Origin of the sequence: Ruegeria sp. HKCCA5426 (assembly GCF_013034585.1) — a bacterium.
Lineage (GTDB): Bacteria > Pseudomonadota > Alphaproteobacteria > Rhodobacterales > Rhodobacteraceae > Ruegeria.
Genome location: NZ_WQGH01000004.1, coordinates 397,319 through 438,469, shown reverse-complemented (window position 1 = coordinate 438,469; position 41,151 = coordinate 397,319). Strand labels below are relative to the sequence as shown.

Sequence of the window (41,151 nt, the reverse complement as noted above, 5' to 3'; positions counted from 1 at the left end):
CGCCTGCTCGTAACACACCAATAAACCAAGGCCCGGAAACAAAGGGCCTTGGTTATGGTTTTCGAATTTTGGGTGCTTTAGAAGGCCTCCAATAAGCACCGGTGTTTTCGCGTGCTTGTTGATATTGTCTTGCACGGTGGTTTGCATCTTCGCCTCCCGCGTCGAAAAGATGCCCCAGGATACAGTCCAAAACAGCCATCGCGCCGGTAAAATTCGAGAAATCATGTAGGGAGCGGACGCTGACGGGAAACGTCACGTCAGGCTCAACTTTTGGCGCAATGACATCGCTGTCGGACACAAGGATGATTTTCATCCCTTTCTGCCTTGCGAACCGCATCGATTGAATTGTTTCGGCTGAATATGGGTGGACTGTAATTGCAATAAGGCAGTCACTGTGGTCTGCGTTCAGCAAATCATCAACAGCCGACCCGACATGCCGGGGTGCAAGTTGAATGCCGGGATGTGCCATTCGTCCGACATAGGAAAAATAGTATGACAGCGCATAGCTGGCACGCGTGGCCGTCACAAAACATCTTTTAGATTTGGTGATAAAATCAACGGCCCTGCGTATCTTTTCCGGGTGCATGAGCCTGAGCGATCGGGTTACGACGTTCTGAGCATTCTGCGCGTATTTTGCTTGTGATTGGCTTAGCTGGTCCCCTGATTGCAGATTTGCCAGCCAATCTTGACCCAATTCTCCCTCTCGGTCCGTAACCAGAGCTTGCCGAAAAGGTTCACGAAAAGCATCAAAGCCATCAAACCCCATGCGGTGGGCGAGGCGAACCAAAACGTTTGAACTGACGCCAATGTGTGCAGCCGTTAGGCGAATAGGGTTCAGGCCAAAATCGCCCGGATAATCTATAATGTACTTTGCTGCGGCTTGAAGGCTGGGGGGGATCTGTTCGATGTCCCGGCGTAGCTTGTTGGTGAGGTTGTTGAGCGTGTCTTTCATAGCATGAAAAAAACATATGTTTTGCAAATTGCAAATTGAAAACACGGTGTGTGGGGGTAGATAACATTGAACCGTGGAAGGCCGCTTTGATGACACCCGAGCAATTACAGCATGCACCGTATATTCTTGTGGCACCGAACGGCGCGCGCCGCGGGATAAGTGACCATCATAATCTGCCCGTTACGACCGAGCAGATTGTAGCGGCGGCGCAGGCCTGTTTCGATGCTGGTGCGCAAGGTATTCATCTGCACGTGCGCGATGAAAATGGGCAGCACAGTTTGGATGCTGGCCGATACATAGAAACGATTGCCGAGTTGCACAGGGTCGTCCCTGAAATGGACGTTCAGATTACGACCGAAGCTGCTGACATGTACGATGTTTCCGCTCAGTTAGAGTGTCTAGAGCGGGTCTGCCCCAAATGGGTTTCGATCGCGGTCAGAGAAATTGCCAGATCACCGGAGCTGGTCGACAAGGTTTATGGCGTTTGCGCCGAGCAAGGAACGCAGGTGCAACATATCTTGTACGATGCCGATGATGCCGCAGTGTTGGGTCGCTGGCAGGAACAGGGGCTGATCAGGTCGGGTCAGACAGACAGGTTGTTGGTTCTTGGTCGGTATGTGGAAGGACAGCAATCAAATCCGAAGGAACTGGACCTGTTTCCAACCGCTCAATCGCGATGGATGGCTTGTGCGTTTGGCCGGCAAGAGCATGAATGCCTGTTGGCAGCCGCCAGACGTGGCGGTGATGTGCGCGTCGGTTTTGAAAACAGCATGACTGATCGGGATGACATGCCCTGGAAGGACAATGGGTCCTCGGTGAAGGCACTTGTCGTAGCATTGAAGGAGAATGTTTCATGAGCCACGTCTTTCCACGCCATACAAAATCCAACTTGCCGATCGCTGTTGCAGGGGACGGGTGTTACGTCATTGACGCTGTAGGAAAGCGTTATCTGGATTGCGGGGATGCTGCGGTGTCTTGTTTGGGTCATTCGGATCAATCGGTTATTGAGGCCGTGCAGGATCAAGTGGGCAAGATCGCCTTTGCGCATACCGGTTTCATGACATCCGAACCAGCCGAAGCCTTGGCAGACCTGTTGATTGAACATGCGCCGGGTAATCTGGACCGCGTCTATTTTGTGTCCGGTGGGTCCGAGGCGACCGAAGCGGCGATCAAGCTGGCGCGACAGTATTTCCTTGAGATTGGTCAACCGGAACGCCGTCATGTGATTGCGCGTCGTCAAAGCTATCATGGAAATACGTTGGGGGCGTTGTCTGCGGGTGGCAATGCGTGGCGACGTGCGCAGTTCGCGCCGATGCTGATCGAGATGACACATATCGCCCCGTGTTATGAATACGCTGAGAAGCCGGATGACGAGAGCAGTTACGACTACGGTCAGCGTGTTGCAAACGAACTTGAGTCAGAGATTTTGCGATTGGGGCCTGAAACGGTGATGGCGTTCATGGCCGAGCCGGTTGTCGGCGCGACGTTGGGCGCGGTCCCGGCGGTCGAGGGGTATTTTCGCCGCATCCGAGAGATTTGCGATCAGTATGGCGTTCTGTTGATTCTGGACGAAGTGATGTGCGGTATGGGGCGAACCGGGCATTTGTTTGCTTGTGACCACGACGGAATTTCTCCGGATATCCTGTGTATCGCAAAAGGTTTGGGGGCTGGGTATCAGCCTATCGGAGCGATGCTGTGCACCAGTAAGTTGTATGGCGCGATTGAGGAAGGTTCCGGTTTCTTTCAGCACGGGCACACGTATGTTGGCCATCCTGTAGCAACGGCTGCGTCCTTGGCAGTTGTACAGCAACTGATACAACGCAACCTTCCAACGCGGGCCACCGAGATGGGGGACGTTTTGCAAAATGCGCTGCTGGAGGAGTTTGGCCAGCATCCGAATGTCGGCGATATCCGGGGTCGTGGGTTGTTCCGAGGGTTGGAGCTGGTTGGAGATCGTGCGACAAAAACACCGATTGATCCATCGAACGGCACAGCAGCCAAGATAAAAAAAGCCGCGTTTTCTGAAGGACTAATCTGTTATCCCATGTCCGGTACGCGGGATGGCAGGCATGGCGATCATATCCTATTGGCGCCGCCCTTCATTATCGGAAACTCGGAAATCGGCGAATTAGTCACAAAGTTGAGTAAAGCGCTATCTGCAGCCGTTTAACGTGTTTGTGAACTGACTAATCCTGTGTATCAATTAAAGTAATTGATTAGTTAATAGTGCACAGGTGACGAATGGTTCGCGATATTTGGCTGAGCTTTAGGGAATTACCCCTTTGGGTTCAGTTTTGGATGGCTTTCATACTTATCCCCGTCAACTTGGCTCCGCTAGCATTCGTTGATCAACCACAAGGTGCATTGATCGCTGCGCTGTCGGTGACTGGAATGGCCCTGAACATTCCTATCATGCGCGCGGCCAGAGGTATGACAAAGGCGATGGCGCTGCCGCATTTGGTCTGTTGGGTTCCAATGCTGGCAATCGTCATAATGCTGTTGATGGATGCTTCCGCATTGTCACCGGGTTATGTGCAGTTTTTGGTGCTGCTGTTGGTGGTCGATCTCATTTCTCTTGGTTTCGATGTGAACGACTCGATCGTTTGGCTGCGTGAACGACAGGCGGAACAATAAAGCCCCCTGAAAAGGGGGCTTTGAAAAATTAAACAGAGTCAGATTTATTTCTGCGGCAACGGCCCGATCATCATGATCATTTGGCGGCCTTCCATCTTGGGCATGTTCTCGACCTTGCCCAGTTCCTTGATGTCCTCGGCCACACGTTCCAACAACTCACGCCCCAGATTTTGGTGTGCCATTTCACGACCACGGAAGCGCAGGGTGACTTTGACCTTGTCGCCCTTTTCCAGAAACTTGAAGACGTTCTTCATCTTGACGTCATAGTCATGCGTATCGGTGTTGGGCCGGAATTTGACCTCTTTCACTTCGATGACTTTTTGTTTCTTGCGGGCTTCGCTTTCGCGTTTCTGCTGTTCGTACTTGAACTTGCCAAAATCCATGATCTTGCAGACCGGGGGGTTCGCGTTGGGCGAAATCTCAACCAGGTCGAGGCCGGCATCGGCGGCAAGTTGCATGGCTTTAGCGGGATGAACCACCCCGACGTTGTCACCATCAGCACCAATCAGGCGAATTTCGGGGGCACGGATCTTTTCATTGACGCGCGGGCCGGTTTCTCGTTGCGGCGGCGCGTTGTGAGGTCTGCGGGCTATGGGTTCATTCCTTTGATGATTGCAGAATTTCGAGCCCGAAATTTAGACTGCCACGCGCCCTGATTCAAGCGCCAACCGCGCTGAAACGATTGAAATTCACATGATTCACGGCAGGTTTATGCGCCGGTCACAGTCTGTGCGGTGACCGGCACGGGCTGATCAGCCGACAAAGGCTTTTTCGATCACAAATTCCTTGGGCTCGGAATTTGCGCCCTCGCGCAGGCCGAACCCTTCAAGGATTTCCTTGATATCGAGGTTAAAGGCTAGCGAGCCACACACCATCGCGCGGTCGGTCTCGGGTTTGATGCCGCCTTCGATGCCAAGGTCCGCAAAAACGGTGCCGTCGTTCAGCAAATTGGTTATGCGGCCCATCTTTGGGCTCTCTTCCCGAGTCGTGGTCGGGTAGTAGCGGATCTTGTCTGCAAAACCTTCGCCCATCAGTTCGGCAAGCATCTCATCCTGACGTATGTCTTCGATCAGTTGACGGCCATATTCCAGCTCGGCCACTTCGCGGCAGGTGTGGGTGATAATGACCTCGTCGTAATCTTCGTAGGTCTGCGGCTCGCGCAGCAGCGAAGCGAAAGGCGCGAAACCGGTGCCGGTGGCAAAGAACCACAATCGCTTGCCCGGCAGCAGGGCGTCGTGGACCAGCGTGCCCACGGGCTTGGGCCGCAGGATGATCTGATCGCCGGGCTTGATATGCTGTAGCTTCGAGGTCAGCGGGCCATCCTGAACCTTGATCGAGTAGAACTCCAGCTCTTCATCCCACGATGGCGAAGCGATCGAATAGGCGCGCAGCAAAGGCTTTCCATTGTCGCCCAACAGGCCGATCATCACGAACTCACCCGAGCGGAAGCGTAGCGAGGCAGGGCGCGATACCTTGAAGGAAAACAGGCTGTCGGTCCAATGCTTGACGTCAGTTACGGTCTGCGCGTCCGGCAGAACGGGGGCCTTCACGGTGGTTGCTTCGGTCACGGGCTTCATCTCTGTCATCGTTTCACTGTCGGTTTGCTAAACCGACATCTCCGTTTAATCTTTGATCCAAGTCAGGAAAAGGGGGCAGTTGCCGCAACGTCCTGTCGACAAGCTGTCGATTAGTTGCGGTTAACCGCGCAGGCGGGCTTGGTAGTTGTTCTCTTCCCAGTTCGCACGCGCTAGCCACTGATCTTCGGGCTGCCGATTTGCAAGGTTGTGATCTATTTCAACTTCGTCGAATCCGCTGCGGCGGGCCATGGCGTATTGATCGGCCAGGACATGCCCCTTTGCGCGCAAGCGGCCTGAATAGCCTTTCAAGCGCAGAATGCGTGCGATTGTAAAACCACGTCCGTCTGCCGAGGACGGAAAATCCACGCGTACCATCTTGGCGTTGCCCAGGCGTTCAAAAAGTTCATCGGGGTCAGTGTCCGAGGCAACGTCCAGCGCAACAACGTCGTTGGCGGTGTCTTCCAGTGTGACAAACCCATCGGTCCAGTCGTCGGGGGCAAAGCCCTCATCGGTAACGATTACGTTCATGATGTCTCTCCGGCGCGCATCATCTTGCCATCGACAAAATGGATGCCGCATTCTTCCTTGTTCTGGTCGCGCCAGCGTCCGGCGCGCGGGTCTTCGCCCTCCTTGACCGGCGAGGTGCAGGGCGCACAGCCGATCGAAGGGTATCCTTTGGCCACCAGCGGATGCCGGGGCAGGTTGTTTTCGTCCATGTAGGCGCGCACATCCTCGGGTGCCCAATGCGCCAGCGGGTTGACCTTGATCCGGCCCGTTCCGTCCTCGACCTCAAAGAAGTCAAGCGCAGCGCGGGTGCCGGACTGAAACCGTTTGCGCCCGGTTATCCAACCGCTATAGCCCATAAGGGCCTTTTGCAGCGGAAAGGTCTTGCGCAAGTTGCAGCACGCGTCCGTATCCCGCAAGCGCAAGGCTCCATAGGGGTCGTCACGTTGCACATCTTCGTCCTCGGCGCGGATGATCTGCACGTTTTTCAGGCCCAGACGTTCGCTCACCCCCTGCTGGTATTCCAGCGTTTCGGTGAACAGCATCTGCGTGTCCACGAACAGCACCGGGGTCATCTTGTCGACGACCGCCGCCATGTGCAGCAACACCACCGACTCGGCCCCGAAACTAGACACCAGGGCAAGGTCTTCAATCTGGTCGATGGCACCGTGCATCACGTCATGCGCACTGTGGTGCCGGAACCGGGCGTTCAGCGCATCGACCTTTTCGGTCAGCTCGCTGCGGTCCTTGCCCAGTTCCGTCTGGATCAGATCAAGCGGCATTCGCCTGAGCCTCGGGGTACAGAGCAGCCTTGAACGGAGCCATGCCAACACGGCGGTAGGTTTGCAGGAACTCCTCTTCGGCGCTGTCGCGCTGTTCCAGATAGGTGTTCACGATCCGCTCGACTGCCGGGACGATCTCATCATAGGCAAAGCCGGGACCGGTGCGATCGCCAATGGCTGCTGTCTCGGTGCCGTCACCGCCCAGAGTGATCTGGTAGTTCTCGACGCCTGCACGATCCAGGCCCAGGATACCGATGTGACCCACGTGGTGATGCCCGCACGCGTTGATGCAGCCCGAGATCTTGATCTTCAGGTGGCCGATATCATGCTCCAGCTTCAGGTCATCGAAGCGGGTTGCGATTTCCTGCGCAACCGGGATCGAGCGTGCTGTGGCCAGCGCGCAATAGTCCATGCCGGGGCAGGCGATAATGTCGCTGATCAGGCCGATATTGGCGGTGGCCAGTTCGTATTCCTTCAGCTTCGCGTGGATCGCGGGCAGGTCCGACTTGTGGACATGCGGCAGGATCACGTTCTGCTCATGGCTGATGCGCAGTTCGTCATAGGCGAATTCTTCGGCTAGGTCGGCCATCACACGCATCTGTTCGGCGGTCGCATCGCCCGGCGTTGCGCCGTGCTTTTTGATCGAGATCGTGACAATCGCGTGGTCCGCGTTCTTATGCGGCGCGATGTTGGTGTCGACCCACGACCGGAACACCGGATCGTTGCTGTAGGCACTCTCGAACGAGGCAACCGAAGCTTCGCGGAAATCGGGCGCGGAAAAGTGGGTTTTGATCTCATCCAGCAAGGCCATGTCGGCGCCCTTGAACTGCGGGCGAACCTGCAGGAAACGCTCGTTGACCTTGGCGCGGATCGTGTCGATGCCGTTTTCGTGCACAGTGATCTTGATGCGTGCCTTGTACTTGTTGTCGCGGCGACCGATCTGGTTCCACACGGACACTGTGGCCTCAAGGTACGCCAGCAGGTCATCAAAGGCGACGAAGTCCGACAGTTCTTTTCCGATCATCGGCGTGCGGCCTAGACCGCCGCCTACGATGACGCGGGCGCCCAGAACGTCGTCACGCTCGACCAGTTGCAAACCGATGTCATGTGCCTTGATCACGGCGCGGTCGTTTTCGCTGCCGGTGATGGCGATCTTGAACTTGCGCGGCATGAACTGGAATTCCGGGTGGTCGGTGGACCACTGGCGCAGCAGTTCGGCATAGGGGCGCGGGTCGGCGACCTCATCCGCGGCGGCTCCGGCGAAATGGTCGGCAGTTACGTTGCGGATGGTGTTGCCCGAGGTCTGAATGGCGTGCATTCCCACTTCGGCCAGCGCGTCCAGCATATCCGGCACGTCTTTTAGCTTGGGCCAGTTGTACTGGATGTTCTGCCGCGTGGTGAAGTGGCCGTAACCTTTGTCCCACTTTTCGGCCAGCAGGGCCAGTTGGCGCATCTGCGCGCTGGAGAGTGTGCCGTAAGGGATAGCGACCCGCAGCATATAGGCGTGCAATTGCAGATACAGGCCGTTCATCAGGCGCAGGGGTTTGAACTCGTCCTCGGTCAATGAGCCGTCAATGCGGCGCTCGACCTGAGCGCGGAACTGTTTGTTGCGTTCTGCCAAAAATGCTGTGTCGAACTCGGAGTAGCGATACATGATTAGCTGTCCTTGGTTGCAGCCCCGATACCTGGGGGCTTAATGGGGAGAGAGAGGGCCTGATCTCAGGTCCGGGGCTGCGGGGAAGTTTCCTGTTTGCCATGGGCATAATTGGACGGGCCAGTCCGACGGAAGTCTTCCCGAAAATGGGTCGGTTCGGGGCCGTTTTCACCGGCCACAGCGTCCGCAAGATACGCGCCGACAATGACATTTGCCTGACGTTCAGCATCCAGCAGGCGGACTTGCGCATGTGCTTCGTCGGTAATCAACTCGGCCTCGGACAGGTCACGGGACCAGCGGTCGTCCTCGGTCAGATAGATCACGTCGCCTTCCAGCAAATGATTTGCGGTGATTACTTTTGGAGTAAAAGCGCGGGGCATCAGGCGTGCTCCTTCTTGTATTGGGTCAGGGCGGTAACCGCGTTACGCGGTTCGAGGCCATAAAACATAAGGGTTGGGCCATCCATTTCGGCGGCAATTAGATCGTCAGGCAGTTGATCAAGTGTGGTCGCCAATACGTGCTGATCGGGTCGGGATGCGTTTTCGATCAGCGTTACCGGAGTCGCGCGATCTGCGCCGTGCATGATCAGACGACCTTGAATGAACCGAGCGGACTTTTTGCCCATATAGATCGCAGCGACGGATCCGGATTGGGCAAGCGCGGTCCAATCGTGGTCCGCGAATCCTTTCATGTCGTGGCCCGTCAGGAACCGGACCGAGGAATTGCGCCCCCGTTGGGTCAGGCTTTGACCGATCCCGGCAACAGCGGCAGAGGCCGCAGTAACGCCCGGAACGATGGTCCACGAGATCCCTGCGGCCTGAACCGCTTGGATTTCTTCATCAAGACGTCCAAACACCGTGGGATCGCCGGACTTAAGGCGAACTACGTGCTGACCGTTGGCCGCGTGACTGACGAGAAGGGCGTCGATGTCTTCTTGTTTCCAAGACGGACCAAACCCGGCCTTGCCTACGTCGACCAAAACAGCGTTTCGGCCAGCCAGCGCCAGTACCTCGGCGCTGATCAGTCGGTCATGCAGGACGACATCCGCACGCTCAAAGGCTTTTAGCGCCTTGAGGGTCAGCAACTCGGGATCGCCCGGACCTGCGCCGACAAAGTCGACGTGCCCAATGCCATCATTTGTTTGCGAATGCCGCATGTCCCGTTCCACGGTTGGTTTGACTTGGCTTGCAATATAGGAAATATTCCCAGTAATGCGCCATATGGGCGGGTAAATAAGAACAATGGTTCCGGTGGAGGGCCCATTTGGAACGAAAGTTTTAAAACGAAGGAAAAATTGGAATGTCGGTGCGGATTGACGATACGGATCGGAAAATTCTGGTAGAGCTTCAGCGTGATGCCAGTCAATCACTGGACGAAATTGCGGCTCGGGTCGGCAGTTCGAAGACCCCGGTCTGGAATCGTATTCGCAAGCTCAAGGGCGCAGGCGTTATTGGTCAACAAACCGTTTTGTTGGACGCCGAGGCGCTTGGATTCGAAGCGACTTTCTTTGTTCTAATTCGCACGTCCGAGCATGAGGCAGACTGGCAGAGAAAGTTCTTGAAAGCCCTTCGTGATCGTCCCGAAGTTCAGGAGGCTCACAGGCTGGCTGGTGACATTGACTATATCCTGAAAGTCCGGGTCAAAAACGCGCGTGCCTATGACGAATTCTATCAGACACTGATTTCTGAGGTGCGCGTTCATAATGTTACGGCGTTGCTGTCTATGGAGGAAATCAAATCCACGACAATGCTGCCCCTGAATGCCTTGATCGAAAGCTGAAGCTTTAAACCTCGACTATAAGTTGGCGCAACCCGTGAAAGTGATAACTGTTTGAATAGTCGGGGCCTTTGCTAAGGCGCAAATTCGGGCACCGTTCGAACAGAACTGAAAGCGCGATACGCATCTCGAGCCGTGCAAGCGGCGCGCCAACGCAGAAATGCAAGCCCCCTCCGAAGCTGCTGTTCGTTACTATCGTGCGGGTCGGATCGAAGGTATTGGGGTTTGCCCATACAACCGGATCACGGTTTGCCGCGCCTAGCAACAGTGCTACCTGATCCCCTCGCTTGAAGCTGTGATTGAATATCTCAATGTCTTCATAGGCATAGCGTGTGAACATATGCAGCGGAGGGTCAAAGCGCAGAACCTCTTCGACCGTCTTGTCGATCGCATCTGGTGAAAACGCGTCCTTGTGAATTCCAAGTTCTAATACCGTTTTGATCCCATTTCCCAGGGAATGAACCGTTGCTTCGTGCCCAGCGTTCAGCAGCAGGATGCAGGTGGCCACCAACTCTTCTTTGCTGAGTTTCTCGTCATGTTCCTCGGCCTCGATCAGGCGGGTGATCAGGTCGTCGCGAGGATCGTCGCGGCGCATTTCGATGTATGACGACAGAAACGCAGTGAAGTCCCGGGACGCGGTCGCTGCGTTGTCTTCGGTCTCACGGGTTTTGCTGGCCTGATACATGGCGACCATATCATGCGACCACCTAAGAAGGTCGGGCGACTTTTCCTCGGGAACGCCCAGAAGCCTGCAAACTGTAACGACAGGTATCTGAGTGCAGAAACCGCCCAGTATGTCAAACGGCGTTGCTGGAAACTGTTCAATCAGGGAATGGCTCAGATCGTAGATGGAATCTTCAAGGCCCTTAATGGCGCGGGACGTAAAGGCGCGCATCACAAGGGCGCGCAGGCGTGTGTGACGCGGCGGCTCTGCCTCTAGCAAAGAGTGCGCTTCGACGGCGAGCCACGGCGCAAGGTGGCTGGGGCCGGGGCTTTGCATTTCAACCGGGACTTCGCGGCCAAAACGGCGGTCTTTCAGCAGTGTCTGCACGGCCTTGTGCGAAACGGCTGCGGGCATTTTGTACTCAGACCAATAGAACAGGTCGCCGTGCTCTCGGGCCCGGTCATAAAAAGGATAGGGGTTTTGGACGAAATCCGGGTCGACCGGCGACTGTGATAGGGTCTTCATGACGGGCACACTTGCCATGCGGCCCGGTGAATGCAAGACCCTATGACATGCAAAGGGTTTGGGTCGTACTGGGATTCTTGTTTGCTGTCGCGCTGTTGGCGGCCGGGGTGTGGTCCTATGGTTTCCGGCAGGCGTTGTCACAACTCAGCGAAAAAGCCCAGGCGGATTTGGAACTGGCAGCCGACCGCTTAAGCACCCAACTGCAAGTATATCAGGAATTGGCCGTTCTTATGGCCGGTCACCCGGACCTGAGAAACCTCCAGGGGGCGGATACCCCGGCGCAGGCGCGCGCTCTGTTGCTGGAGGTTGCCGACAAAACAGCGGCTGTCGACGTGATCTATGCCGATCCAACGGGCCGGGTACTGGCCGCTGCCCATGACGTGGTTGGCGGCAGCGTTTCCGGGCATCCGGCCTTCGAACGTGCGATGCAAGGCGCCCTCGGAAGCGAGCACGGTGTTTTGACTAGTCAGGGCGACCGCTTCTTTTCCTATGCGGCCCCGGATTTTTCCCCAAGCGGTCAGGTATCCGGCGCGCTGGTGGTGATTGCCGATGTTGAGGACATCGAACAGGAATGGCGCGGCAGCACCGAAGCTGTGTTTTTCGTAGATCGCAACGGGGTCGTCTTCATCAGCAACAGGACTGAACTGTTATTCTGGAAGCGCGAGAAAGGTCAACCCGGCCTTACGCCGCCGGACGGTCAGACCTTATCGTTTGCCGCAGATCAGGTTGGACCTTTTGAGGTTTGGGATTTGGGATGGGGGCCATACCTTCCCGCGCGGGCGTTGCATCTGAGCCGTGATTTGCCGGTGATCGGCATGACGGGCGAAGTTGTCATGGACATTGCGCCAGCCCAACGTCTTGCCAGTCTTCAGGCGGCAACTGTTGCCGCGATCTGCCTTGCGTTCGGTGCCTTGCTGTTCCTCGCGACCGAGCGCAGGCGTACCCTTGCGCAAGCCAATGCAGTTTTGGAAAGCCGGGTCGCGCAGAGAACCCACGCTCTCACGGCTGCGAATACGGCACTACGCCGTGAAGTGCGCGAGAGGCAGGAGGCTGAGACAGCCTTGAAGCACGCCCAAGAGGACCTTATTCAAGCGGGTAAGTTGAATGCGTTGGGTCAGATGTCAGCCGGTATCAGTCACGAGTTGAACCAACCATTGATGGCCATCCAACAATTTGCGGACAATGGCACCGCGTTCCTGACACGAGGGCGCGAAGAAAGGGCAGCGGAAAACCTGAGTCGTATTTCCGAGATGGCGGCGCGTATGGCGCGGATCATCAAGAACTTGCGTGCCTTTTCCCGAAATGAAAGTGAACCGATGGGCAAGGTCAATTTGGTACAGGTCATTGATACTGCGGTGGAGTTGACCCAAGCCCGGCTAAGGTCGGAACAGGTGCAAATGGATTGGGCCTCACCTGCGGAACCAGTTTATGCGTGGGGCGGTGAGGTGCGGCTGGTTCAGGTCTTTGTAAACCTCATCAATAACGCCGCTGATGCCATGAGCCATCAGGATGAAAGACTGGTCCGAATTCGTATTCACACCGGATCGGGGTCCAAATTGTCTGTTACTGTTCGGGATATTGGTCCGGGCATAGAAAACTCGGAAAAACTGTTCGAGCCGTTTTACACGACAAAGACGGTTGGGTCTTCGGAAGGCATGGGGCTGGGGCTTTCGATTTCTTATGGTCTGATCCAGAGTTTTGGCGGAAATATTCGTGGCTCCAACACTGAAAGGGGTGCAGAGTTCACTGTTGAACTTGAACATTTCAGGGAAAAAGAAGCGATATGACCCGAAAGGTATTACTGGTCGATGACGATGCCGCCGTTCGCGAGGCACTGGCGCAAACGCTTGAACTGGCTGATTATGCGCCTGTGACAGCCGGGTCATTCGTTGCGGCCAAGGATCACATTCGGACCGATTTTCAGGGGGTAATTGTTTCGGATATCCGTATGCCCGGTCGGGATGGATTTCATCTGCTCACCTACGCTCACGGGGTCGATCCCGAGTTGCCGGTCATTCTGTTGACCGGAGAAGGCGACATCCCGATGGCTGTTCAGGCGATGGGGAAGGGGGCTTTTGATTTTCTGGAAAAGCCCTGTGCCGCCGCCGAGTTGCTCGAAGTTATTGGGCGGGCGACGGACGCGCGATCGCAGATCCTGGAACAACGGGCGCTTAAGCGAGAGCTTGAGCGCGGCGATCCGGCGGCCCGATTGCTGTTTGGGCATTCTCCCCAAGCGGAAGAACTACGAAACCGCACCCGGACCGTTGCCCCGACCAAAGCCGAGGTCCTTGTAACGGGGCCGGCGGGCAGTGGTATCGCCAAGGTCGCCGAGGTCATTCATATGCTGTCACCGCAGGCACAGGGTGCTTTTGTCAAACGACAGGTTTCCGGGCTTTCGCGTGAGGATTTGGTGCGGGCATGTGAAGATGCTGCGGGCGGCTCCTTGTTTCTGGATGAGATCGGGACGATGCCCGAGGCAACGCAATATGCAGCCCTTGAGATGCTGGAGCAGGGCGTCGAGGCAAGGATTCTGGCAGGAACGACGACCGACTTGGCCAGTTTGTCAGCCAAGGGACAGTTTAACGCCGATCTTTTCTATCGGTTGGACGTAATGCGGGTGCGCATTCCCTCTCTGGCTGAACGTCGTGAGGATATACCGGTAATTTTCAGGCACTATGTAGGGCAGGCGGCCGAGCAGACGGGGATTGCGGCCCCAGAAGTGACATCAGAGCATTTGGCATCGCTTATGGCCAGTGATTGGCCGGGTAACTCTCGGTCTTTGATGTCGGCTGCGATGCGCTTTGTCCTTGGTATGCCCGAAGAGGTGTCCCGGGCAGCGGATTTGGGTCTGAATGAGCAGATGGCGCAGGTGGAAAGGTCATTGCTGATCGCGGCATTGGGTCGCCACAACGGCAAGGCGGCAGACGCAGCAAAGGCACTGAAACTTCCTAGGAAGACTTTCTATGACAAGCTTGCGCGGTATCAGATTCGCCCAGAAGACTATCGCAGGTAACATGCCCTCCCGCCCCCTTTTTCTGCATTGTCATGCAGTTAAAGGCGTTGGGGGTGGCAGTTCGCCCAAGCGAACTGCGGTCGAATCCGGATGATTCTCGGTAAACGAATCGTCAACCGTGCGGAATTTCGCACAAAGTGGTTCAAACCTGTGCGGAATTTCGCACTGGCCTAATTCCCTTGACGCAGAGTTGGTTGGGAATGTCCAATAGGTATCTGAAAATAAACAAAAATAAGTTTTGGAACCTGGAATCGAACAAAAAGTTGAGGCGTAAGGGACGATTCGGTTCACTCCCCGGCATGCGACGCAGCCTATGCGTCCTTTGAATGCATCTATGAAGTCTGGGAGGAAGAGACTGATGAAATTCCTGACAACGGCTGCAACCGCTGTTGCGCTGACCGTAACTGCAACTGCTGGTATGGCGGCCTGCGATGACGGCGAAATCGTAGTGAAATTCGCCCATGTGACAAACACGGACAAACACCCCAAGGGTATTGCGGCCTCGCTGCTGGAACAGCGCGTCAATGATGAGATGAACGGCGTGATGTGCATGGAGGTGTTCCCAAACTCGACCCTCTATAATGACGACAAAGTGCTGGAAGCGATGCTGCAGGGTGACGTGCAACTGGCCGCACCGTCGCTGTCGAAATTTGAGAAATTCACCAAGCAGTTCCGCCTGTTTGACCTGCCGTTCATGTTTAAGAACATCGACGCGGTCGATGCGTTCCAGGCATCGGCAGACGGTCAGGCCATGAAAGACAGCATGCAGCGCCGCGGCCTGCAAGGGTTGGCGTTCTGGCACAATGGCATGAAGCAGATGTCGGCCAACAAACCTCTGGTCGATCCGACGGATGCGGATGGTCTGAAGTTCCGCGTTCAGTCCTCGGATGTTCTGGTGGCGCAGATGGAAGCCATCGGTGGCAGCCCGCAGAAAATGGCGTTCTCGGAAGTCTACGGCGCGTTGCAACAGGGTGTTGTGGACGGGCAGGAAAACACCTGGTCCAACATCTATGGCAAGAAGTTCTTCGAGGTGCAGGACGGCATCACCGAGACCAACCACGGCATCATCGACTATCTGGTCGTGACCTCGGTTGATTGGCTGGACAGCCTCGAGCCGGAAGTGCGTGAACAGTTCCTGACCATTCTGGACGAAGTGACAGAAACCCGGAACAAGGAGGCCTTTGCCGTGAACGAAGCGGCCAAAGCCTTTATCACCGACGCGGGTGGTATCATCCGTGACCTGAACCCTGAACAGCGTCAGGCCTGGGTCGATGCGATGAAGCCCGTCTGGGACAAATTCGCTGATGACGTGGGTCAGGACAAGATCGACGCCGCTCAGGCGATCAACGCCGGGTTCTAATCCCGGTTCAGGCAACGCGTCGGGGGACTGGGGAGTTATCGACGCGTCGCCCGGGCGGGCCATAATGTGCCCGCCCCAATATTTCTCATCACAAAAAAATGTGGGGACAGAAAGATGTCTGGTGCGAATCCCGGCCAAGGCGGGCTGATCGACCATATCGAGGAAACCCTGATCGCGGTATTGCTTGGCCTGATGACGGCTGTGACCTTTGCCAACGTGATCGCGCGGTTTGCCTTTAATTCCAACATCCTGTGGGCGCTTGAACTGACAGTGTTCATGTTTGGCTGGCTGGTTCTGCTGGGCGCATCCTATGCGGTCAAAAAGCACGCACATCTGGGCGTGGACGCGATCCTGAACATGCTGGCCCCTGCGCCGCGCCGCATTCTGGCGCTGATTTCGGTGGCGTGTTGCCTGGTTTTCTCGCTGTTGCTGCTGAAGGGGTCATACGACTATTGGGCGGTATTTGCAGACCTGCCGCCCACCTCGGGGCGTTGGATCCCGACCGGGTTCGACACCGGCGCGCGCAGCCAGAGCTTCTATGAAGTTGACGATATTCCAATGGTCGCACCGCTGCGCTTTCTGGAAGATCTGATCAACTATGGCGAGGGCTACGAGAAGATCCCGAAAGTCATCCCGTATCTGGTTTTGCCGGTTTCCATGCTGCTGCTGGTAATCCGGTTTTCGCAGGTCGCTGTACAAATCTGGCGCGGCGAAACCGACCGCCTTGTCGCCAGCCACGAAGTCGAGGACGAGATTGAAGAAGTCCGCGCTCAGCAAGGAGAGCATAACTAATGGACGTCGTTCTTCTATTCTCAATGGTCATCGGCCTGCTGCTGATCGGTGTTCCGATTGCGGTGGCGCTTGGCCTCAGCTCGACACTGTTCCTGCTGATCTATTCCGATAGCTCTCTGGCCTCGGTCGCGGGCACGCTGTTTGAGGCATTCGAGGGGCATTTTACCCTGCTGGCGATCCCGTTCTTTATCCTCGCGTCGTCCTTCATGACGACGGGCGGGGTGGCGCGTCGGATCATCCGGTTCTCGATTGCCTGTGTGGGGCATCTGCCGGGCGGGTTGGCGATTGCGGGTGTGTTTGCCTGTATGTTGTTTGCCGCTTTGTCGGGGTCGTCCCCGGCGACTGTGGTAGCCATCGGTTCGATCGTGATCGCAGGTATGCGTCAGGTGGGCTATTCTAAAGAATTCGCCGCCGGTGTGATCTGTAACGCCGGTACGCTGGGCATCCTGATCCCGCCGTCGATTGTGATGGTTGTCTATGCCGCCGCCGTCGAGGTCTCGGTCGGGCGCATGTTCCTTGCCGGGGTCATTCCGGGCCTGATGGCCGGTCTGATGCTGATGATTACCATCTACGTGATGGCCAAGGTCAAGAACCTTCCCAAAGGTGACTGGAAAGGGTGGGGCGAGATCTTCGCCTCGGCCCGTGAGGCCGGGTGGGGCCTGTTCCTGATCGTTATTATTCTGGGTGGTATCTACGGCGGTATCTTCACCCCGACCGAGGCCGCAGCCGTGGCCGCCGTCTATGCGTTCCTGATCGCCAGCTTTGTCTACAAGGACATGGGCCCCCTGAGTACGGAAGAAGGGCAACCCAACCTGCCGCTGATCAAAAAGCCCTATGCATTGATCACGGCGTTCATCCACCCCGACACCAAGCACACGCTGTTTGAGGCTGGGAAGTTGACCGTCACGCTGCTGTTCGTGATCGCCAACGCGCTGATCCTGAAACATGTGCTGACGGACGAGCAGGTACCGCAACATATCGCCAGCGCGATGCTTTCGGCTGGTCTGGGTCCGGTGACCTTCCTGATCGTGGTAAACGTGATCCTGCTGATCGGCGGTCAGTTCATGGAGCCCTCGGGCTTGCTGGTCATCGTTGCACCCTTGGTGTTTCCGATTGCCATCGAGCTGGGCATCGACCCGATCCATCTGGGCATCATCATGGTGGTCAACATGGAGATCGGGATGATCACACCTCCGGTCGGGCTGAACCTGTTCGTGACCTCGGGCGTTGCCGGAATGCCTATGATGAGCGTCGTGAAGGCGGCGCTGCCCTTCCTGGCGGTTCTGTTCGTCTTCCTAATCATGGTCACATATATCCCATGGATATCGACCTTCTTGCCCAACACCTTCATGGGGCCAGAGATCATAACGAACTAGCCGAAGCGGCACAAAAGCCGGGCCTCATCGGTCCGGCTTTTTCTTTTCTACCCCTTTTGATGACACTTCCGCCATCCCCATCTTGAGGGCAGAGGACGACCTCACCATAATGGTCAATCATTCGGGACGACCCGAACGGACATGAGGTGCCTCAATGCCTTGGGTTTTTCTGTTATTTGCCGGTCTGCTGGAAATCGTCTGGGCGGTTGCGATGAAGCAATCGGCAGGATTTACGCGGCTTTGGCCTACGGCCCTGATGGGTGTTTCAATGATCGGATCGTTTGGCCTGTTGGCGCTGGCGATGCGCGACCTGCCACTGGGAACGGCCTACACAATCTGGACCGGGATCGGTGCGGTTGGCGCTTTTATGTTCGGGTTAATGTTTCTGGGCGAGGCTCTTACAGCCCCGCGCCTTGTTGCAGCGGCCTTGATCGTGGCTGGTCTGGTGATGATGAAGCTGGCCTGACGCTCAGGCGTTTTGCAGCGCGTCGATGATACCGGCGAAATCTTGTGCCTTGAGGCTGGCTCCGCCGACCAAAGCCCCGTCCACATTGGACACGGCAAAAATTTCAGCGGCATTACCCGGCTTGACCGACCCGCCATACAGCAGCCGGACCGAGCGGCCTACGCCCTCGCCAAATCGCCGTTCCAGACGGGCGCGGATAAAGTCGTGAACCTCACCAATTTCGTCCAAGGTCGGCACCTTGCCGGTGCCGATGGCCCAGATGGGTTCATATGCGACGATCAGGTTCTCGCCGGTGGATAGATCAGGAATCGAGCCCGACATCTGTCCACCGATGATATCCAGCGTATTGGCCGCCTCGCGCTGTTCAAGGCTTTCGCCAACGCAGATAATTGCCTTTAGACCTGCGTCCATGGCAGCGCGAGCCTTGGCGCGGACGTCTTCGTTTTGCTCATCATGATCTTCGCGCCGTTCGGAATGACCCAGGATAACGGCCGTGGACCCCGCATCCACCAACATCTCGGCGCTGATATCACCTGTATGCGCGCCAGACCCGTTGGCGTGGCAATCCTGCCCTCCAACTTCGATATCGGTGGAATGCACTGTTTCGGCAGCCCTATGGAGCAATGTGGCAGGCGGACAAATCAGAACTTCAATCGACGGGGCAGGGTACGCATTCGCAAGTGAGGTCAGTTCCGCCAAAGCAGATGACGTTCCGTTCATTTTCCAATTACCTGCCGCCAGCTTGCGCCGCATCTTACGTACTCCCACATGACCTGTTGTTTGACCCTCGGATAACACCCGGGGCAGGGCGTGACAATTCTGGTTGCAGACCAGCGGCGAAATCGACAGAAATTCCGCAAAAGAATGAGGCAGATATGATCGACACTCTGGATCTGGAAAAACTGGATACCCGCAACAAGGTCGAGTTGGCCCGGCTGCAGCGCGCTGTCAGGGATGTCGGCTTTCTGTGTGTGTCCAACACGGGCTTGGACAATGCCCGCGTCGAGAGGGTGCTGTCGGAATACCGCGCGTTCTTTCATCTGCCGGAAGCTGAGAAAAGGCGCGTTGACATGGCTACGACCGGCGCAAACCGGGGCTGGGGTGCATCCAGATCCGAGCAGGTTGACCCCAGCGCAAACCCTGATTTCAAAGAGGTGTTTGATTGCGGCTATGAACTGGCGGCTGGCGATCCCTATGCAAACCGGGGGTTGAGCGTCTATGCCCCGAACCTGTGGCCCCAATCGCCGTCAGGGTTTCGGGACACGATCCAAGATTACTATGACGATGCCTGTGCTGTTGCGCTGCGTATCTTGCGCGCTATTGCTGCCGCTTTGGGCCGGGACGCGCACAGCTTTGATACGGCTTTTGAGACACCCATGGCTTTGCTGAGGGGCAATTTCTACCCACAACGCCCCGCGTGGGCTGGCGCGCAGGATTTCGGTATCGGCGCACATACGGACTATGGCTGTCTGACCCTATTGGCCACAGATGGTACGCCGGGTCTTGAGGCGCAATTACCAGATGGTAATTGGGCCGAGGTGCGTGCTGATCCAGGCACCTTTATTATCAATTTCGGGGAAATGTTGGAGTTCTGGACCGAAGGGCAGGTTAAAGCGACGATGCACAGGGTTGTCGGAGGCGCGGAAGAGCGGCTTTCAATTCCGCTGTTTTTCAACCCGTCCTACGACACCAATGTCGCGCCACCGGACTCAGATCAAATTATATCCGCCGGAGAACACCTCACCCGTCGGTTCAATGAAACATACATCCACCTAAAGACGGCGTCTTAACGCTGTGTTGACAGGGTTTCGTCGAACTTAATGGATTCACCACAACCGCAGGCATCGACAACGTTGGGGTTGCGGAACTTGAAACCGGATTCCAACAGCGACACTTCATAGTCAATCTCGGTTCCGAATAGGAACATCTGGGCCATCGGCGCGATCATGACCCGCGCACCGTCCTGTTCAACGACCTCATCATTGACATCGGCTTCGTCGACATAGTCCATCGTGTATTCCATGCCCGCACAACCGCCTTTCTTTACGCCAATACGCAAACCGGCATGTCCGCCAGTATCCATCAGGCGGGCAATCTGCGCAGCAGCTTTAGGCGTCATCGTCACGGCGTTTTTGCCGGGAATGCCGAACATGTTGATCTCCGTTTTCACAGGTTGGTTTCAATTTAATGCTGACTCGACGCAGTCTCAAGTCATAGCAGCCCTGCTTACCTAACTTTTCGAGTCAAGTTTGCGAAATGGGCCTGTATTCATTTGCTTTTGGCAACATGATGGTTTTAGCCTGAACCGTGTTTGAGCAGAGAATTCAGAGGGCACAATCTTATGAACAGTCGATTTAAGAAGACGCAGCGCGGATTGTTTGTTTTATCCGCAACCGCAGCAATTCTAGCCGTTTCGGGCATGTCGATGGCGGATGAGGCAGCTCGTCACCCTGTAAACTGCGCAACCGCCGAAGGTGATCTTCGCGCAATTGCCGCAGAAAAGAAACATGCGCAGGATCAGCAAGTTGAGAGCGCGATTGCGATCACCCCCGCAGGCGCGTTGCTGGGGCTGGTCACCGGAACCGAAAAGAAAAGACTTACAATGTTGTCAGGCGATTACGTCAAACAGTTGGACCAGCGCGCCGACGAGATAAAGACCACTTGCAACATTCAGTGATCGGCGGGATATCGGCCTGGTTGCCCTATTCAACTTAGGCCATTGTAATCACTGGGTTTACATGAAGCCCAGTTCGAGCCGCGCCTCGTCGGACATCATTTCCATGCCCCAGGGCGGCTCCCACGTCAGTTCGACGTCGACCTCTTTGACGCCAGCGACGGGCTCAATAGCCTCAACGATCCAGCCGGGCATTTCACCGGCAACAGGGCAACCCGGAGCCGTCAGTGTCATGATGACCTTGACTGCGTTATCGCTGGTAATGTCGATCGTATAGATCAGGCCCAGATCGTAAATATTTACAGGGATCTCAGGGTCATAGACCGTCCGGCAAGCTTCGACCACTGCGTCATACAGGGGGTGCTCAATGGTTGAAGGCGCGATCAGCGGGGTTCCTTCAAACTGTTCACTCGGATGAGTCATTTTTGCCTCGGGTCTGTTTCCTGAGAATTTATATAGGGAAAGCCACTGGCAGCGTCCAGTGGGGGTGTGGCGCCAAAAAGGGCGCCAGCGCTATTTTTCGTTGATGTCGTGGTTGAAGGTTTTCACCTGTCCTTGGGGCAACGAATACATGCGCCGCAACACAAGCCAGGAAACCAAGGACAACACCGCAAAGATCAGCAGCAAAATAGACAGCGACGGGGCGAAGCCGGGAATTACCAGCAAGATCCCTGTAATTGCAGCACCGATCGCAAAGCCAAGAAAGATGAACCCGGGCAAGACGATCTCTAGGATGCCGAGGGCTAAAGCCCCGGCAAGCCAGATCCACCATGTCAGCCAGAACGGGTCGGCCATCACTTTGCTCCTTTCAGCATTTTGAACGCATCGCCGAATGCTTCAAGTGCGTTGGCGGGCACAACAATCGTTTGCGAACCGGTTCCGTTCCCCAGCGCATTCAGGGCTTCAACTTGTTTCAACGCGACCTGGTACTGGGCGGCTTCGATGCCATTGTCCTGAATGGCCTTGGCAACAACGCCGGTGGCATAAGCTTCGGCCTCGGCCTGAATACGGCGCGCCTTAGCAGTCTGTTCGGCCGCGTAAAGTTCTGCGTCCGCCTGAAGCTCGACCGAGCGTTTCTGACCTTCGGCCTCGGTAACCTGCGCACGGCGCGCACGTTCTGCGTTCAATTGCTGCAACATAGCGTCGCGAGTTGCCTGATCCAGGTTCACATCCAGAATCTCGGCCCGGGTCACTTCGATTCCCCAATCATCCACAGCGGTTTCAACGCTTTCCTGAATGCGAGTGATCAGTTGGGCACGGTTTGATTGCACCTCGTCCAGATCCATTTTACCGATCTCGGCTCGCACGATCCCCGCCACGGTGGTGGCAATCGCACCGTCTACGTCGCGGATACGGTAAACCGTCTTTTCCGGTTCCAGAATGCGATAGAACACCGAGGTGTCGATTTGCACCAGCACGTTGTCCTTGGTGATCGCGTCTTGCGTTGCATTGGGAAGTTGGCGTTCCAGAATGGATATCTTGTGGCGCGCAACATCCAGAAACGGAACGATAAAATTGATACCGGGGCCAAGGACCGAATGCAGTCGGCCAAACCGTTCAACCACGTATTTTTCGGATTGAGGTACGATTTTAATGCCTTTGAAAATAACGACGACAACCAGAACCGCCGCAAGTAAGTAGATTATATTTGATGAAAGCAGTCCAAAAATTTGGTCTTCGGTCATATCTGTCCTCTATTATTGTGTACGATGGTATACATTTGGGGATTGAATCGCACAATTTCAACTCAGGTATGAAGGGAATGCGCATAATTGCATATCTTTGACCTTAACGCTGTGTACCGGATTTTTGGGAATGTGGCTGCTTTGCATCCTGAAAAGGTTGGGTACGGTTGAGGTAAATGTACGAAGGCGACCCCACGGTTGGCGTTTATTCGCCGGGTTTTGTGCGATCCATAAAAACCGGGCTTTGCGCATCGACTTGCCGACGGGTTGCAATACAGCCTCAGATCAGGCAAATGCTGCCCGGTTCAGCGACCCAAAGAGCGATCCAATGACCGAGCGGTTTTCATTCGAGCTAAAGGCCACCGATGGCAAGGCCAGAACGGGCGTCATAAACACGCCGCGTGGCGACGTACGTACACCCGCTTTTATGCCTGTTGGTACTGCGGCCACCGTTAAGGCGATGATGCCGGAAAGCGTGCGTGCGACCGGTGCGGATATATTGCTGGGCAACACCTATCACCTGATGCTTCGCCCAACTGCCGAGCGTATTGATCGGCTGGGTGGCCTGCACAAGTTCATGAACTGGGAACGTCCCATTCTGACGGATTCGGGTGGGTTTCAGGTCATGTCGTTGGCGGGCCTCCGTAAGCTGACCGAAAAGGGCGTGACCTTCAAATCTCATATCGACGGGTCAAAACATGAACTGACGCCAGAAAGGTCGATGGAAATCCAGCGTCTGCTGGGGTCTGACATCGTCATGTGTTTCGATGAATGTCCGGCGCTGCCTGCTGACCGTGATCGGATAGCCGAGTCCATGCGCCTGTCTATGCGTTGGGCCGAGCGGTCGCGCGAGGCTTTTGGTGACCGTCCCGGTCATGCATTGTTCGGTATCCAGCAAGGGGGGCTGGAACAGGACTTTCGCGAGGAATCGGCCGACGCGTTGAAAGAAATCGGGTTCGAAGGTTACGCGGTCGGCGGATTGGCCGTTGGGGAAGGCCAAGAGGCCATGTTCGACGTGCTGGATTTCGCCCCCGATATGCTGCCGGCAGATAAGCCTCGGTATCTTATGGGTGTCGGAAAGCCCGACGATATCGTTGGGGCCGTTGCACGCGGAATTGATATGATGGACTGCGTCCTTCCATCTCGGTCCGGGCGCACGGGGCAGGTGTTCACGCGCTATGGCGTTGTAAACATTAAGAATGCGCGCCACGCCGATGATCCACGCCCATTGGACGAGAATTGCGCGTGCCCGGCCTGTTCCAACTATTCCCGCGCATATCTGCACCACGTGTTCCGGTCGAATGAGATGATTTCGGGAATGCTTTTGACCTGGCATAACCTGCATTATTTTCAGGAAATCATGCGGGGAATGCGTGACGCTATCGCGGCGGGAACCTTTCAGGCGTGGCATTCCGAATTCCACGCGCAGCGCGCGCAAGGCGATATTGAGCCGATTTAATAACGCGGAACCGCCTTCATGAGGTAAAATCCGTGGATATATTGGCGCGACGCCTTGCAGTCCGAAAAACCACGCGTCATTCTGATTGAGACAAATGACGGTGAGGTTGAAAACGGGCGCTGAAGCCCCACCTTAATCGTCCAAACAGGAGACGGTCGGGCGTTGCCTCGATGAGGGACCGGTGCCGTCTTGCCAATGATAAGGATTGAGCATGCAAGAGCCTCTGAATTCCTCGTACCCAGTACTTCCGCTGCGCGACATTGTGGTATTCCCACACATGATCGTGCCGCTGTTCGTGGGTCGGGAAAAATCCGTCCGCGCGCTGGAAGAAGTGATGCAGGACGACAAGCAGATTCTGCTGTCCAGCCAGATTGACCCAAGCGATGATGATCCTTCGGAAGACGGCATCTATCGCTCAGGTGTTTTGGCGAATGTTCTGCAGCTGCTGAAACTGCCTGACGGTACTGTAAAAGTGCTGGTTGAAGGGCAGGCGCGTGTTCAGATCAACGAATTCCTGACGAATGACGAATTCTTTGAAGCCCGCGCGGAATATCTGACCGAAATTCCCGGTGACGTGACCACAACCGAAGCGTTGTTGCGCACCGTTGCCGATGAATTCGAGCGTTACGCGAAGGTACGCAAGAACATCCCAGAAGAAGCCCTTACTGCGGTAGGTGAAACTGCCGAACCGGCGAAGCTGGCTGATCTTGTGTCGGGTCATTTGGGCATCGAGGTTGAACAGAAGCAGGAGTTGCTGGAAACCCTCAGTGTCAGTGAACGGCTTGAGAAGGTCTATGGTCTGATGCAGGGCGAGATGTCGGTTCTGCAGGTCGAGAAAAAGATCAAGACCCGCGTGAAATCTCAGATGGAGAAGACCCAGCGCGAGTACTACCTGAATGAGCAGATGAAGGCCATTCAGAAGGAGCTGGGCGATGGTGAGGACGGCAGCAACGAAGTTGCTGAACTGGAAGCCAAAATCGCCGAGACCAAGCTGTCGAAAGAGGCGCGCGAAAAGGCCGAAGGCGAGCTGAAGAAGCTCAAGAACATGTCGCCCATGTCGGCTGAGGCCACAGTAGTGCGGAATTATCTGGACTGGATCTTGTCTCTGCCGTGGGGCACCAAATCCCGCGTCAAAAAGGACTTGGGCCGTGCGCAGGATATTCTGGATGCCGATCACTATGGCCTTGAGAAGGTCAAGGAACGGATCGTCGAATACCTAGCGGTTCAGCAGCGGTCGAAAAAGCTGAAAGGCCCGATCCTGTGTCTTGTTGGCCCTCCGGGTGTGGGTAAAACCTCGCTTGGTAAGTCGGTTGCCAAAGCCACGGGGCGCGAGTTCATTCGCATCTCGCTGGGTGGTGTGCGCGACGAATCCGAGATTCGAGGTCACCGCCGGACCTATATCGGCTCGATGCCCGGTAAGATCATTCAGGCGCTGAAGAAGGCGAAAACCACGAACCCGCTGATCTTGCTCGATGAAATCGACAAGATGGGGCAGGATTTCCGTGGCGACCCGGCCTCGGCCATGCTTGAAGTGTTGGACCCGGAACAGAACAGCACGTTCATGGACCACTACCTTGAGGTCGAATATGACCTGTCCAACGTGATGTTCCTGACCACCTCGAACAGCTACAATATGCCTGGGCCTCTGTTGGACCGGATGGAGATCATTCCGCTGGCTGGCTATACGGAGGAAGAGAAGTCCGAGATCGCCAAGCAGCACCTGATCAGCAAGCAGGTCAAGAACCACGGTCTAAAGGCCAAGGAATTTGAACTGACTGATGAGGCGTTGCAGTCGATCATCCGCACCTATACTCGCGAGGCGGGCGTGCGGAACCTTGAACGTGAAATTGCCAAGGTTGCTCGGAAATCGCTGACCAAGATCATCAAGAAAGAGGCGGACTCGGTTACCGTGACGCCCGAAAATCTGGATGATTTTCTTGGCGTGCCCAAGTTCCGTTATGGTCTGGCCGAACAGGACGATCAGGTTGGTGTTGTAACCGGTCTGGCCTGGACGTCGGTTGGTGGCGATCTGCTGCACATCGAGGCGCTGAAACTGCCGGGCAAAGGTCGCATGAAGACCACGGGTAAGTTGGGCGATGTGATGAAAGAGTCGATCGACGCCGCTTCGTCTTATGTTCGTTCAATTTCGCCTCAGATCGGGGTCAAGCCGCCGAAATTTGACACGCTTGATATCCACGTTCACGTGCCAGATGGCGCGACGCCCAAGGATGGGCCCTCTGCCGGACTGGCAATGGTGACGTCGATCGTGTCGGTTCTGACCGGTATTCCGGTGCGCAAAGACATCGCCATGACGGGCGAAGTGTCGCTGCGCGGTAACGCAATGCCGATTGGGGGGCTGAAAGAAAAGCTGCTGGCGGCCCTGCGCGGTGGTATCAAGACGGTCCTGATCCCGGAAGAGAATGAGAAAGATCTGGCGGATATTCCGGACAATGTGAAGGAGGGGCTGGAAATCATTCCCGTAACCCACGTGTCCGAAGTTCTGAAACAAGCGCTGGTGCGCGAACCTGAGCCGATCGAATGGGACGAAGCCGCAGAAGAAGCAGCAGCGGCGGCGGCAAAGTCGAAGGATAGTTCAGGGGCGTCTGCAACGACGCACTAAGCTTTGAACTTAATGGATTGGGCGGGGTTTCGACCTCGCCCTTCTTCTTATGCCCGGACGACAAGTCCAAAGGTCTGTTCGCGATCCTAAAAAGGGTAGGTGGTGGGTGATAAGAGATTTGAACTCCTGACATCTTCGATGTGAACGAAGCGCTCTACCACTGAGCTAATCACCCGTAAGGCGGCGTCTTACAGCGAGTCATTAACGTCTGCAAGAGGGGCCAAATGAGATTTGGTGTGTCGTTTGATATCCCCTGGAAGGAAAAGCCCCGAAAGTAATCTCCGGGGCTTTGGTCTTTACAGGCCAGGCAGACCGGGAAGCTTGTCGAAAACTCCACGGCGCCCGAATGTGGTTCCGCGTTCGTTGCCGAAATTCATCCGTACCCCGACACCGATATATGCTTCGTTCGTGTTACCCGAAACGATAGGTGAGGAGATATGAGCAACTCCGAGAATCCCGTAGACCTCGGCGTTGTCACTGGCTGCGTAATTCGCGCCAAGTGCAAACAGATCAAAATCCAAAACGCCGAGAACGTCATTCACCAGATCATAGCTGGCTGTGAATTCCCATTTGTCGTTCAGGTCAGCGGTAACCGATACACCGAACATATTGCCGTCAACGTCCGAAAAATCGCTCAACTGTTGACGTGCGATATAGCCTTCAACCTCGGCTGGTCCTGCGTCGAAGCCAGTTTCCAGACCGTAGAATTCCACATCAAGAGAATCGATGCTTTCCTGCCCATAAAACGCACCGAATGAAGCGTTTTTGCTGGTGTGCCAGTTTGCGTGCAGCGTCCAGTTTGTCGCGTTTTCACCCAAATCCTGAAAGCGGTAGCCGCCCAAGTCCAACTGCACGCTGAATGCACGATTGAATGCCAGCTCGCCAGATCCGTTCAGGTTAAATACATCACCCAGATCGCTGTCTGTGAAAGTTCTGTAACCTAAATCCAGATAGCCACCGGTCACTTCGACTGCGTTGGCATGGTTTGCGGCAATAGTTACAGATAGTGCGCTGAAATGAATAATTTTTTCATTCTTCTGCTCCGTCTTTTTCTTGTTTTCGGTAGCGTCTGATTGAGACTCTTCCGGTGGGCGCTGCTCTAGTCACCTCGGTCTGGAAAGTGTACTGAGTCGATTTGAAATCGTGACGATGTTGCGGGTCGGACACACCTATAGGATGAATGTCGATTTAGGACTTCGCGCTGCCGAGAAATATCAATGTTTACTGTGAAACTTGGTAGGCGCGCTGACCTGAGGGCCAAGAATTTTTTGGAATTCGGAAAAATCTTCAAAACGCCGCTTGACGATGTCCGAGCCTAGCCATAATACACCCCAACGTTCAGCAACGAACGGGCAGTGGGCGGTTGTAGCTCAGTTGGTTAGAGTACCGGCCTGTCACGCCGGGGGTCGCGGGTTCGAGCCCCGTCAACCGCGCCATCGCTGCCAACCTTGGTCCAGGGTATAGGCCATGAAAATAAGTGCGCGGTTGTAGCTCAGTTGGTTAGAGTACCGGCCTGTCACGCCGGGGGTCGCGGGTTCGAGCCCCGTCAACCGCGCCACTTTTCCTCAAAACCTGCCTTTTTTCCGAGCGAAATTCGCCGAGTATCGGCAGTACGTCAGTATGTGTCAGCAGGGATGGGCGATATTCCGTCAGTTCACACTTTGTTCTAATTTTTCTGTTGGAGACTCAGTGCGGCTCGCCTATTTCTAGGACACTTGTGTGTTGGGGGCCGAATATGGCTGAGCTGAAGAATATCGAGGTGCGCGGCGCGCGTGAACATAACCTCAAAAGTATTGATGTGGATATCCCTCGGGATCAGCTTGTGGTGATCACCGGGCTATCCGGTTCGGGCAAGTCATCCTTGGCGTTCGACACCATCTACGCCGAAGGCCAACGGCGCTATGTGGAAAGCCTTTCTGCCTATGCCCGTCAGTTTTTAGACATGATGGAAAAGCCGGATGTGGATCACATCAGCGGTCTTTCCCCGGCGATTTCCATCGAGCAGAAGACGACCTCCAAGAATCCGCGTTCGACCGTGGGAACGGTGACCGAAATTTACGACTACATGCGCCTTCTGTTCGCGCGTGCTGGAACGCCGTACAGCCCCGCAACGGGTTTACCAATCGAAGCGCAGCAGGTTCAGGATATGGTCGACCGTATCATGTCCATGGATGAGGGCACGCGCGGATACCTTCTTGCTCCGATCGTACGAGACCGAAAAGGCGAATATAAGAAAGAGTTCCTTGAACTTCGTAAACAGGGCTTTCAGCGCGTCAAAGTAGACGGAGAGTTCTACGAACTGGATGAGCCACCGACTTTGGATAAGAAGTTTCGGCATGACATTGACGTGGTTGTTGACCGCCTTGTCGTGCGGGAAGGAATGGAAACGCGGCTTGCAGATAGCTTGCGCACCGCGCTGGATTTGGCAGACGGGATTGCGATCTTGGAAACTGCTCCACGTGAGGGCGACCCCGAGCGCATCACCTTTAGCGAAAACTTTGCCTGCCCGGTCAGTGGGTTCACCATCCCCGAGATCGAACCCCGTCTGTTTTCCTTCAACGCGCCTTTCGGTGCATGTCCGGATTGCGACGGGCTGGGTGTTGAACTGTTCTTTGACGAACGCCTTGTGGTGCCCGATCAAACGCTCAAGCTGTATGACGGGGCGCTTGCCCCATGGCGCAAAGGGAAATCCCCGTACTTTCTGCAGACGATTGAAGCCATCGCGCGGCATTATGAGTTCGACAAGAATACCCAGTGGAAAGACTTGCCCAAGAACGTCCAGCAGGTGTTCTTGCGGGGCTCGGGCGATGAGGAAATCCAGTTCCGCTATGATGAGGGTGGGCGCGTCTATCAGGTGACACGCAGCTTTGAAGGTGTGATCCCGAACATGGAGCGCCGTTATCGTGAAACCGACAGCGCATGGATCCGTGAAGAATTCGAGAGGTATCAGAACAACCGGCCGTGCGGGACCTGCGAAGGCTACCGTCTGCGGCCCGAAGCTCTGGCGGTTAAGATCGCGGGTCTGCATGTAGGGCAGGTGGTTCAGATGTCGATCCGTGAGGCCCTGGAATGGGTCGAGGATGCTCCAAACCACCTGAGCGTTCAGAAGAATGAGATCGCGCGGGCCATTCTAAAGGAAATTCGCGAACGCCTTGGGTTTCTGAATAACGTGGGATTGGAATACCTTACGCTGTCGCGCTCAAGTGGAACGCTTTCGGGTGGGGAAAGTCAGCGCATCCGGTTGGCCAGCCAGATCGGGTCGGGTCTGACTGGGGTGCTTTATGTCTTGGATGAACCCTCAATCGGCTTGCACCAGCGCGACAATGATCGGCTGCTCGGAACTTTGAAAAACCTTCGGGATCAAGGCAACACCGTCATTGTTGTCGAGCATGATGAAGAAGCCATACGCGAAGCTGATTATGTATTCGACATCGGCCCCGGCGCCGGTGTGCATGGTGGACAGGTCGTGAGCCAGGGTACGCCGTCTGAAATTGCGGCAGATGCGGCCTCGATGACGGGGCAGTATCTGGCCGGAACGCGGGAAATCTCGGTTCCCGCAAAGCGCCGCAAGGGCAACAAGAAGAAAGTCACCGTTGTCAAAGCGACGGGAAACAATCTCAAGAATGTCACGGCGGAATTCCCGTTAGGCAAGTTCGTTTGTGTGACCGGAGTTTCGGGCGGCGGCAAGTCCACCCTGACAATTGAGACATTGTTCAAAACGGCGTCGATGCGCCTGAACGGGGCGCGGCAAACACCAGCGCCCTGTGAGACGATCAAAGGGTTGGAGCATCTGGACAAGGTCATCGACATCGACCAACGGCCCATTGGGCGGACTCCGCGTTCGAATCCAGCGACTTACACCGGGGCCTTCACCCCAATCCGCGACTGGTTTGCCGGTTTGCCCGAGGCCAAGGCACGCGGTTATAAGCCCGGTCGCTTCAGCTTTAACGTCAAGGGCGGCCGGTGCGAAGCGTGTCAGGGCGACGGCGTCATCAAGATTGAGATGCACTTTCTGCCCGATGTCTATGTCACCTGCGAAACCTGCAAAGGCGCGCGCTACAACCGCGAGACACTTGAGATCAAATTCAAGGGTAAGTCCATCGCGGATGTCCTTGATATGACAGTGGAAGATGCGCAGGGGTTCTTTAAAGCCGTGCCCTCGATCCGCGACAAGATGGATGCGCTGGCCCGCGTCGGACTGGGTTATATCAAGGTCGGCCAACAGGCAACGACACTATCTGGCGGCGAAGCGCAGCGGGTAAAACTGTCGAAAGAGTTGTCGAAACGCTCAACCGGTCGGACGCTTTATATTCTGGACGAACCGACGACGGGCCTGCATTTCGAAGACGTGCGCAAGCTGCTCGAAGTGCTTCATGAGCTGGTCGAGCAGGGTAACACCGTGGTCGTCATCGAACATAATCTGGATGTCGTGAAAACGGCGGATCACATCATTGATATTGGCCCCGAAGGCGGTGACGGGGGAGGTGAAATCGTTGCCACAGGAACGCCAGAAGACGTCGCCGATGTGGCGCGCAGCCACACAGGGAGGTATTTGAAACAGATGCTGGATGGGGCACGCGTCGCGGCAGAGTGATGGTGGTGATAACCGACGGTCAGTACAGAATGTCCGCCACCGCCCCGATCAGGTTCAGAACCTTTCGCGTTTCCGGATCAACGCGGTAAACGTAGTCTCCGGCGCGGATATACGATCCGCCACGATTCAGGCCATAGCGGTACGGATCATTAATCCAACGGTAGTCGCGATCAATGTAGTCACCTGTTCGGTAGTATTTTTTCGCTTGCCCGGGCGGCACACACGGCACGGCTTTCTTCGCAAGCCCCGGAGGGCAATGGCCTGCTTTGCCCTTTGCAAGCACCACCGGGGAATTCGGGACGCGAAATACTTTGTCGTTTGCCCGATTGTTGTCATTGGCCGCGAATACAGCCGTTGAGCTGCACGCGATAGCCGATGTCAGGAAAAGAACCTTAAAATGCCGCAGCATCTGTGTCACCTATGCTCGATTTCTCTGTCACATAGTTGGCCCTTGGCAATTTTCAGGTCAACCCGATGGGCAATAAGCTGCCAAGGGTGATCCGTTATTCCCGCCCCCGCTTTTCGAAGCGTGGTAGCATGGCCGAGAAATCCTTGCCTAAACCATCTTCGACCTCAACAAAACGTTCGTACAGTGAAGTTGCGGCTTGTCCCATCGGCGTGTCAGCATCCGAACTTTCGGCGGCCTGTTGGCTAAGGCGCAAATCTTTCAACATAAGCTCTGCCGCGAAGCCGGGTTGATAGTCATTGTCTGCAGGGCTGGCTGGGCCTACACCCGGAGCTGGACAATAGGCGTTCATTGTCCAGCTATAACCGGACGAGGTGCTGACCACATCGAACATCTTTTGTCGGTCCAGCCCCAGCTTGTCAGCCAGGGCGAATGCTTCGCATGTTGCGATCATGGTGACGCCAAGGATCATGTTGTTGCAGATCTTCGCTGCTTGCCCGGCCCCGGATTCGCCGCAATGGACTGCTTTTTGGCCCATGATGTCAAACAATGGCGCGGCTTTTGCAAAGGCTGCATCACTGCCGCCCGCCATGAACGTCAAGGTTCCTGCAGCGGCCCCGCCAATACCGCCCGAGACCGGGGCGTCAACGGCCAAGATTCCGGCCTTGGCAGCCTGTGATGCGACGGCGCGGGCGCTGTCTACGTCGACGGTTGAACAATCAATCCAAACCGATCCTTCGGACATGGATGGAATGATGTCTTCGGCGACGGCACGCAGGATTTGACCGTTGGGCAGCATCGTAATCACGATTTCAGCGCCCGAAGCCGCGTCCGCGCTGGAACTGGCCATCTCGACACCCGGAACGCTTACATTCGCGGTATCGAACCCGGTTACGGCATGACCAGCTTTCGCCAAATTGGCCGCCATCGGATTTCCCATATTCCCAAGACCAATAAATCCGATTTTCATCCGTTACTCCTCTTCGAATGTCAGGGTGTCCGCACCGAGCGGCCGAAGCATGTTCGATACCTCCACAGCCGGAACAATTTGATCCTTATGGCGCCAGCGCGGCTTGCGGTCTTTATCGATGATCTGGGCGCGAATACCTTCCAGAAAATCACCGCTCTCCATTGCGCGGAAGGTAAAGCGATATTCATGCTCCAATGCTTTGCGGATCGACAGGTTTGAACTGCGCAAACGGTGAAGCATTTCAATGGTACAGGCCATCGACAAGGGTGAACTACGTTGCATCATCTTCATGGCGCTTGCTGAAAACTCATCCTCTGAATGATGCAGAGTGTTCAGAATATCCGCCAGGCCTTCCCCCCCGAATCCAGTGTCGATCTCAGACTGAGCGATGGTTAAGCTACCGTCCGGCGGTATCTGCGCATGGTTCGCCAGATGCGCGACATCGCCGGATGCTTCCAAAAGCTGGATGATGTCGGGCCATTGGGACGAGGGTATGAAAGTATTTGCGAACCCTGCATAAATTGCGTCGCCGGGCCCCATGCGGTAGCCGGTCGTTCCCAGATATTCGCCTAGACGACCCGGCGCCAACGCCAACATAAGCGAGCTTCCAACGTCAGGGATCAGACCGATGCCGCATTCAGGCAACGCGATCTGGCTGGATTCGCAAACAATTCTGTGGCTGCCGTGGCATCCAATTCCGACCCCGCCACCCATCGTGAAACCTTGTAGAAAGCTGACAACTGGCTTCGGGTATTCAAAGATCAGCGCGTTAAGCCGGTATTCATCCCGCCAGAACGTTCGTCCATAGTCGAAATCGCCCTTTGTGCCTGTTTCATACAGTTCGGCAATATCGCCACCTGCACAGAATGCCTTTTCCCCCACCGCATCCAAAATGACTAAATCGACGGCGTCATCCTCGCGCCAATTTCGCATCGCTGCGTCAATAGCCATGCACATGTCGTAGCTGAGCGCATTAAGCGCCTGCGGCCGGGTCAATGTAATGCGTCCAGCGCGGCCTTCGGTACGGATTTCGATGTCTGACATTCGGACCTCAGCGTTGGGCCAGCATTTGGCGCGAAACGATGACGCGCATGATCTCGTTTGTGCCTTCCAGAATCTGATGAACACGCAGGTCGCGGACAAGCTTTTCGATCCCGTAGTCAGCAAGATAGCCATAACCGCCATGAAGCTGCAGACATTGGTCCACGACTTTTGACCCGGTTTCTGTCACGAATTTCTTCGCCATGGCGCAAAATTTTGTCGCGTCGGGCGCGCCTTGGTCCAGCTTCCACGCGGCCTGACGCAGGAAGGTGCGGGCGGCTTGCAGTTCAATCTCCATATCGGCAAGACGAAACTGTAGGGCCTGAAACTGATCAATAGATTGCCCAAAGGCTTTGCGCTCGGACATATATTGCAAGGTCATGTTCAACCCGGTTTGCGCTGCGCCCAGAGAACACGAGGCAATGTTAAGGCGCCCACCATCCAGCCCCATCATGGCATATTTGAACCCGTCACCTTCGGCACCGACAAGGTTCCCAGCCGGAATCTTGCAATCGTCAAACTGAACCTGCGCGGTGGGTTGGCTTTTCCATCCCATTTTTTGTTCCAGCGCACCAAAGCTAAGGCCGGGCGTTCCGTCTTCGACATAGACAGTCGAGATGCCCTTTGGTCCGTCTTCGCCCGTGCGAACCATGCAAACATAAGCATCGGAATAGCCACCGCCCGAGATGAAAGCTTTGGTTCCGTTCAGAGTGTAGCCTTCGTTCGTACGCGCCGCCCGGGTCTTAAGCGCCGCGGCGTCCGAGCCCGAACCCGGTTCTGTCAGGCAATAGCTGAGTACGGTGTTCAGGCTTAGAACCTCTGGCATGATGCGCGACTTCAACTCATCGCTCGCAAAGCTGTCCAGCATCTTGGCGCACATGTTGTGGATCGACAAAAAGGCCGCGACTGAGGGGCAGGCCATGGACAGCGCCTCGAAAACCAAGGTGGCGTCCAATCGGCTGAGGCCCGATCCACCACCGTCTTCTGAAACATATAGCGCTCCGAACCCCAGTTCGCCGATCCGGGGCCACAGGTCCTTGGGGATCGTTCCGTCGGCCTCCCATTGGCGCGCGTAAGGGGCGATGTTTTCCTGGCCAAAATCATAGGCCATATCGAAGATCGCTGTTTGCTCTTCGGTCATTGCGAAATCCATGGCTTGCCTCCCACGCCGTCGGATGAATTGAACAAGTGTTTATTTCCGAATTCTTACAGAAATTTTTCATGGTCAGCAATTCCCCAGCAGGGTACCGGCGGTTCGGGATTAAGCCGCCGAATTCCTAGTCAGAGATCCGCGTGGTATTCCTCTATCAGGTGTTTGACGACGGCCTTTCCGGGATCTTCGTCCCGGGCTGTGGCTTCTGCATAAACGCGACGTTGGCGGGTGGCCGATGTGCCGTTCTGAGCGATTTGCTGTAGGCGGGCCAGTTCGGTCATGGTCCCCAAGGCCTCGGCGTCTTCGGCAAGTAATCCCATCAACTCCCCCATGAGTTCGGGCATCGGTTTGATGGAACGATCGCCAAAATCTATCATCCCCTCACCAACGCCGTAACGCTGCGCGCGCCACCGGTTTTCTCCGATGAGAAAACGGTCGTATTGACGCCACCGCAGGTTGCGATCCTTTAATCGGCACAGCATACGCGTCAGGGCTTGCACCATCGCAGCCAGGGACAAGGCGTGTTCCAAGCGTGGCTGAACGTCCATTATCCGGGTCTCGAGCGTTGGAAAACGATGGGACGGTCGCAAGTCCCACCAGATTTTCGAGGTGTCTTCGATGACACCCAGCTCGACCAGTATCCCGGTCGTCCGTTCATAATCCGCCCAGCTTGCCAGCACTGGTGGAAGACCCGTGCGGGGTAGGTTATCGAAAACGGTCAGGCGATAGGACGACAGGCCGGTATCCTCGCCGTTCCAATAGGGCGAGGACGTGGACAGGGCCAAAAGGTGCGGCAGAAAGTATGACAACTGAGGCATCAGGTCGGCCCGCAAAGCCGGGTCCTCGACGCCGACATGGACATGCATCCCACAGATGAGCATACGGCGCGCGACACCGCCCAGCGCGTGATGCAGGGCATCATACCTGTCTTTTCGTGTGTGATGCTGTTTCTTCCAATCCGCAAATGGATGACAAGATACCGCAATGGGCGCCAGATTGTAGTCTGCGGCACGGCTTGCGACGCAGCTACGCAGCCGCTTTAGGTCTTCTCGGGCTGAACCGATCGTTGTGTGGGGGCGGGTGCCGACCTCAATTTGACATTGCAGGAATTCCGGGCTGACTTGCCCTTCAAAATCCGCCTGACACGCTTCCATAAGGGCTTCGGGTGCTTCGGCAAGTTCAAGACTGTCACGGTCAACCAGCAGATATTCTTCCTCGATGCCCAGTGTGAATTCCTGCTGCATGGCGGCCCTCATGGTTGATTATCGGACCAGTGAATACGGAATTTGGATTTTTGCCAAGTGTTTACCCGCGCGGTGCTTGCGGACTGCCTGTCTCCAAATGTAAGGACAGGATCAAATGAAATCCAAACCCGGAGTCTTCGATTGAAACCCAGGAAATTCCCTCGGCTGAATACGGTGCTTGACCGGTTTGGAGTAAAACTGATCGACAAGTTGACAGAGCGCGAGGAGCGCGCCCGTCTTGAGGCGTTTGAACGGGCAGGGGGGCTGGCCCGCCCGGCCTATGCGCTTTCTCCTGGGATGGATAGGTTCGACATCACGCAGTTGGCCGACGAATATCGCCAGCACGCAGCCGCACTGGACGCCTTGAAAGACCCCGCGCGCAATCAAACCGGGTATCTCGTTGGAAACGGGTATTACGACAGCCCAGACGCAGACGCGCTGTATCTCATGATCCGCAGGTTTCAGCCCAAACGGGTGATCGAGGTCGGGTGCGGAAATTCGACACGCGTTACACGTCAGGCGATCATTGACGCAGGGCTGGACACGCAGATAACCGCGATCGACCCGTTTCCGCGTGCAGACATCGCGCACGTGGTGGATCAGTTCGAGCAAAAACGGCTGGAAGATGTCGATCCATCGGTATTCGATCAGCTTGAATCCGGTGACGTATTGTTCATCGACTCCAGCCATGTTGTCCGTATGAGCAACGACGTCGCGCATTTGTTCTGTCGGATCATTCCGAACCTGAAACCCGGCGTCGTCATCCACGTGCACGATGTTTTTCTGCCTTACGAATATCCCAAGCGTTTCTTCTATGATTGTCCGGGTTGGGGCGAGCAGTATATGCTGCACACCCTGTTGCAATCTGACGCCTTTTCAATGCTTTGGCCGGGATATTACCTGCAACAGAATCGTCTGGATGCGGTGGAAGCCCTGCCTTTTCTAAAGGACGGTCGGGCGCAAAGTATTTGGGTGCAGATAAAAGAAAATTGACCTCATTGTGATCCGGCTTCCGCAAAGGCGCGTACCCCTTTCCATACAACGCTGGAGAGGAGTTAACAGCCATGTTCCGCCGCACATTCATGGGCGCAGCCGCCGCAATCGCACTGACACTGCCAGTAAAGGCTCAGGCCGCTGACATCGTGGACACCGCAGTTTCTGCCGGGTCATTCAATACGCTGGTCGCAGCCGTTCAAGCCGCCGGTCTCGTCGACACGCTGAAAGGGAACGGACCTTACACAGTTTTCGCGCCGACCGACGAAGCGTTTGCCGCTCTGCCCGAAGGCACCGTGGAAACTTTGCTGCTGCCTGAAAACAAGGATCAACTTGTCGAGATTCTGACTTACCATGTTGTTCCCGCCAAGGTGATGTCGGGTGATATTGCCGGGAAGCGCGCCAAGGTTTTGACCGTTCAGGGCGATCGTTTGAGCGTGAATGCCAAGAACGGCGTCAAAGTGAATGGTGCAGAGGTCGTACAAGCCGACATCGAAGCAAGCAACGGCGTCATTCATGTTGTGGACGCGGTGATCCTGCCTGAGTAATCACTCATCAGAAAAAAAGCCCCGGTCCTTGTGACCGGGGCTTTGTTGTCAGATCAGTCGAACTTGGGTTCCGACTTTAACCAGAGGATACAACTCCTCAACATGCTGGTTATACAGACCGATACACCCAGACGAACTTTGGCGTCCGATCTTACGCGTGTCGTGTGTTCCGTGAACCAGATACGCCGGCCAGCCCAAATACATCGCGCGGGTGCCCAATGGATTACCGGGGTCTCCGCCCTCCATTCTAACGGGCAACGAGGGATCGCGTTCGCGCATTGACGCGGTTGGTGTCCAACTTGGGTTTTCCCGCTTGCGTACCACTTCGGTATATCCGCGCTTGGTCAGTTCTTCGCTCATGGGAACGGAACTTGGGTACAGTTTATAGGTTCCATCCGGACCCCAGTAGTGGACCGCGCGGCTGGTAATATCGGCCAGCAGACACCCAACCCCCAACTGGTCAAAGTGATCCTGCCAGTTCTGTTGCGAGAACGAGGATACATTGCGGCGTACAGGCAACTGTGTGCTGATCGCATCTTCTGTTTGCGGGAATGCATCCGTGCTTTGCGCGCGCACCAAAGCAGGTGTTGCCAGCAAGGACGCTGCACCCAACAAAGCTGTGCGGCGGGTCATACGGGGGTTTGACAATGTTGCCTCCGGATCAGGAACTGCTCGAACAAATTTGAGGTAAAATATTGCTGACGGCACGGATTTGCCAGTGGTGTCAGTTTGAACTTATCGTGAGTTCGCCAAAAACTTGGATTTCGGCAGAGCTTTGCCGAAAAAACCCGGCCAATACAGGCCGGGTTTGGTGTTCATGGGGGAGGCTTTTAATCAGTCCATGGCTTTGAAGTTAAACTCGCCACCTTCCTTGATACCCGAGGGCCAGCGGGCCGTAACGGTCTTGGTGCGGGTATAGAACTTAAAGCTGTCAGGGCCGTGCTGGTTCAGGTCACCGAACATGGACTTCTTCCAGCCGCCAAAGGTGTGATAGGCCAGCGGAACAGGGATCGGTACATTGACGCCAACCATGCCGATATTCACGCGGCTTGAAAAGTCGCGTGCGGTGTCACCATCACGGGTAAAGATCGCGGTGCCGTTGCCGTATTCATGGTCCATCGCCAGCTTCAGCGCTTCCTCATAAGAACCGGCGCGGACGGTGGACAGGACAGGACCGAAGATCTCCTGCTTGTAGATATCCATTTCAGGTGTCACGTGGTCGAACAGGTGAGGACCGACAAAGAAACCGTCCTCATAGCCTTGCAGGCTGAAATCGCGGTTATCGACGACCAGTTTTGCACCCTGTTCCACGCCCGAGTTGATCAGACCCAAAATGCGTTCTTTCGCGGCGGCTGTAACAACGGGGCCCATGTCCACGTCATCACCCGCAGTATAGGGGCCAACTTTGAGTTTTTCGATGCGCGGGATCAGCTTTTCGATCAACGCGTCGGCTGCTTCTTCCCCTACAGGAACCGCAACCGAAATCGCCATGCAGCGTTCGCCCGCAGCGCCAAATCCCGCACCGACCAGCGCATCGGCGGCCTGATCCATGTCTGCATCCGGCATCACGATCATGTGGTTCTTGGCACCGCCAAAGCACTGAGCACGTTTGCCGTTCGCCGTGGCGCGGGAATAGATGTACTGTGCAATCGGGGTCGAGCCCACGAAAGACACGCCCTGAATAATTTCGCTGTCCAGCAGGGTATCGACTGCCTCTTTATCGCCATTCACGACCTGAAAGACGCCTTTGGGCAGACCTGCCTCGATGAACAGTTCGGCCAGCATCAGCGGAACCGAGGGGTCACGTTCGGACGGTTTCAAAACGACCGCGTTACCACAGGCCAAAGCAGGGCCCACATGCCATAGAGGCATCATCGCCGGGAAGTTGAACGGCATGATCGAGGCCACAACACCCAACGGTTGACGCATCGAATACATGTCGATGCCTGGACCCGCGCTGTCCGTGAACTCACCCTTCAACATCTGAGGCGCGCCGATGCAGTACTCGATCACTTCCAGCCCGCGTTGAAGGTCACCCTTGGCGTCCGGGATGGTTTTGCCGTGTTCACGGCTGAGTGCCTCGGCCAGTTTATCCATGTCGCGGTTCATCAGGTGAACCATTGCCATCATAACACGCGCACGCTTCTGAGGGTTTGTCGCGCCCCAAGCAGGTTGCGCAGCCGCGGCACTTTCGATCGCAGCGGTGGTTTCAGCAGCGCTTGCCATGGGGCATTTGTACTGAACTTCGCCTGTTGCCGGATTGAACACATCGTCGAAGCGACCAGACGTGCCAGCGACATTCTCGCCATTGATAAAGTGGGACAGTTCGGACATTTCCATTTCCTCCGATAGATTTGCGGGCAGAATAGGCTTGCATAAATCGCGTGAACAGAGGCAATCTCCCAAAGGTGCTTTGCAAAAATGCAATAGGATAAAACGTGACGCCAAACTGGGATGATATGCGTGTATTTCTTGCGGTTGCCCGTGAGGAAAGTCTGACGGCGGCTGGACGTTTGCTCAAAATTGATCCCGCTACGGTCGGGCGCAGGATCGGGCGGCTTGAAATGTCACTGGACACACCGCTTTTTTCAAAGTCCCCGCAGGGATATTTGCTGACCACCGCCGGTGAGCGCCTTCTGGAATACGGGCTGAAGGCGGAAGAGGCCATGCGTGCTGCGTCTGGTGCGTTGGCTGGATCGTCCAAGACGATGAGCGGCCAAATTCGGATCGGGGCACCTGATGGATGCGCCAATTATCTTTTGCCGCAGGTTTGCGCGAAGATCTGCGAAGCCAATCCTGAACTGGATATACAAATCCTGGCCTTACCGCGCGTCATAAACCTGTCACGCCGTGAAGCGGACATGGCGGTGACGGTAAGCGCGCCGACAGCGGGGAAGTTGCTGGTTCAGAAGATCACGGACTATAGGTTACATCTGGTTGCAACGCAGGATTACCTGCACGCTCACCCCACAATCAACTCAGTCGAGGCTTTGAGTGGGCACAGGCTGATCGGTTACATCCCGGACATGATCTTTGATCGCGAACTGGATTATCTGGTCGATATCGGTGTTGACCGTGTCGCGCTTGCATCGAATTCGGTTTCGGTTCAACTGAGGCAAGTCTCGCTGGGCTCAGGTATTTGCATGGCGCATGACTTTACCCTGCCGTTCCATCCATGTTTGCAGAAAATACTGACGGATCAGGTAAGTCTGACCCGAAGTTTTCACCTTGTCCGCCATCAGGGGGACCAACGAAATGAACGATTGAACCGTTTTGCGCAGGCCCTGACGCTTGGTATTCGCGAAGAGGTTGAGCGGCTTGAGGCCGAAGCTTCACCTTGACAGGTTTAGACATTCCGGCAACGCTTTGTAAAACAGGAAGTTATTTCGGAGGTAATCTATATGCTTGTACAGACCATTCTGAAATCCAAGGCCACCGAGGGGGTCGTTACTGTTACCCCCGATATCACCGTGTCCGAGGCTTCGAAAATACTAGCGGAAAAACGGATCGGTACGGTCGTGGTGTCTGTGGATGGTGGGGAAACAGCATCCGGTATCCTTTCTGAACGTGACATCGTACGGGAATTGGCCGCAAGCGGCAGTGGTTGTCTGAATCGGTCCGTCAGCGCCTATATGACAAGCGATCTGGAAACCGCAACGCGGCAGGACAGTGTGCAAGATGTTCTTCAA

General features: G+C 55.7%; 41 protein-coding genes and 3 tRNA genes (1 of these 44 running past the window's edge). 21 read left to right on the top strand and 23 right to left on the bottom strand.

From position 1 onward, the window contains the following. Positions 1-52 precede the first annotated feature (52 nt). The gene (locus GOV87_RS09420; protein ID WP_171211577.1) at positions 53-952 is read right to left on the bottom strand and encodes a MurR/RpiR family transcriptional regulator; all 900 of its coding nucleotides are present in this window, start codon (positions 950-952) and stop codon (positions 53-55) included. A gap of 89 nt (positions 953-1,041) precedes the next feature. On the opposite strand from GOV87_RS09420, the gene GOV87_RS09415 reads away from it, so the two are divergent. From GOV87_RS09415 to GOV87_RS09405, 3 genes are all read left to right on the top strand, one after another. Next, a complete protein-coding gene (locus tag GOV87_RS09415) occupies positions 1,042-1,809 on the top strand; it encodes a 3-keto-5-aminohexanoate cleavage protein (RefSeq protein WP_171211576.1) in 768 nt (255 codons plus the stop codon). Further along, complete coding sequence (locus tag GOV87_RS09410; RefSeq protein ID WP_171211575.1) at positions 1,806-3,122, top strand: aspartate aminotransferase family protein; 1,317 nt, start codon at positions 1,806-1,808, stop codon at positions 3,120-3,122. Before GOV87_RS09415 ends, GOV87_RS09410 begins: the two co-directional genes overlap by 4 nt. A 71-nt stretch (positions 3,123-3,193) precedes the next feature. After that, a complete protein-coding gene (locus tag GOV87_RS09405; protein ID WP_171211574.1) occupies positions 3,194-3,586 on the top strand; it encodes a hypothetical protein in 393 nt (130 codons plus the stop codon). Between the two features lie 44 nt (positions 3,587-3,630). Here GOV87_RS09405 and infC read toward each other — a convergent pair whose 3' ends face one another. The 7 genes from infC to cobA all read right to left on the bottom strand — a co-directional run bounded on the left by infC (position 3,631) and on the right by cobA (position 9,259). Further along, entirely contained in the window at positions 3,631-4,179 is a 549-nt protein-coding gene (infC, locus tag GOV87_RS09400) for a translation initiation factor IF-3 (protein WP_171121702.1), read from the bottom strand. A 159-nt stretch (positions 4,180-4,338) separates the two neighbouring features. Then, positions 4,339-5,172 carry a ferredoxin--NADP reductase gene (locus tag GOV87_RS09395; protein WP_171125256.1) on the bottom strand — a complete coding sequence of 278 codons (834 nt, stop codon included), beginning with the start codon at positions 5,170-5,172 and terminating at the stop codon, positions 4,339-4,341. 111 nt (positions 5,173-5,283) lie between these two features. Further along, positions 5,284-5,691 (bottom strand): DUF934 domain-containing protein, encoded by a 408-nt coding sequence (locus GOV87_RS09390; protein ID WP_171121302.1) that lies wholly within the window; start codon positions 5,689-5,691, stop codon positions 5,284-5,286. Beyond that, positions 5,688-6,449, bottom strand: a complete 762-nt coding sequence (locus GOV87_RS09385) for a phosphoadenylyl-sulfate reductase (RefSeq protein WP_171121303.1) — start codon at positions 6,447-6,449, stop codon at positions 5,688-5,690. The genes GOV87_RS09390 and GOV87_RS09385 overlap by 4 nt, the downstream gene beginning before the upstream one ends. After that, positions 6,439-8,103, bottom strand: coding sequence for a nitrite/sulfite reductase (locus tag GOV87_RS09380; RefSeq protein ID WP_171211573.1), 1,665 nt, complete (start codon positions 8,101-8,103; stop codon positions 6,439-6,441). The genes GOV87_RS09385 and GOV87_RS09380 overlap by 11 nt, the downstream gene beginning before the upstream one ends. Before the next feature lie 65 nt (positions 8,104-8,168). Then, entirely contained in the window at positions 8,169-8,483 is a 315-nt protein-coding gene (locus tag GOV87_RS09375; RefSeq protein ID WP_171121305.1) for a DUF2849 domain-containing protein, read from the bottom strand. Next, positions 8,483-9,259 carry a uroporphyrinogen-III C-methyltransferase gene (gene cobA / locus GOV87_RS09370; RefSeq protein WP_171211572.1) on the bottom strand — a complete coding sequence of 259 codons (777 nt, stop codon included), beginning with the start codon at positions 9,257-9,259 and terminating at the stop codon, positions 8,483-8,485. Before cobA ends, GOV87_RS09375 begins: the two co-directional genes overlap by 1 nt. A gap of 143 nt (positions 9,260-9,402) precedes the next feature. Here cobA and GOV87_RS09365 point away from each other — a divergent pair, with 143 nt between their 5' ends. Further along, positions 9,403-9,882, top strand: coding sequence for an Lrp/AsnC family transcriptional regulator (locus GOV87_RS09365; protein ID WP_170442447.1), 480 nt, complete (start codon positions 9,403-9,405; stop codon positions 9,880-9,882). Between the two features lie 4 nt (positions 9,883-9,886). Here the strand turns inward: GOV87_RS09365 and GOV87_RS09360 are convergent, their stop codons facing one another. Then, on the bottom strand, positions 9,887-11,068 hold the full coding sequence (locus GOV87_RS09360) for a cytochrome P450 (protein WP_171211571.1): 1,182 nt from the start codon (positions 11,066-11,068) through the stop codon (positions 9,887-9,889). A gap of 47 nt (positions 11,069-11,115) precedes the next feature. Between GOV87_RS09360 and GOV87_RS09355 the strand changes: the two genes are divergently transcribed. The 6 genes from GOV87_RS09355 (at position 11,116) to GOV87_RS09330 (ending at position 18,075) form a co-directional block, all read left to right on the top strand. Continuing rightward, positions 11,116-12,855 (top strand): ATP-binding protein, encoded by a 1,740-nt coding sequence (locus GOV87_RS09355; protein WP_171211570.1) that lies wholly within the window; start codon positions 11,116-11,118, stop codon positions 12,853-12,855. Then, positions 12,852-14,081: a sigma-54 dependent transcriptional regulator gene (locus GOV87_RS09350; protein WP_171211569.1), complete on the top strand. Its 1,230-nt coding sequence runs from the start codon at positions 12,852-12,854 to the stop codon at positions 14,079-14,081. Before GOV87_RS09355 ends, GOV87_RS09350 begins: the two co-directional genes overlap by 4 nt. A gap of 358 nt (positions 14,082-14,439) precedes the next feature. After that, on the top strand, positions 14,440-15,441 hold the full coding sequence (locus GOV87_RS09345) for a DctP family TRAP transporter solute-binding subunit (protein ID WP_305849517.1): 1,002 nt from the start codon (positions 14,440-14,442) through the stop codon (positions 15,439-15,441). Positions 15,442-15,555: 114 nt separating this feature from the next. After that, positions 15,556-16,233 carry a TRAP transporter small permease gene (locus GOV87_RS09340; RefSeq protein ID WP_171211568.1) on the top strand — a complete coding sequence of 226 codons (678 nt, stop codon included), beginning with the start codon at positions 15,556-15,558 and terminating at the stop codon, positions 16,231-16,233. Beyond that, complete coding sequence (locus GOV87_RS09335) at positions 16,233-17,609, top strand: TRAP transporter large permease (protein WP_171211567.1); 1,377 nt, start codon at positions 16,233-16,235, stop codon at positions 17,607-17,609. Before GOV87_RS09340 ends, GOV87_RS09335 begins: the two co-directional genes overlap by 1 nt. A gap of 154 nt (positions 17,610-17,763) precedes the next feature. After that, complete coding sequence (locus GOV87_RS09330; protein ID WP_171211566.1) at positions 17,764-18,075, top strand: multidrug efflux SMR transporter; 312 nt, start codon at positions 17,764-17,766, stop codon at positions 18,073-18,075. A gap of 3 nt (positions 18,076-18,078) precedes the next feature. Here the strand turns inward: GOV87_RS09330 and tpiA are convergent, their stop codons facing one another. After that, on the bottom strand, positions 18,079-18,828 hold the full coding sequence (gene tpiA / locus GOV87_RS09325) for a triose-phosphate isomerase (RefSeq protein WP_171211565.1): 750 nt from the start codon (positions 18,826-18,828) through the stop codon (positions 18,079-18,081). A 122-nt stretch (positions 18,829-18,950) separates the two neighbouring features. On the opposite strand from tpiA, the gene GOV87_RS09320 reads away from it, so the two are divergent. After that, on the top strand, positions 18,951-19,865 hold the full coding sequence (locus tag GOV87_RS09320; RefSeq protein WP_171211564.1) for an isopenicillin N synthase family oxygenase: 915 nt from the start codon (positions 18,951-18,953) through the stop codon (positions 19,863-19,865). Here the strand turns inward: GOV87_RS09320 and GOV87_RS09315 are convergent. After that, a complete protein-coding gene (locus GOV87_RS09315; protein ID WP_171125231.1) occupies positions 19,862-20,227 on the bottom strand; it encodes an iron-sulfur cluster assembly accessory protein in 366 nt (121 codons plus the stop codon). The genes GOV87_RS09320 and GOV87_RS09315 overlap by 4 nt on opposite strands. Positions 20,228-20,416: 189 nt before the next feature. Between GOV87_RS09315 and GOV87_RS09310 the strand changes: the two genes are divergently transcribed. Next, positions 20,417-20,752, top strand: coding sequence for a hypothetical protein (locus GOV87_RS09310; RefSeq protein ID WP_254429111.1), 336 nt, complete (start codon positions 20,417-20,419; stop codon positions 20,750-20,752). Between the two features lie 57 nt (positions 20,753-20,809). Here the strand turns inward: GOV87_RS09310 and GOV87_RS09305 are convergent, their stop codons facing one another. The 3 genes from GOV87_RS09305 to GOV87_RS09295 all read right to left on the bottom strand — a co-directional run bounded on the left by GOV87_RS09305 (position 20,810) and on the right by GOV87_RS09295 (position 22,434). Continuing rightward, entirely contained in the window at positions 20,810-21,172 is a 363-nt protein-coding gene (locus GOV87_RS09305; RefSeq protein WP_171121316.1) for an SUF system Fe-S cluster assembly protein, read from the bottom strand. A gap of 90 nt (positions 21,173-21,262) precedes the next feature. Further along, on the bottom strand, positions 21,263-21,544 hold the full coding sequence (locus GOV87_RS09300; protein ID WP_171211563.1) for an NfeD family protein: 282 nt from the start codon (positions 21,542-21,544) through the stop codon (positions 21,263-21,265). Beyond that, on the bottom strand, positions 21,544-22,434 hold the full coding sequence (locus GOV87_RS09295; protein ID WP_171121318.1) for an SPFH domain-containing protein: 891 nt from the start codon (positions 22,432-22,434) through the stop codon (positions 21,544-21,546). Before GOV87_RS09295 ends, GOV87_RS09300 begins: the two co-directional genes overlap by 1 nt. Positions 22,435-22,762: 328 nt before the next feature. Here GOV87_RS09295 and tgt point away from each other — a divergent pair, with 328 nt between their 5' ends. Further along, entirely contained in the window at positions 22,763-23,893 is a 1,131-nt protein-coding gene (tgt, locus tag GOV87_RS09290) for a tRNA guanosine(34) transglycosylase Tgt (protein WP_171211562.1), read from the top strand. Positions 23,894-24,104: 211 nt separating this feature from the next. Continuing rightward, on the top strand, positions 24,105-26,513 hold the full coding sequence (gene lon / locus GOV87_RS09285; protein WP_171211561.1) for an endopeptidase La: 2,409 nt from the start codon (positions 24,105-24,107) through the stop codon (positions 26,511-26,513). A 100-nt stretch (positions 26,514-26,613) separates the two neighbouring features. Here lon and GOV87_RS09280 read toward each other — a convergent pair. Then, positions 26,614-26,688 (bottom strand) — tRNA-Val (locus GOV87_RS09280). Positions 26,689-26,809: 121 nt separating this feature from the next. Continuing rightward, the gene (locus tag GOV87_RS09275) at positions 26,810-27,478 is read right to left on the bottom strand and encodes a porin (protein WP_171211560.1); all 669 of its coding nucleotides are present in this window, start codon (positions 27,476-27,478) and stop codon (positions 26,810-26,812) included. Between the two features lie 394 nt (positions 27,479-27,872). Between GOV87_RS09275 and GOV87_RS09270 the strand changes: the two genes are divergently transcribed. From GOV87_RS09270 to uvrA, 3 genes are all read left to right on the top strand, one after another. Continuing rightward, positions 27,873-27,949: transfer RNA gene (locus GOV87_RS09270), tRNA-Asp, on the top strand. A gap of 45 nt (positions 27,950-27,994) precedes the next feature. After that, a tRNA-Asp gene (locus GOV87_RS09265) sits at positions 27,995-28,071 on the top strand. Between the two features lie 177 nt (positions 28,072-28,248). Continuing rightward, positions 28,249-31,107 (top strand): excinuclease ABC subunit UvrA, encoded by a 2,859-nt coding sequence (gene uvrA / locus GOV87_RS09260; protein WP_171211559.1) that lies wholly within the window; start codon positions 28,249-28,251, stop codon positions 31,105-31,107. Between the two features lie 19 nt (positions 31,108-31,126). Here the strand turns inward: uvrA and GOV87_RS09255 are convergent, their stop codons facing one another. The 5 genes from GOV87_RS09255 to GOV87_RS09235 form a co-directional block, all read right to left on the bottom strand. Next, positions 31,127-31,516 (bottom strand): hypothetical protein, encoded by a 390-nt coding sequence (locus GOV87_RS09255; RefSeq protein ID WP_254447336.1) that lies wholly within the window; start codon positions 31,514-31,516, stop codon positions 31,127-31,129. Positions 31,517-31,610: 94 nt separating this feature from the next. Beyond that, positions 31,611-32,483: a 3-hydroxyisobutyrate dehydrogenase gene (gene mmsB / locus GOV87_RS09250; RefSeq protein WP_171121323.1), complete on the bottom strand. Its 873-nt coding sequence runs from the start codon at positions 32,481-32,483 to the stop codon at positions 31,611-31,613. A gap of 3 nt (positions 32,484-32,486) precedes the next feature. After that, the gene (locus tag GOV87_RS09245; RefSeq protein ID WP_171211558.1) at positions 32,487-33,527 is read right to left on the bottom strand and encodes an enoyl-CoA hydratase/isomerase family protein; all 1,041 of its coding nucleotides are present in this window, start codon (positions 33,525-33,527) and stop codon (positions 32,487-32,489) included. A gap of 7 nt (positions 33,528-33,534) precedes the next feature. Continuing rightward, entirely contained in the window at positions 33,535-34,677 is a 1,143-nt protein-coding gene (locus tag GOV87_RS09240) for an acyl-CoA dehydrogenase family protein (protein ID WP_171125217.1), read from the bottom strand. A 128-nt stretch (positions 34,678-34,805) separates the two neighbouring features. Further along, a complete protein-coding gene (locus GOV87_RS09235) occupies positions 34,806-35,921 on the bottom strand; it encodes a carboxylate-amine ligase (protein ID WP_171211557.1) in 1,116 nt (371 codons plus the stop codon). Between the two features lie 141 nt (positions 35,922-36,062). Between GOV87_RS09235 and GOV87_RS09230 the strand changes: the two genes are divergently transcribed. Next, complete coding sequence (locus tag GOV87_RS09230) at positions 36,063-36,914, top strand: class I SAM-dependent methyltransferase (protein WP_171211556.1); 852 nt, start codon at positions 36,063-36,065, stop codon at positions 36,912-36,914. Between the two features lie 71 nt (positions 36,915-36,985). Next, positions 36,986-37,462 (top strand): fasciclin domain-containing protein, encoded by a 477-nt coding sequence (locus tag GOV87_RS09225; protein WP_170485513.1) that lies wholly within the window; start codon positions 36,986-36,988, stop codon positions 37,460-37,462. 48 nt (positions 37,463-37,510) lie between these two features. On the opposite strand, the gene GOV87_RS09220 is transcribed toward GOV87_RS09225, so the two are convergent. Beyond that, positions 37,511-38,095 (bottom strand): L,D-transpeptidase, encoded by a 585-nt coding sequence (locus GOV87_RS09220; RefSeq protein ID WP_171121705.1) that lies wholly within the window; start codon positions 38,093-38,095, stop codon positions 37,511-37,513. A 201-nt stretch (positions 38,096-38,296) separates the two neighbouring features. Then, a complete protein-coding gene (locus GOV87_RS09215; RefSeq protein ID WP_171121329.1) occupies positions 38,297-39,796 on the bottom strand; it encodes a CoA-acylating methylmalonate-semialdehyde dehydrogenase in 1,500 nt (499 codons plus the stop codon). 104 nt (positions 39,797-39,900) lie between these two features. Here GOV87_RS09215 and GOV87_RS09210 point away from each other — a divergent pair, with 104 nt between their 5' ends. Further along, positions 39,901-40,803 carry a LysR family transcriptional regulator gene (locus GOV87_RS09210; protein ID WP_171211555.1) on the top strand — a complete coding sequence of 301 codons (903 nt, stop codon included), beginning with the start codon at positions 39,901-39,903 and terminating at the stop codon, positions 40,801-40,803. A 60-nt stretch (positions 40,804-40,863) separates the two neighbouring features. Next, positions 40,864-41,151, top strand: the 5' portion of a protein-coding gene (locus tag GOV87_RS09205) for a CBS domain-containing protein (protein WP_171121331.1). 150 nt of this gene lie beyond the right edge of the window; 288 of the gene's 438 nt are visible here — the first part of the coding sequence; its start codon is at positions 40,864-40,866; its stop codon lies off the right edge, out of view.

What these genes read in the sequence shown, in the direction of transcription:
- GOV87_RS09255 (WP_254447336.1), bottom strand. Translation starts at nt 31,516, where the DNA reads ATGCTGCGGCATTTTAAGGTTCTTTTCCTGACATCGGCTATCGCGTGC.
- GOV87_RS09225 (WP_170485513.1), top strand. Translation starts at nt 36,986, where the DNA reads ATGTTCCGCCGCACATTCATGGGCGCAGCCGCCGCAATCGCACTGACA.
- GOV87_RS09315 (WP_171125231.1), bottom strand. Translation starts at nt 20,227, where the DNA reads ATGTTCGGCATTCCCGGCAAAAACGCCGTGACGATGACGCCTAAAGCT.
- GOV87_RS09340 (WP_171211568.1), top strand. Translation starts at nt 15,556, where the DNA reads ATGTCTGGTGCGAATCCCGGCCAAGGCGGGCTGATCGACCATATCGAG.
- GOV87_RS09415 (WP_171211576.1), top strand. Translation starts at nt 1,042, where the DNA reads ATGACACCCGAGCAATTACAGCATGCACCGTATATTCTTGTGGCACCG.
- GOV87_RS09310 (WP_254429111.1), top strand. Translation starts at nt 20,417, where the DNA reads ATGAACAGTCGATTTAAGAAGACGCAGCGCGGATTGTTTGTTTTATCC.
- GOV87_RS09305 (WP_171121316.1), bottom strand. Translation starts at nt 21,172, where the DNA reads ATGACTCATCCGAGTGAACAGTTTGAAGGAACCCCGCTGATCGCGCCT.
- GOV87_RS09350 (WP_171211569.1), top strand. Translation starts at nt 12,852, where the DNA reads ATGACCCGAAAGGTATTACTGGTCGATGACGATGCCGCCGTTCGCGAG.
- GOV87_RS09295 (WP_171121318.1), bottom strand. Translation starts at nt 22,434, where the DNA reads ATGACCGAAGACCAAATTTTTGGACTGCTTTCATCAAATATAATCTAC.
- GOV87_RS09215 (WP_171121329.1), bottom strand. Translation starts at nt 39,796, where the DNA reads ATGTCCGAACTGTCCCACTTTATCAATGGCGAGAATGTCGCTGGCACG.
- GOV87_RS09355 (WP_171211570.1), top strand. Translation starts at nt 11,116, where the DNA reads ATGCAAAGGGTTTGGGTCGTACTGGGATTCTTGTTTGCTGTCGCGCTG.
- uvrA (WP_171211559.1), top strand. Translation starts at nt 28,249, where the DNA reads ATGGCTGAGCTGAAGAATATCGAGGTGCGCGGCGCGCGTGAACATAAC.
- cobA (WP_171211572.1), bottom strand. Translation starts at nt 9,259, where the DNA reads ATGCGGCATTCGCAAACAAATGATGGCATTGGGCACGTCGACTTTGTC.
- GOV87_RS09360 (WP_171211571.1), bottom strand. Translation starts at nt 11,068, where the DNA reads ATGAAGACCCTATCACAGTCGCCGGTCGACCCGGATTTCGTCCAAAAC.
- GOV87_RS09380 (WP_171211573.1), bottom strand. Translation starts at nt 8,103, where the DNA reads ATGTATCGCTACTCCGAGTTCGACACAGCATTTTTGGCAGAACGCAAC.
- lon (WP_171211561.1), top strand. Translation starts at nt 24,105, where the DNA reads ATGCAAGAGCCTCTGAATTCCTCGTACCCAGTACTTCCGCTGCGCGAC.
- GOV87_RS09320 (WP_171211564.1), top strand. Translation starts at nt 18,951, where the DNA reads ATGATCGACACTCTGGATCTGGAAAAACTGGATACCCGCAACAAGGTC.
- GOV87_RS09365 (WP_170442447.1), top strand. Translation starts at nt 9,403, where the DNA reads ATGTCGGTGCGGATTGACGATACGGATCGGAAAATTCTGGTAGAGCTT.
- GOV87_RS09335 (WP_171211567.1), top strand. Translation starts at nt 16,233, where the DNA reads ATGGACGTCGTTCTTCTATTCTCAATGGTCATCGGCCTGCTGCTGATC.
- GOV87_RS09330 (WP_171211566.1), top strand. Translation starts at nt 17,764, where the DNA reads ATGCCTTGGGTTTTTCTGTTATTTGCCGGTCTGCTGGAAATCGTCTGG.
- GOV87_RS09385 (WP_171121303.1), bottom strand. Translation starts at nt 6,449, where the DNA reads ATGCCGCTTGATCTGATCCAGACGGAACTGGGCAAGGACCGCAGCGAG.
- GOV87_RS09420 (WP_171211577.1), bottom strand. Translation starts at nt 952, where the DNA reads ATGAAAGACACGCTCAACAACCTCACCAACAAGCTACGCCGGGACATC.
- GOV87_RS09390 (WP_171121302.1), bottom strand. Translation starts at nt 5,691, where the DNA reads ATGAACGTAATCGTTACCGATGAGGGCTTTGCCCCCGACGACTGGACC.
- GOV87_RS09395 (WP_171125256.1), bottom strand. Translation starts at nt 5,172, where the DNA reads ATGACAGAGATGAAGCCCGTGACCGAAGCAACCACCGTGAAGGCCCCC.
- GOV87_RS09245 (WP_171211558.1), bottom strand. Translation starts at nt 33,527, where the DNA reads ATGTCAGACATCGAAATCCGTACCGAAGGCCGCGCTGGACGCATTACA.
- GOV87_RS09235 (WP_171211557.1), bottom strand. Translation starts at nt 35,921, where the DNA reads ATGCAGCAGGAATTCACACTGGGCATCGAGGAAGAATATCTGCTGGTT.
- GOV87_RS09345 (WP_305849517.1), top strand. Translation starts at nt 14,440, where the DNA reads ATGAAATTCCTGACAACGGCTGCAACCGCTGTTGCGCTGACCGTAACT.
- mmsB (WP_171121323.1), bottom strand. Translation starts at nt 32,483, where the DNA reads ATGAAAATCGGATTTATTGGTCTTGGGAATATGGGAAATCCGATGGCG.
- GOV87_RS09410 (WP_171211575.1), top strand. Translation starts at nt 1,806, where the DNA reads ATGAGCCACGTCTTTCCACGCCATACAAAATCCAACTTGCCGATCGCT.
- GOV87_RS09375 (WP_171121305.1), bottom strand. Translation starts at nt 8,483, where the DNA reads ATGCCCCGCGCTTTTACTCCAAAAGTAATCACCGCAAATCATTTGCTG.
- GOV87_RS09300 (WP_171211563.1), bottom strand. Translation starts at nt 21,544, where the DNA reads ATGGCCGACCCGTTCTGGCTGACATGGTGGATCTGGCTTGCCGGGGCT.
- tgt (WP_171211562.1), top strand. Translation starts at nt 22,763, where the DNA reads ATGACCGAGCGGTTTTCATTCGAGCTAAAGGCCACCGATGGCAAGGCC.
- GOV87_RS09220 (WP_171121705.1), bottom strand. Translation starts at nt 38,095, where the DNA reads ATGACCCGCCGCACAGCTTTGTTGGGTGCAGCGTCCTTGCTGGCAACA.
- tpiA (WP_171211565.1), bottom strand. Translation starts at nt 18,828, where the DNA reads ATGCGGCGCAAGCTGGCGGCAGGTAATTGGAAAATGAACGGAACGTCA.
- GOV87_RS09240 (WP_171125217.1), bottom strand. Translation starts at nt 34,677, where the DNA reads ATGGATTTCGCAATGACCGAAGAGCAAACAGCGATCTTCGATATGGCC.
- GOV87_RS09405 (WP_171211574.1), top strand. Translation starts at nt 3,194, where the DNA reads ATGGTTCGCGATATTTGGCTGAGCTTTAGGGAATTACCCCTTTGGGTT.